The organism is Mesorhizobium sp. A556, assembly GCF_054489545.1.
This window is the reverse complement of sequence record NZ_JBTMXA010000007.1, coordinates 1-55,422: the sequence shown is the minus strand read 5'-3', so window position 1 is coordinate 55,422 and position 55,422 is coordinate 1. Positions and strand designations below refer to the sequence as shown.

56 protein-coding genes, 1 tRNA gene and 2 pseudogenes (1 of these 59 only partly in view) are annotated in these 55,422 nt (G+C 61.3%); 25 read left to right on the top strand and 34 right to left on the bottom strand.

Features of this window, described 5'->3' with window-relative positions; genetic code table 11:
• Positions 1-1,361, bottom strand: partial view of an IlvD/Edd family dehydratase gene (locus ACX3P0_RS15265; RefSeq protein WP_459089738.1) — the 5' portion only. It extends 442 nt beyond the left edge of the window; the window shows 1,361 of its 1,803 coding nt (coding positions 1-1,361); the start codon lies at positions 1,359-1,361; its stop codon lies beyond the left edge, outside the window.
• A 173-nt stretch (positions 1,362-1,534) separates the two neighbouring features.
• Between ACX3P0_RS15265 and ACX3P0_RS15260 the strand changes: the two genes are divergently transcribed.
• Positions 1,535-1,987 carry an SRPBCC family protein gene (locus ACX3P0_RS15260; protein ID WP_459089736.1) on the top strand — a complete coding sequence of 151 codons (453 nt, stop codon included), beginning with the start codon at positions 1,535-1,537 and terminating at the stop codon, positions 1,985-1,987.
• Positions 1,988-2,048: 61 nt separating this feature from the next.
• On the opposite strand, the gene ACX3P0_RS15255 is transcribed toward ACX3P0_RS15260, so the two are convergent.
• The 3 genes from ACX3P0_RS15255 to ACX3P0_RS15245 form a co-directional block, all read right to left on the bottom strand.
• Positions 2,049-3,227 (bottom strand): Mrp/NBP35 family ATP-binding protein, encoded by a 1,179-nt coding sequence (locus ACX3P0_RS15255; RefSeq protein ID WP_459089734.1) that lies wholly within the window; start codon positions 3,225-3,227, stop codon positions 2,049-2,051.
• Positions 3,228-3,305: 78 nt separating this feature from the next.
• Complete coding sequence (locus ACX3P0_RS15250; protein WP_459089732.1) at positions 3,306-4,307, bottom strand: inorganic phosphate transporter; 1,002 nt, start codon at positions 4,305-4,307, stop codon at positions 3,306-3,308.
• A gap of 5 nt (positions 4,308-4,312) precedes the next feature.
• Positions 4,313-4,957 (bottom strand): DUF47 domain-containing protein, encoded by a 645-nt coding sequence (locus ACX3P0_RS15245; RefSeq protein WP_459089730.1) that lies wholly within the window; start codon positions 4,955-4,957, stop codon positions 4,313-4,315.
• Between the two features lie 152 nt (positions 4,958-5,109).
• Here ACX3P0_RS15245 and ACX3P0_RS15240 point away from each other — a divergent pair.
• From ACX3P0_RS15240 to ACX3P0_RS15215, 6 genes and pseudogenes are all read left to right on the top strand, one after another.
• Positions 5,110-5,930, top strand: a pseudogene (locus tag ACX3P0_RS15240) (LysR family transcriptional regulator); the annotation flags it as partial.
• Positions 5,912-7,531: pseudogene (fdhF, locus tag ACX3P0_RS15235) on the top strand (formate dehydrogenase subunit alpha); the annotation flags it as partial. The pseudogenes ACX3P0_RS15240 and fdhF, both read left to right, overlap by 19 nt.
• A gap of 82 nt (positions 7,532-7,613) precedes the next feature.
• Positions 7,614-8,378 (top strand): formate dehydrogenase accessory sulfurtransferase FdhD, encoded by a 765-nt coding sequence (gene fdhD, locus ACX3P0_RS15230; RefSeq protein WP_459089981.1) that lies wholly within the window; start codon positions 7,614-7,616, stop codon positions 8,376-8,378.
• Positions 8,368-8,595, top strand: coding sequence for a formate dehydrogenase subunit delta (locus ACX3P0_RS15225; RefSeq protein ID WP_459077864.1), 228 nt, complete (start codon positions 8,368-8,370; stop codon positions 8,593-8,595). The genes fdhD and ACX3P0_RS15225 overlap by 11 nt, the downstream gene beginning before the upstream one ends.
• A gap of 177 nt (positions 8,596-8,772) precedes the next feature.
• Positions 8,773-9,372: a bifunctional nicotinamidase/pyrazinamidase gene (pncA, locus tag ACX3P0_RS15220; RefSeq protein ID WP_459089728.1), complete on the top strand. Its 600-nt coding sequence runs from the start codon at positions 8,773-8,775 to the stop codon at positions 9,370-9,372.
• A gap of 53 nt (positions 9,373-9,425) precedes the next feature.
• A complete protein-coding gene (locus tag ACX3P0_RS15215; RefSeq protein WP_459077866.1) occupies positions 9,426-10,856 on the top strand; it encodes a sodium:proton antiporter in 1,431 nt (476 codons plus the stop codon).
• A gap of 6 nt (positions 10,857-10,862) precedes the next feature.
• Here the strand turns inward: ACX3P0_RS15215 and ACX3P0_RS15210 are convergent, their stop codons facing one another.
• The 7 genes from ACX3P0_RS15210 to ACX3P0_RS15180 all read right to left on the bottom strand — a co-directional run bounded on the left by ACX3P0_RS15210 (position 10,863) and on the right by ACX3P0_RS15180 (position 16,072).
• Positions 10,863-11,570, bottom strand: a complete 708-nt coding sequence (locus ACX3P0_RS15210) for an ABC transporter ATP-binding protein (RefSeq protein WP_459089726.1) — start codon at positions 11,568-11,570, stop codon at positions 10,863-10,865.
• On the bottom strand, positions 11,563-12,291 hold the full coding sequence (locus ACX3P0_RS15205; protein WP_459089724.1) for an ABC transporter ATP-binding protein: 729 nt from the start codon (positions 12,289-12,291) through the stop codon (positions 11,563-11,565). Before ACX3P0_RS15205 ends, ACX3P0_RS15210 begins: the two co-directional genes overlap by 8 nt.
• A complete protein-coding gene (locus tag ACX3P0_RS15200; protein WP_459089722.1) occupies positions 12,288-13,250 on the bottom strand; it encodes a branched-chain amino acid ABC transporter permease in 963 nt (320 codons plus the stop codon). The genes ACX3P0_RS15205 and ACX3P0_RS15200 overlap by 4 nt, the downstream gene beginning before the upstream one ends.
• Positions 13,247-14,128 carry a branched-chain amino acid ABC transporter permease gene (locus ACX3P0_RS15195; RefSeq protein WP_459089720.1) on the bottom strand — a complete coding sequence of 294 codons (882 nt, stop codon included), beginning with the start codon at positions 14,126-14,128 and terminating at the stop codon, positions 13,247-13,249. The genes ACX3P0_RS15200 and ACX3P0_RS15195 overlap by 4 nt, the downstream gene beginning before the upstream one ends.
• Positions 14,129-14,419: a type II toxin-antitoxin system RelE/ParE family toxin gene (locus tag ACX3P0_RS15190; RefSeq protein WP_459089718.1), complete on the bottom strand. Its 291-nt coding sequence runs from the start codon at positions 14,417-14,419 to the stop codon at positions 14,129-14,131.
• On the bottom strand, positions 14,416-14,700 hold the full coding sequence (locus tag ACX3P0_RS15185) for a hypothetical protein (RefSeq protein ID WP_459089716.1): 285 nt from the start codon (positions 14,698-14,700) through the stop codon (positions 14,416-14,418). The genes ACX3P0_RS15190 and ACX3P0_RS15185 overlap by 4 nt, the downstream gene beginning before the upstream one ends.
• A 67-nt stretch (positions 14,701-14,767) precedes the next feature.
• Entirely contained in the window at positions 14,768-16,072 is a 1,305-nt protein-coding gene (locus ACX3P0_RS15180; protein WP_459089714.1) for an ABC transporter substrate-binding protein, read from the bottom strand.
• Between ACX3P0_RS15180 and ACX3P0_RS15175 the strand changes: the two genes are divergently transcribed.
• The gene (locus ACX3P0_RS15175; RefSeq protein WP_459089712.1) at positions 16,062-16,232 is read left to right on the top strand and encodes a hypothetical protein; all 171 of its coding nucleotides are present in this window, start codon (positions 16,062-16,064) and stop codon (positions 16,230-16,232) included. The two genes, ACX3P0_RS15180 and ACX3P0_RS15175, sit on opposite strands and share 11 nt — an antisense overlap.
• Here the strand turns inward: ACX3P0_RS15175 and pncB are convergent.
• From pncB to ACX3P0_RS15125, 10 genes are all read right to left on the bottom strand, one after another.
• Positions 16,222-17,526: a nicotinate phosphoribosyltransferase gene (gene pncB, locus ACX3P0_RS15170; protein WP_459089710.1), complete on the bottom strand. Its 1,305-nt coding sequence runs from the start codon at positions 17,524-17,526 to the stop codon at positions 16,222-16,224. The two genes, ACX3P0_RS15175 and pncB, sit on opposite strands and share 11 nt — an antisense overlap.
• A 147-nt stretch (positions 17,527-17,673) precedes the next feature.
• Positions 17,674-19,098 carry an MATE family efflux transporter gene (locus ACX3P0_RS15165; RefSeq protein ID WP_459077876.1) on the bottom strand — a complete coding sequence of 475 codons (1,425 nt, stop codon included), beginning with the start codon at positions 19,096-19,098 and terminating at the stop codon, positions 17,674-17,676.
• A gap of 169 nt (positions 19,099-19,267) precedes the next feature.
• Positions 19,268-20,854 carry an FGGY-family carbohydrate kinase gene (locus ACX3P0_RS15160; RefSeq protein ID WP_459089708.1) on the bottom strand — a complete coding sequence of 529 codons (1,587 nt, stop codon included), beginning with the start codon at positions 20,852-20,854 and terminating at the stop codon, positions 19,268-19,270.
• Positions 20,855-20,966: 112 nt separating this feature from the next.
• Complete coding sequence (locus tag ACX3P0_RS15155; RefSeq protein WP_459089706.1) at positions 20,967-22,445, bottom strand: mannitol dehydrogenase family protein; 1,479 nt, start codon at positions 22,443-22,445, stop codon at positions 20,967-20,969.
• A 194-nt stretch (positions 22,446-22,639) separates the two neighbouring features.
• Positions 22,640-23,410, bottom strand: a complete 771-nt coding sequence (locus ACX3P0_RS15150; RefSeq protein ID WP_459089704.1) for an L-iditol 2-dehydrogenase — start codon at positions 23,408-23,410, stop codon at positions 22,640-22,642.
• Between the two features lies 1 nt (position 23,411).
• The gene (locus tag ACX3P0_RS15145; protein ID WP_459089702.1) at positions 23,412-24,410 is read right to left on the bottom strand and encodes an ABC transporter ATP-binding protein; all 999 of its coding nucleotides are present in this window, start codon (positions 24,408-24,410) and stop codon (positions 23,412-23,414) included.
• A gap of 31 nt (positions 24,411-24,441) precedes the next feature.
• Complete coding sequence (locus tag ACX3P0_RS15140; protein ID WP_459077881.1) at positions 24,442-25,266, bottom strand: carbohydrate ABC transporter permease; 825 nt, start codon at positions 25,264-25,266, stop codon at positions 24,442-24,444.
• Between the two features lie 10 nt (positions 25,267-25,276).
• Positions 25,277-26,149, bottom strand: a complete 873-nt coding sequence (locus ACX3P0_RS15135; RefSeq protein WP_459077882.1) for a carbohydrate ABC transporter permease — start codon at positions 26,147-26,149, stop codon at positions 25,277-25,279.
• A 97-nt stretch (positions 26,150-26,246) separates the two neighbouring features.
• Positions 26,247-27,560 carry an ABC transporter substrate-binding protein gene (locus ACX3P0_RS15130; RefSeq protein ID WP_459089701.1) on the bottom strand — a complete coding sequence of 438 codons (1,314 nt, stop codon included), beginning with the start codon at positions 27,558-27,560 and terminating at the stop codon, positions 26,247-26,249.
• A gap of 177 nt (positions 27,561-27,737) precedes the next feature.
• Positions 27,738-28,691 carry a sugar-binding transcriptional regulator gene (locus ACX3P0_RS15125; protein ID WP_459089700.1) on the bottom strand — a complete coding sequence of 318 codons (954 nt, stop codon included), beginning with the start codon at positions 28,689-28,691 and terminating at the stop codon, positions 27,738-27,740.
• A gap of 244 nt (positions 28,692-28,935) precedes the next feature.
• Here ACX3P0_RS15125 and ACX3P0_RS15120 point away from each other — a divergent pair, with 244 nt between their 5' ends.
• On the top strand, positions 28,936-29,568 hold the full coding sequence (locus tag ACX3P0_RS15120; RefSeq protein ID WP_459089698.1) for an HAD family hydrolase: 633 nt from the start codon (positions 28,936-28,938) through the stop codon (positions 29,566-29,568).
• A 97-nt stretch (positions 29,569-29,665) separates the two neighbouring features.
• Positions 29,666-31,438 (top strand): AMP-binding protein, encoded by a 1,773-nt coding sequence (locus tag ACX3P0_RS15115; RefSeq protein ID WP_459089696.1) that lies wholly within the window; start codon positions 29,666-29,668, stop codon positions 31,436-31,438.
• A gap of 50 nt (positions 31,439-31,488) precedes the next feature.
• Here the strand turns inward: ACX3P0_RS15115 and ACX3P0_RS15110 are convergent, their stop codons facing one another.
• Entirely contained in the window at positions 31,489-32,166 is a 678-nt protein-coding gene (locus ACX3P0_RS15110) for an MIP/aquaporin family protein (protein WP_459089694.1), read from the bottom strand.
• A gap of 176 nt (positions 32,167-32,342) precedes the next feature.
• Between ACX3P0_RS15110 and ACX3P0_RS15105 the strand changes: the two genes are divergently transcribed.
• From ACX3P0_RS15105 to ACX3P0_RS15085, 5 genes are all read left to right on the top strand, one after another.
• Positions 32,343-33,632, top strand: coding sequence for an RsmB/NOP family class I SAM-dependent RNA methyltransferase (locus ACX3P0_RS15105; RefSeq protein WP_459089693.1), 1,290 nt, complete (start codon positions 32,343-32,345; stop codon positions 33,630-33,632).
• Positions 33,633-33,714: 82 nt separating this feature from the next.
• On the top strand, positions 33,715-34,173 hold the full coding sequence (locus tag ACX3P0_RS15100) for a PaaI family thioesterase (protein WP_459077889.1): 459 nt from the start codon (positions 33,715-33,717) through the stop codon (positions 34,171-34,173).
• 112 nt (positions 34,174-34,285) lie between these two features.
• Complete coding sequence (gene guaA / locus ACX3P0_RS15095; RefSeq protein WP_459089691.1) at positions 34,286-35,848, top strand: glutamine-hydrolyzing GMP synthase; 1,563 nt, start codon at positions 34,286-34,288, stop codon at positions 35,846-35,848.
• A gap of 213 nt (positions 35,849-36,061) precedes the next feature.
• Complete coding sequence (locus ACX3P0_RS15090) at positions 36,062-37,072, top strand: ligase-associated DNA damage response exonuclease (protein WP_459089689.1); 1,011 nt, start codon at positions 36,062-36,064, stop codon at positions 37,070-37,072.
• On the top strand, positions 37,072-38,670 hold the full coding sequence (locus ACX3P0_RS15085; RefSeq protein ID WP_459089687.1) for a cisplatin damage response ATP-dependent DNA ligase: 1,599 nt from the start codon (positions 37,072-37,074) through the stop codon (positions 38,668-38,670). Before ACX3P0_RS15090 ends, ACX3P0_RS15085 begins: the two co-directional genes overlap by 1 nt.
• Positions 38,671-38,677: 7 nt before the next feature.
• Here the strand turns inward: ACX3P0_RS15085 and ACX3P0_RS15080 are convergent, their stop codons facing one another.
• A complete protein-coding gene (locus ACX3P0_RS15080) occupies positions 38,678-39,802 on the bottom strand; it encodes a hypothetical protein (protein WP_459089685.1) in 1,125 nt (374 codons plus the stop codon).
• Between the two features lie 329 nt (positions 39,803-40,131).
• Here ACX3P0_RS15080 and ACX3P0_RS15075 point away from each other — a divergent pair.
• Together ACX3P0_RS15075 and ACX3P0_RS15070 are read left to right on the top strand one after the other, a co-directional pair.
• Positions 40,132-40,207: transfer RNA gene (locus ACX3P0_RS15075), tRNA-Thr, on the top strand.
• A gap of 255 nt (positions 40,208-40,462) precedes the next feature.
• Complete coding sequence (locus tag ACX3P0_RS15070; RefSeq protein ID WP_459089683.1) at positions 40,463-41,245, top strand: thermonuclease family protein; 783 nt, start codon at positions 40,463-40,465, stop codon at positions 41,243-41,245.
• Between the two features lie 72 nt (positions 41,246-41,317).
• On the opposite strand, the gene ACX3P0_RS15065 is transcribed toward ACX3P0_RS15070, so the two are convergent.
• From ACX3P0_RS15065 to ACX3P0_RS15045, 5 genes are read right to left on the bottom strand one after another with little or no spacing between them, the layout of a single operon-like run.
• Positions 41,318-41,545 (bottom strand): hypothetical protein, encoded by a 228-nt coding sequence (locus tag ACX3P0_RS15065; protein WP_459089681.1) that lies wholly within the window; start codon positions 41,543-41,545, stop codon positions 41,318-41,320.
• A gap of 43 nt (positions 41,546-41,588) precedes the next feature.
• A complete protein-coding gene (locus tag ACX3P0_RS15060) occupies positions 41,589-42,302 on the bottom strand; it encodes a hypothetical protein (protein ID WP_459089679.1) in 714 nt (237 codons plus the stop codon).
• Entirely contained in the window at positions 42,295-42,552 is a 258-nt protein-coding gene (locus ACX3P0_RS15055) for a hypothetical protein (RefSeq protein WP_459089677.1), read from the bottom strand. Before ACX3P0_RS15055 ends, ACX3P0_RS15060 begins: the two co-directional genes overlap by 8 nt.
• Positions 42,549-42,821, bottom strand: a complete 273-nt coding sequence (locus ACX3P0_RS15050; protein ID WP_459089675.1) for a hypothetical protein — start codon at positions 42,819-42,821, stop codon at positions 42,549-42,551. The genes ACX3P0_RS15055 and ACX3P0_RS15050 overlap by 4 nt, the downstream gene beginning before the upstream one ends.
• Entirely contained in the window at positions 42,818-43,159 is a 342-nt protein-coding gene (locus tag ACX3P0_RS15045) for a twin-arginine translocation signal domain-containing protein (RefSeq protein WP_459089673.1), read from the bottom strand. Before ACX3P0_RS15045 ends, ACX3P0_RS15050 begins: the two co-directional genes overlap by 4 nt.
• A gap of 356 nt (positions 43,160-43,515) precedes the next feature.
• Between ACX3P0_RS15045 and ACX3P0_RS15040 the strand changes: the two genes are divergently transcribed.
• The 8 genes from ACX3P0_RS15040 (at position 43,516) to ACX3P0_RS15005 (ending at position 50,993) form a co-directional block, all read left to right on the top strand.
• Positions 43,516-43,746, top strand: a complete 231-nt coding sequence (locus tag ACX3P0_RS15040; RefSeq protein ID WP_459089671.1) for a helix-turn-helix domain-containing protein — start codon at positions 43,516-43,518, stop codon at positions 43,744-43,746.
• A 70-nt stretch (positions 43,747-43,816) separates the two neighbouring features.
• Complete coding sequence (locus tag ACX3P0_RS15035) at positions 43,817-44,347, top strand: hypothetical protein (RefSeq protein ID WP_459089669.1); 531 nt, start codon at positions 43,817-43,819, stop codon at positions 44,345-44,347.
• Between the two features lie 78 nt (positions 44,348-44,425).
• Positions 44,426-44,671, top strand: coding sequence for a DUF6074 family protein (locus ACX3P0_RS15030; RefSeq protein ID WP_459089667.1), 246 nt, complete (start codon positions 44,426-44,428; stop codon positions 44,669-44,671).
• 162 nt (positions 44,672-44,833) lie between these two features.
• A complete protein-coding gene (locus ACX3P0_RS15025; protein WP_459089665.1) occupies positions 44,834-45,202 on the top strand; it encodes a hypothetical protein in 369 nt (122 codons plus the stop codon).
• 163 nt (positions 45,203-45,365) lie between these two features.
• Positions 45,366-46,373: a DUF4214 domain-containing protein gene (locus ACX3P0_RS15020; protein ID WP_459089663.1), complete on the top strand. Its 1,008-nt coding sequence runs from the start codon at positions 45,366-45,368 to the stop codon at positions 46,371-46,373.
• Positions 46,374-48,146: 1,773 nt separating this feature from the next.
• A complete protein-coding gene (locus tag ACX3P0_RS15015) occupies positions 48,147-48,338 on the top strand; it encodes a hypothetical protein (RefSeq protein WP_459089661.1) in 192 nt (63 codons plus the stop codon).
• A 975-nt stretch (positions 48,339-49,313) separates the two neighbouring features.
• Positions 49,314-49,679, top strand: a complete 366-nt coding sequence (locus tag ACX3P0_RS15010; RefSeq protein WP_459089659.1) for a hypothetical protein — start codon at positions 49,314-49,316, stop codon at positions 49,677-49,679.
• Between the two features lie 414 nt (positions 49,680-50,093).
• Positions 50,094-50,993, top strand: coding sequence for a Hint domain-containing protein (locus ACX3P0_RS15005; RefSeq protein WP_459089657.1), 900 nt, complete (start codon positions 50,094-50,096; stop codon positions 50,991-50,993).
• A 147-nt stretch (positions 50,994-51,140) separates the two neighbouring features.
• On the opposite strand, the gene ACX3P0_RS15000 is transcribed toward ACX3P0_RS15005, so the two are convergent.
• The 6 genes from ACX3P0_RS15000 to ACX3P0_RS14975 form a co-directional block, all read right to left on the bottom strand.
• Entirely contained in the window at positions 51,141-51,482 is a 342-nt protein-coding gene (locus ACX3P0_RS15000; protein ID WP_459089655.1) for a hypothetical protein, read from the bottom strand.
• 325 nt (positions 51,483-51,807) lie between these two features.
• On the bottom strand, positions 51,808-52,014 hold the full coding sequence (locus ACX3P0_RS14995; RefSeq protein ID WP_459089653.1) for a hypothetical protein: 207 nt from the start codon (positions 52,012-52,014) through the stop codon (positions 51,808-51,810).
• Positions 52,015-52,634: 620 nt separating this feature from the next.
• Complete coding sequence (locus tag ACX3P0_RS14990) at positions 52,635-53,603, bottom strand: phytanoyl-CoA dioxygenase family protein (protein WP_459089651.1); 969 nt, start codon at positions 53,601-53,603, stop codon at positions 52,635-52,637.
• A 673-nt stretch (positions 53,604-54,276) separates the two neighbouring features.
• On the bottom strand, positions 54,277-54,735 hold the full coding sequence (locus ACX3P0_RS14985; RefSeq protein ID WP_459089649.1) for an HGGxSTG domain-containing protein: 459 nt from the start codon (positions 54,733-54,735) through the stop codon (positions 54,277-54,279).
• A gap of 16 nt (positions 54,736-54,751) precedes the next feature.
• Positions 54,752-55,150 (bottom strand): hypothetical protein, encoded by a 399-nt coding sequence (locus ACX3P0_RS14980; protein ID WP_459089647.1) that lies wholly within the window; start codon positions 55,148-55,150, stop codon positions 54,752-54,754.
• A gap of 13 nt (positions 55,151-55,163) precedes the next feature.
• Positions 55,164-55,422 (bottom strand): hypothetical protein (locus ACX3P0_RS14975; protein ID WP_459089645.1); only part of this gene is annotated, 259 nt, incomplete at its 5' end.

The window sequence follows — 55,422 nt, the reverse complement described above, 5'->3', positions numbered from 1 at the left end:
CGCATGAACAGGATCGTGAATTCGTCGATACCCTCGGCCGGATTGTCGATGCGGGCGTGGTAGTCTTCCGGCCCGTCGAACACGACCGCCTTGCCCTCGAAGGCTTCCGGGTCACGCGGATTGGACAGATAGCGGTCGCGGAATTCCTTCGAAATCACGCTGGTCTTCATGATGGCGCTATCGAACAGGTTGCCCTTCAGATTGATGAAGCCGGCGTCTTTTTTCAGCGGCGCGGCGACCGTGAAAATGACTTTCAGATCGAGGTTTTCGACCGCTGCGCAGTTTTCGCTCATGGTCTTGCCGTTGGCGGTAATCGCTTGCGGATGCGGCAGCAGGCCGCCCCGGATCAGCTCGGCGATGACCGCCGGAACGCCGCCCGCATGGTGATAATCTTCGCCCAGATACTCACCGGCTGGCTGCAGATTGACCAGCAGCGGCACATGATGGCCGATCTTCTGCCAGTCGTCATTGTCGAGTTTGACGCCGAGATGGCGGGCGATGGCGTTGAGGTGGATCGGCGCGTTGGTCGAGCCGCCAATGGCCGAATTGACGACGATGGCGTTCTCGAATGCCTCGCGCGTCATGATGTCGGACGGCTTCAAATCTTCATGCACCATTTCGACGATCCGCCGGCCGGTCTCGTAGGAAATCTGGCCGCGTTCGCGGTAGGGTGCGGGAATGGCGGCAGAACCCGGCAACTGCATGCCGAGCGCTTCGGCCAGCGAATTCATGGTGGTGGCGGTGCCCATCGTGTTGCAGTAGCCGACCGAGGGCGCCGAGGAGGCGACGATGTCCATGAATTCGTCATAGCCGATCTCGCCCGCCGAAAGCCGCTGGCGCGATTCCCAGACGATGGTTCCGGAGCCGGTGCGCTTGCCCTTGTGCCAGCCATTCAGCATCGGCCCGACCGAAAGGGCAATGGCCGGAATGTTGACCGTGGCGGCCGCCATCAGCATGGCCGGCGTCGTCTTGTCGCAGCCGACGGTCAGCACAACGCCGTCGAGCGGATAGCCGTAAAGCACTTCGACCAGCGAAAGATAGGCAAGATTGCGGTCCAGCGAGGCGGTTGGGCGCTTGCCCGTCTCCTGGATCGGGTGGCAGGGAAATTCGAATGGAATGCCGCCCATCGACACGATGCCGTCGCGCACCCGCTTGGCCAGTTCCAGATGATGGCGGTTGCACGGCGACAGGTCGGAGCCGGTCTGCGCGATGCCGATCAGCGGCTTGCCCGATTGCAGTTCGGCGCGGGTCAGCCCGTAATTCAGGTATCGTTCGAGATAGAGCGCCGTCATGCCGGGATTGTCGGGATTGTCGAACCACTCCTGCGAGCGGAGTTTTTTCTTGAGGGGTGCGCCGGCCATTCTGGTCTCCGTATTTGTACGACAAATGGATATGCCAACGTGCAGGCAGAGGCAAGGGTGCTCGCCACGGCACGGACGGATAGACAAGCCCTGCACCGACTTCGGTGCGATAGACAAGAATAGAAGGCTGCGTTACGGCTAGCACAAGCTGATTTTTTTCAGGGAGGATCGAGATGGCTTTGGTGATCGAGGGCGAAGAACGCATCGCAGCACCCATACAAAAAGTATGGGAAGCGCTCAACGATCCGGCGATACTCCAGGCGACGATTCCCGGCTGCCAGAGCCTCGAAATGGAGTCGCCAACCGAGATGGCGGCGACAGTGGTGTTGAAAATTGGACCCATCAAGGCGACGTTCAACGGCGAGGTGACGCTGAAGAATCTCAACCCCCCGAACAGCTATACCATCCAGGGCGAGGGCAAGGGCGGCATCGCCGGCTTCGCCAAGGGCGGCGCGGACGTGACGCTGGCCGCCGACGGCGCGGATGCGACCATCCTGAAATATGCGGCGAAGGCCGATGTCGGCGGCAAGATCGCTCAACTAGGCAGCCGATTGATCGAATCGACCTCGAAGAAGCTGGCCGGCCAGTTTTTTTCGTCGTTCAACGAGAAGGTGAGCGCCGGCTGACTCCCTTTCCCCTCCCCCTTGCGGGGAGGGCCGGGGTGGGGGTCGCTCAAGGCGAGAAAAACTACTCGAACACGATGCTGGGCACCGCCGCGTCGGCAGCGCCTTTTTCTTCCTGCAGCCGCTCCCAGACTTTTGAGGCGATAGCGCGGTAAATCTTGGCTTCGGCTCCGTCCGGTTTCGAGGCGACGACGGGCCGGCCTTCATCCGAGCTTTCGCGGATGCCCATTTCCAGCGGTACTTCGCCGAGGAAGGTGACGCCAAGCCGTTCCGCCTCGCGCCTCGCTCCGCCATGGCCGAAAATGTCGTAGCGCGCGCCGGTGTCGGGGGCGATGAAATAGCTCATGTTCTCGACGATGCCGAGCAACGGCACGTCGACCTTCTTGAACATGTTCAGCCCCTTGCGCGCATCGATGAGGGCAAGGTCCTGCGGGGTCGAGACTATAACGGCACCGGCCAGCGGCACCTGCTGGGCCATGGTCAGTTGCGCGTCGCCGGTGCCGGGCGGCATGTCGACCACCAGCACGTCGAGCGGCCCCCACTCCACCTCGCGCAGCATCTGCGTCAGCGCCGAAATGACCATCGGCCCACGCCAGATCATCGGCGTTTCTTCATCGACGAGGAAACCCATCGACATGACCTTCAGGCCGTAATTCTCCATCGGCTTGAGCACCTTGCCGTCGACGGTCTGCGGCCGGCCGCTGATGCCGAGCAGGCGCGGCATGGAAGGCCCGTAGATATCGGCGTCGAGCACGCCCACCTTCAACCCGTTGGCGGCAAGGCCAAGCGCGATATTGACGGCGGTGGTGGATTTGCCGACGCCGCCCTTGCCGGAGGCGACCGCGATGATCGCCTCGATGCCGGGCACCCCGCGCTTGCCATGGCTGTGCGAAGCGGGCGCGTGCGGAGCGGGGCGGGCCGCCGGCGCATGGGGTGGGGCGGCAGGCCGGGGAGGTGCTGCGCGCGCCGGGACAGCACTTTCCATGCCGCCGCCCTTTTTCTCCGCGGTCAGGGCGACGATGGCGCTGGCAACGCCAGGGATCGCCTTGACGACGCGCTCGGCTGCGGCGCGCAACGGTTCCATTTCCTTGGCGCGCGCGGCCGGAACGGTAATGGAGAAAAAGACCTTGCCGTCGGCGATGAAAATCTCGGAAACCATGCCGAGTTCGACGATGTTGCCGGAGAAATCCGGCCCGCTGACCGTCTTCAGGCGTTCGAGAACGATTTCATTGGTGACGGACATGACGACGCTTTCCTCAATGCGGTGCTGCCGCTGAGATAGGGTAATTGGGCGCGCATACCAAGCGCCACATTGCCGCTCTCACCCTGCCAGGCTGATTACGAGATAGGTAGCAGCTGAAATCGCCGCCGTGGCCGGCAGCGTGACGACCCAGGCAACGACGATGCTTTTGGCGACGCCCCAGCGCACGGCCGAAACGCGGCGCGCAGCACCGACGCCGATAATCGCGCCGGTAATGGTGTGCGTCGTCGAAACGGGGACGCCAAGCCAGGTGGCGGCAAACAGCGTTATCGCGCCGCCTGTTTCGGCGCAAAAGCCCTGCATCGGGTTCAGCCGCGTAATCTTCGACCCCATGGTGTGGACGATGCGCCAGCCGCCGAACAGCGTACCCAGCGCAAGCGCCGACTGGCAGGTCAGCACCACCCAGAGCGGTACGTAGAAAGTGTCGCCCAGCATGCCTTGCGAATAGAGCAGCACGGCGATGATGCCCATGGTCTTTTGCGCGTCGTTGCCGCCATGGCCGAGCGAATAGGCCGAGGCCGAAATGAATTGCAGGACGCGAAAGGTGCGGTCGACGGCAAAGGGCGACTGGCGCACGAATATCCAGGCGACCGCCAGCACCAGCACGAGCGCCAGCAGGAAGCCGGTCAATGGCGACAAGACGATTGCCGAAACCGTCTTGAACAGGCCGCCCACGACGATGGCTCCCGTTCCCGCCTTGGCGACGCCGGCTCCGACCAGTCCGCCGATCAGCGCATGCGAACTGCTGGAGGGAATGCCGACGATCCAGGTCAGGACGTTCCAGACGATGGCCCCGACAAGGGCGGCGAAGATGACCGCCGGCGTGACGGTGTTGGCATCGATGATGCCGGTGCCGAGCGTCTCGGCGACGTGAAGGCCGAAGAACAGGAAGGCGATGAAATTGAAGAACGCCGCCCAGAACACCGCATATTGCGGCCGCAGAACCCGGGTCGAGACGATGGTGGCAATAGAATTGGCCGCATCGTGCAGGCCGTTCAGAAAATCGAAGACCAGGGCGATGGCGATCAGGCCGAAGAGCAGCGGAAAGGCGAGGGTTTCCATGAAGATCAGACGTTCTCGACGACGATGCCGCTGATTTCGTCAGCGACGTCCTCGAAGCGGTCGACCACCTTTTCCAACTGGCCGTAGATTTCCTTGCCGACGATGAACCCCATCGCATCGTCGCCGGTGTGGCGATGGAAAAGATCCTTCAGCCCCTGTTCGTGCAGATCGTCGGAGCGGTCCTCGAGGCGGGTGATCTCCTCGGCGATGGCGGTAAGACGCGGAACGTTCGCGCCGAGCTTGGCAAGCAGCGGGATCGCCTCCGCCACCAGGTGGGAAGCCTCGACGATGACGCTGCCCATTTCCTGCATCAGCGGATCGAATTCCGTCTTTTCGAACAGCCGCACCGTTTTTACGGTCTTGTTCATCATGTCGATGGCGTCGTCCATCGACTGGATCAGGTCCTGGATATCGCTGCGGTCGAACGGCGTGATGAAAGAGCGGCGCACCGCAAGCATCACTTCGGCGGTAATGGCGTCGGCCTCGTTTTCGAGATCGACGATCTGCCGGCACCATCGCTCGACATCCGGGCCGCCGGCCAGCATCTGCTGCAACGCCTCTGCGCCGCCAACCACCGTCCGGGAATGCCGCTCGAACAGGTCGAAGAAGCGATCCTCGCGTGGCAGCAATTTCCGGAACCAGTTCAGCATGTCCAACCTCGCAGCGCTGACGATGCGTTCCCATAGCCCCGAGCCACAGCCGGGGAAACAGGCAATCTTGAAAAAGATGTGGGCGGGCCGGCGCGGGTCTGCTTGCGGTCGCAGGCGAATTCCCCAGCTTGGGCTGAAACAGGACGGCTGGAATGATCGAAAAGCTGAAATACTTCATCGCGCTGGCCCGCGAAAAGCATTTCGGGCGCGCCGCCGAGATGTGCAGCGTGACACAGCCGACCCTGTCGGCCGGCATCAAGCAACTGGAAAGCCAGCTCGGCGTCATGCTGGTCAAGCGGGGCTCGCGGTTCCAGGGGCTGACGCAGGAGGGCACGCAGGTGCTGACCTGGGCGCGCCGCATCGTCGGCGATGCGCGCTCGATGCGCGAGGAGATGCAGGCGGCGAAGCACGGCCTTTCGGGGCGCATCCGCATCGCGGCCATCCCGACCGTCTTGGCCATGCTGCCCCGGCTGACGACGCCGTTTCGCGAAAAGCATCCCGGCGTGACGTTTTCGATCCTGTCGCACACATCGATCGAAATCCTCTCTTTGCTGGGTAATTTCGAGGTCGACGCGGGCATTACCTATCTGACAATGAACCGCTTGGCCGCGTGACCAGCGTGCCGCTCTACGAAGAACGCTATCAACTGATCACGGCGATTGGAAACCCCTATTCCGACAGCCGTGACGTGACGTGGGCGCAGGTGAGCGAGCTGCCGCTATGCCTGCTGACGCCGGACATGCAGAACCGGCGCATCATCGACCAGCATCTGGCCGAGACGGGCGAACAGTCGCGGCCGACGCTGGAATCGAATTCGATGCTGGTGCTGTTTTCCCACATAGCGACCGGCAGGTGGTCGTCGATCATGTCGCTTAACCTCGCGGAAACCTTCGGCTTTGCCGAGCCTATTCGCGCCATTCCCATCGTCGACCCCGATGCCAGCCATACGGTCGGCCTCGTGGCCGCGCCCCGGTCTTTGCCTCGCGTATGAAGAAGCGGTTGCGCGAAGGCGCCAAGATCATCGTCATCGACCCGCGCCGCATCGATCTCGTCAAGACGCCGCATGTCGAGGCAGCCTATCACCTGCCGATCAAGCCGGGCACCAACGTCGCCATCCTGACCGGTCTTGCCCATGTCGTCGTCACCGAAAAACTCTTTGACGAAACCTATATCCTTACGCGCTGCGACTGGAGTGCGTTCGAGGACTGGGCGGAATTCGTCTCCGACGCGCGCTACAGCCCTGAAGAGACGGCCAAGGTCTGCCGCATCGATGCCGATACGATCCGACAGGCCGCGCGCCTCTACGCCACCGGCGGCAACGGTGCCATCTATTACGGTCTCGGCGTCACCGAGCATAGCCAGGGCTCGACCGCCGTCATGGCTATCGCCAACCTCGCCATGGCGACCGGCAACATCGGGCGCAACGGCGTCGGCGTTAACCCGCTGCGCGGCCAGCACAATGTGCAGGGTTCGTGCGACATGGGATCCTTCCCGCACGAGTTTCCGGGCTATCGGCATGTCGCCATCGATACGGTGCGCAAGATCTACGAGGATCTGTGGGGCGTGAAACTCGACAACGAGCCGGGCCTGCGCATTCCCAACATGCTCGACGCCGCCGTTGAGGGCACGTTCAAGGGCCTTTACGTGCAGGGCGAGGACATTCTCCAGTCCGATCCCGACACCAAGCATGTCGCCGCCGGCCTGGCCGCGATGGAATGCGTGGTCGTCCACGATTTGTTCCTCAACGAGACGGCGCGCTATGCGCATGTGTTCCTGCCCGGGTCCACATTCCTGGAAAAGGACGGCACCTTCATCAACGCCGAGCGGCGCATCAACCTTGTCCGCAAGGTAATCGAGCCGAAGGCGCGCTATGCCGACTGGGAAGCGACCCAGGAACTGGCCCGCGCGCTGGGCCTCGACTGGAACTACACGCATCCGTCGCAGGTCATGGACGAAATCGCGGCAACGACGCCGACTTTCGCCGGCGTATCCTTCGGACTGCTCGAACGCGAAGGCTCGGTCCAGTGGCCGTGCAACGAGAAGGCGCCGCTGGGCACGCCGGTGATGCACATGGACGGCATCATTCGCGGCAAGGGCAATTTCGTGCGGACCGAATATGTCGCGACCGACGAGAAGGTCGGGCCGCGCTTCCCGCTGCTGCTCACCACCGGCCGCATTCTCAGCCAGTACAATGTCGGCGCTCAGACAAGGCGCACCGACAACGTCGCCTGGCACGACGAGGATCGGCTGGAAATCCACCCGCACGATGCCGAGGATCGCGGCATTCGCGACGGCGATCTGGTGCGGCTGTCCAGCCGTTCCAGCGACACGACGCTGCGCGCGCTCGTCACCGACCGGGTAGCACCTGGTGTGGTCTACACCACCTTCCATCACCCGGAAACGGAGGCGAACGTCATCACCACCGACTTTACCGACTGGGCGACCGGGTGTCCGGAATACAAGGTGACAGCAGTGCAGGTAGCGCCCTCCAACGGCCCGAGCGAGTGGCAGGTCGAGTATGACGAACTGTCCCGCCAGACCCGGCTCATCGAATCGGTGGAAGCGGCGGAGTAGGCAGGTGGCCTCGCCTCGCCCTGCTCTGGTGCAAATATCCCGCCTGGCGCATCGCGCCAGCGGGACCGCACGGGCCAATCGCATGGTGCCGGAGGAGACGCCGATTGCGTTTTCCTATGCCGGCACCACCCATGCGGTGATGATGGCCAGCCCCGCCGATTTCGAGGATTTCGCCCTTGGCTTTTCCCTGACCGAGGGCGTCATCTCCTCGCCGGAGGAGGTCGAGGCGATCGATGTCGAGGATCACGGCGGCGGCATCGATATCCAGATAAGGCTGAAGGACAGCGCCAACACGCGCTTTGAGGCGCGGCGACGCCGGCTGGCCGGGCCTGTTGGGTGCGGGCTATGTGGCATCGAATCCATCGAGGAAGCGATGCGCTCTGTCGATACCGTCGGTGCGTCCAAACTTACGCTTGACGCCGCCGACATCGTCCGCTCGGTGAAGCTGCTGTCGAAAGTCCAGCCTTTGCACGCCGAGACGGGTGCGGTGCACGCCGCCGGTTATTTCCTGCTCGGCAACGGCCTGTCGGGCGAAATCGTGATGGTCCGCGAGGATGTCGGCCGCCACAACGCGCTCGACAAGCTGGCGGGCGCGATGGCCAAAGCCGGCATCGATGGCGGTTCCGGCGCGGTAGTCATCACGTCTCGCGTCTCCGTCGAGATGGTGCAGAAGACGGCGGCGATCGGTTCGCCCTTTATCATTGCCGTCTCTGCCCCGACCGCGCTTGCCATCCGTACCGCTGAAGAGGCCGGCATGACGCTGGTTGCGCTGGTGCGCGGCGACGAGTTCGACATCTTCACCCATCCCGACCGCATCGTTTCCGGAGCTGCCAGAAATGTCGCCTGACAAACTCATCTATCAGGTCAACCAGATCGCGACGTTCTTCAAGTCGAAGCCGCACGCCGAGGGCGTCGCCGGGGTGGCGGATCACGTCAACAAGTTCTGGGAGCGGCGCATGCGCCGCCAGTCCTTCGAGATGATCGACGCCGGCGGTAAGGGGTTCGACCCTCTGGTCCTGGAAGCTGCACCTTCCATCAGAAAACCGGTCGAGCCTGCCCTCTAGCGGCGACGGCACGACCGGCCTCAAGCCGGAAACATCCGCATACCGACAGCGTAGACCGGGCTGACGCTGGTATACGTTCCAGCGTCATGGACGGTTGCAGGTTGACCTGACGCCCTATCTGGTCAAGTTTCTGCGCCGGCCGCTTCGCGGCGCACACGAAACCGGAGGTTTGGCTTCATGGCCGGCGAAGCGCTGATTGTCATAGACCTGCAAAACGACTTTTGCCCTGGCGGCGCGCTTGGCGTCAGCGGCGGCGACGAGATCGTGCCATTGGTCAACGCCATGATCCGCGATGCCGAGCATGTCGTGCTGACGCAGGACTGGCACCCGGCCGGCCATTCGAGTTTTGCGTCCAGCCATCCCGGCAGCCAGCCTTACCAGACGATCACCATGCCCTATGGCGAGCAGACGCTGTGGCCCGACCACTGCATCCAGGGCAGCCTGGGTTCTGATTTCCATTCCGGCCTCGCCTGGAGCAAGGCCGAACTGGTGATCCGCAAGGGCTTTCGCCCTGAAATCGACAGCTATTCGGCCTTTTTCGAGAACGATCATGTCACCCCGACCGGCCTTTCGGGCTATCTGCGCGAGCGCGGTATTTCCGCCATCACACTTGTGGGCCTGGCCACCGATTTCTGCGTCGCCTTCTCGGCTCTGGACGCGGTAAAGCAGGGGTTTGGCGTGACGGTCAGGCTGGATGCCTGCCGCGGCGTCGATCTCAATGGATCGGTGGATGCGATGGTGGCGCGCATGCGCGAGGCGGGCGTAACGCTGGTTTGAAACGGCGGTTTACCGGGCAATACCGGGCACAAAATATCGGACGAGGGATTTTTATGCGATTTTCAAGACTGGTGACGGCAACGGCGACGTTCGCCATCTCCGCCTTGTGCTCGGGCGCGGCGATGGCCGCCGAGGGGCACGGCCTGCCCGGTGCATCCATGGCGCTGTGGTGGGCTTTGCCCTTTGCCGGGCTACTGCTGTGCATCGCCACCGGCCCGTTGCTGTTCCATCATGTCTGGGAGCACCATTACGGCAAGATCGCCGCCTTCTGGGCGGCGCTGGTGATCATCCCCATGGCGGTGTCCTTCGGCGCTTCCGCCGCCACCGAAGCTGTGCTCCACGCCATGCTGCTGGAGTACATGTCCTTCATCATCCTGCTGTTTGCGCTGTTCACGATTTCGGGTGGCATCCTGATCGCCGGCAACATCCACGGCACGCCCCTGGTCAATACCGGGCTGTTGCTGGTCGGCTCGATCCTGGCCTCGATCATCGGCACGACGGGGGCGGCCATGATCCTGATCCGACCCATCATCCGCGCCAATGACAACCGGCGCTTCAACGCCCATGTCGTCATCTTCTTCATTTTCCTCGTCGCCAATATCGGCGGTTCGCTGACCCCGCTCGGCGATCCGCCGCTGTTCATCGGCTTCCTGCGCGGCGTCGATTTCTTCTGGACGACGATCCACATCCTGCCCGACACGCTGTTCGTCGGCGGCATCGTGCTGGTGGTATTTTTCGTGCTCGACATGATCCTGCATCGCCGGGAACAGGGCGCGCCGAAGGTCAAGGACCCGACGCCGGACAAGAAGGTGCGCCTGCGCGGCCTCGCCAATCTGCCTCTGCTGGCCGGTGTCATCGCCGCCATCCTGATGTCGGCTTCGTGGAAGCCGGGCATTGTCTTCACCGTTCAGGGCGTCGAGGTCGAGTTACAGAACCTCGTTCGCGACGTGATCATTCTCGCGCTGGCTTTCGTCTCGCTGGCCGTATCGCGCAAGGAATACCGCGAGGCCAACGGCTTCGAGTGGGGGCCGATCGCCGAGGTGGCAAAACTGTTCGCCGCCATCTTCGTCTGTATCGTGCCGGTGGTCGCCATCCTCAAGGCCGGCCATGAAGGCGCGCTGTCGCCACTGGTGGCGCTTGTTACGCTGCCCGGCGGCCAGCCCAACGACATGGCTTATTTCTGGCTGACCGGCTTGCTGTCATCCTTCCTCGACAACGCGCCGACCTATCTGGTGTTTTTTGAGCTTGCCGGCGGCGATCCGCAGCACTTGATGACGGAGTTCGCCTCGACGCTGGCCGCGATTTCGGCGGGCGCGGTGTTCATGGGCGCCAACACCTATATCGGCAATGCGCCAAACTTCATGGTCTACGCCATCGCCCGGCGGCAGGGCGTGAAGATGCCGAGTTTCTTCGGCTACATGCTGTGGTCGGGCGTCGTGCTGATCCCGGTGTTTATCCTGTCGAGTTTTCTTTTCTTCGGATGAGGAAGGTCAACTTACGCCAACATAGCGCTTGATCGCCGCAGGATCGGCGCGCAATTCCGCAACAGCGAGCGTCTCGCGGTTGCGGCCGTTCTCGATGAAGGTAACGCGGTCGGCGAGCGACAGCACGGCGTCGACCCGCTGCTCGACCAGGATGGTGGAAACGCCAAGCTCGCGCAGCCGTGTCACCGTTTCACGGATTTTGGCGATCATCGATGGCATCAGCCCTTCGGTCGGCTCGTCGAGCAGCAGGACCTGCGGCTCGAGGCACAGCGCCCGCGCCATCGCCAGCATCTGCTGCTCGCCGCCGGACAGCGTGCCGGAGCGCTGCTTCAGGCGTTCACGCAATAGCGGAAACAGGTCGAGCACGGCTTCGCGCGTCTGCTTGCCTTTGCCGCGCGCCATCAGGCCGATTTCCAGATTTTCCGCCACCGTCATTTCCGCAAACAGTCGCCGGCCCTGCGGCACATAGGCGACACCCGCCTTCGGCACTTCATGCGCGGGTAGCTTGGTCAGTTCCTTCCCGTCGAGCTTTATCGAACCGCTTGCTGCCGGCACCAGCCCCATGATCGCCTTCAGCGTGGTTGTCTTGCCGGCGCCATTGCGGCCGAGCAGGCACAGCACCTCGCCCTTGTGCAGCGCGAGATCGAAGCCGTGCAGCACCTGCACTTCACCATAAAAACAGTCGAGCCCGGCAATGGTCAGCGCCTCAGCCATGGGCGGTCCCCAGATAGGCTTCCTGTACGGCTTCATCGTCGCGGATCTGCTCCGGCGTGCCCTCGGCCAGTATCTTTCCAGCGTTCATGACGGTGATGCGATGGGCCAGTTCCATCACCACTCGCATATTGTGCTCGATGATGAGCACCGTCGCCTCCTTGGCGATCTCGCGCACCAGCGGGATGAAAACATCGATCTCGGCATCGGCCAGCCCTTGCGTCGGCTCGTCGAGGATAAGCAGGCGCGGCTTCAGCGCCAGCCCCATCGCCACTTCCAGCAGCCGCTGGTGGCCGTAAGCGAGTTGGCCGGCGGGCGTATCCACACGGTCGGCAAGCCCGACCCGCGCCAGCGCCTCCATCACGGCTGTCCGGACAGCACCCCTGCCGCGCCCATCCTCCAGCGTCCGCTGCACCGGCAGGGCGACATTGTCATAGACGGTCAGGTTGGAAAAAACGCTGGTGATCTGGAACGTATAGGCGATGCCGAGCCGCACCCTGCGATGTGCTGGCAGGTCGGTGATATCGACGCCATCGAAGGTTATCTTTCCACCCAAAGGCTCGATACGGCCGCAGACCAGGCTGACGAAAGTGGTCTTGCCGGCCCCGTTCGGGCCGATGATGGCGCGGATTTCACCCGGCATCAGTGAAAAATCGACTGCATCGACGGCGCGCAGGCCGCCGAAATCGCGGGATAGTTTTTTCGTAGTCAGAAGCGGCGTCACGGCAACCACCCAAGCCAACGTTGGCGGATGGTGCCCAACACGCCCTTCGGAAAAAACAGCACCAGAAGGATCAGCGCCACGCCGACGACGAGCAGATAGGCCGAGGTATAAAAGCTTGTGAAGTCGATAACGTAGTACATGAACAGCGTGCCGACCAGCGGTCCGAGCGTGGTGGCCGCGCCGCCGAGCAGCACCCATAAAAGCGGCAGGATCGAATATTGCACCGAGGCGAAATTGGAGCCGACATAGCCGAACAGCAGCGCATAGGCGGCACCTGCGGCGGCGCAGATGGTGCCGGACAAAACGACCGCCGCAAGCTTGGTGGAGAAGGTGTCGTAGCCCAGCATTTTCGTGCGCTCCTCGTTCTCGCGGATGGCCACCAGAACGCGGCCATGGCGGGAGCGGACCAGGGCTGACGTGCCAAGGAGGCAGACGGCAAACAGGCCAAGCGCCGCCATATAGCGCACGGTCGGGTGGATAAGGTTGAGCGTTGCCGAGCCGAGATGAAGCACGCGCGCCGCCTGCGGCACCACCACGCCCTGATCGCCGCCGGTCCATGGCGCGAAATAGAGGATGGCGAGGAAAAACGCCTGCGCGAACATCATGGTCACGATCATGAAGGCGACGCCGGTGGTGCGCAGCGCCAGCACGCCGACGGCCATCGCCAGCGCCGTGCCGCAGAAAAGTCCGGCGGCGAACGCTTCCGGCACGCCCCAACCGAGATGCGCGACGGCAAGGCCCGCGCCATAAAGCCCGACTGAGAAGAACATCGCATGGCCCAGGCTGAGCAGCCCGACATAGCCGAACAGAACATTGTAGCCCATGGCGAACACCGCCAGCACCATGATGCGGGCAAGCAGGCTCTGGTGATAATCGGGCAGGATGAAGTTCAGCGCAAACAGCACGGCAATGACGCCGAGATGCAGCGCATGGACCTTGGCGGAACCCTCTTCCCTCATCGTGCGGTCGTCCCGAACAAGCCCTGCGGCCGGAACACCAACACCATGGCGACCAGCAGGGTGGCGATGATCTTGGCCAAGGTTGGCGAGAAGAACATCGAGACGATGCCGTCCGACAGCCCGATCAGCACGGCGGCGACGACCGTGCCGCGCAGTGAGCCGAGGCCGCCGATGATGACGACGATGAAGGACAACAGCAGCGGGTCCTGCCCCATCAGATAATGCGCCTGGCTGATTGGCACGATCAGCACCGCCGCGATCGCCGCCAGCATCGCGCCAAGCGCGAAGACGCCGGCATAGACGCGGTCGACCGGAATGCCGAAGGCCTGCGCGATCTCGCGGTCGTACTGCGTAGCGCGCATGACGAGGCCGATTTTCGTGCGGGTCAGCACCAGCCACGTCGCAATCAGGATCAGCGCCGATGCGGCGATGATCGACAGCTTGTAGCCGGAATAGCCGAACCAGGGCAGAGCGATGCGGAAATTGAAGGGCGGCGGCACCGGGCGCGCCTCGGGTCCGTAGAAGGTCAGCGCCATCTGCTGGATGATGTAGAGCATGCCGATGGTGGCAACGATGGTGGCTTCCGGGTTGTAGTTCAGCCGGCGCAGCACCAGTTGTTCGGCGACAAGGGCGACCGCGCCGACGATCAGCGGCGCGATCACCAGCGCGGCCACAAAGCCAAGCGCCGGCGGGCCGCCGATCATATCGGTGATCGCCCAGGCCAGCACCGCGCCCAGCATGAACAATTCGCCATGCGCGATGTTGACGATGCGCATGACGCCGAACACCAGCGACAGGCCAAGCGCCGTCAGCGCCAGCACGGAGCTGGTGACAAGCCCTTCAAGGACGGCAAGCAGGAGATGGGGTCCGAAGGCCATTCAGGTGGCAGCCTCGGCCGGAGGCCATTGGCGGGAGGTATGGACTATGGCCAATATCCAGACGGCATCGTCACGCACCTCGTAAACCAGGCGATAATGCTCGTGGGCCAGTGTTTCCCGTGTATCCGGCAGCATCCCGGCATGTCCGGACAAAAGAAACGTGCCCAACCGCTCGGCGGTTGCTCCAAGGGCCTGGTCGACGCGCAACGCCGCGCGTGGGTTGTCGGTCGCGATATAGTTTCTGATGTCAGCGCGGTCATCCTCCGCGTCGGATGACCACCCGACTTTCACGAATCAGTTCCGTCGATGCGACGCTGAAGCTCGGCACGCCGGGCAGCGGCTCTGGCTTCGACTTCCTCGTTGCTGGACCATTTGCCCTCGGCAATGGACTGTCTCGCTTTCTCGACCTTGCGGCGCAGGAATTCGACATAGTCCTTGTCCTGCTGGACGTAGTCGCGCATGAATTCGCGCACGATCTGCGAAGCCGGCCTGTCGGCCGCTGCGGCGGCGTTCATGAAAGCGTCGCGCAGTTCCGGTTCCAGCTTCAGGGTGAAGACGGCTTCCTTGGCCATGGCTCATCTCCGGATTGGTACTGACGATGTATATACGCCGTTAGTACCAATCCGGCAAGCAAGCGGCCTAAAGCGGTTGCGTCGTGTAGTCCGCTTCCGGCTCGTACATCCCGTCCTCGATCGACGTTCTGTGGATCACGTTCAGCCTGCCGTTTTCCAGCTTGGAAATATACTGGACGCCGAACACCTGGTGGATCTTGCCGTTGAAGATTTTCGGCCCCTGCGGGTGTTCCGGGCCTTCGGCGAAGTCGGTCAGCGCTTCCGTCGCCTCGACCAGCCTGGCGCGGTCCTCCGGTCCCTTGTAGGCGCAATCCTCCATCGCCTTCTTGATGACGTAGAGCGTTTCCCAGCATCCGAACATATGGCCGGCCGTGGAAACGTCCTTCGGGTTTTCAACGGCAGCGCCATTGTCGTCGATGCCGACGGCCGCGCGATAGGCTTTCTGCGCATCGGTATCATTGGCCTGTGCAAACCGCGGCGAGCCCTCCCAGAAATGGCTGCCTTCGAGATATTCGAGACCGGGGCTGTTGATGTCGACGGCTTCCAGCGAATCGATAAAGCCGAACAGCTTTGGGCCGCTGTTGCCGTAGAATTCGCCCAGTTCCTTGACGAAGGTCAGCACCGCCGGGCCGACCATGACGTGATAGATCACGTCGGTATCGTTGGGGATCTGCGGAAAGTATTTGGTGAAGGACGATTCCGTCGGCGGAATGGCAATCTGGGCGATCACCTGCGCGCCGGCCTTTTCAAGCGCGGGCGGCAGGTAGTCGCGGTGATCGTAGCCGAAGGCATAATCCGGGTAGATCATGGTGACTTTCTTGCCCGCATTGGCGGAAATCCACGGCGCCATCGACGTCACCTGCGCGCGCACGTCGGTAATGCCGGGCTGCAGGCACCAGCGGTTCAACTTGCCGGAGGCGACGTGATAGCCTTCACTGACCACGTAGTAGGGTATCTTGAGTTCGCCCGCGGTCGGCGCCGAGCCGACGACGACATTGGAAAACAGCGTGCCACAGACGATGTCGGTCTTGTGCTGCTTGGCGAATTTCGCCACCACTTCCGAGCCCCGGCCCGCATCCGTGCCGTCGTCCTCGATGATGACCTCGACCGGTCGGCCGTTGATGCCGCCGGCGGCGTTGATGGCCTTGATCGCGGCAGCCGTGGTTCTTTCATACCAGTGGCCATAGGCGGCGCCGATACCGGTGCGGTGCGACTGGAAGCCGATCTTGATCGGGGCGGAATTCTGCGCCTGAGAATAGCGCACGAAGCCCGGAGCCGCGATCAATCCGGCGGCTGCGGCGATGCCTTTCAGCGCCGTGCGGCGGCTTGGCGTGGCTTGGCCAAGATCGAAAAAACCCTTCTTGTCAGGCATCGAACGTCCTCTTCTGGTGCTGACCGACCCCCCACGGGGCGAAACGAACGGCACACAATCACCAATGCCGGATGATGGCAAGGCAGCTTATCGCGCGCCGTTCGAGGTTACTGGCAAGCGCTGCGCGCTCACCGAAGCGGAATGGAATTTCAAACCTTGACGAGGTGCCTTGCGCGATCCTTCTTGCCGAAAATGCGCAAATAGCGCTCGATCTCGGCCGGATCGCCGGTAGCCTTTTCCGGATTGTCGGAAAGCTTCACCGCTGGGCGGCCATTGGCCTCGGTGACCTTGCAGACCAGCGATATGGCGTCGAGCCGGTTCGTCGGGACCGGGGCGCAATCCTCGAAGTCGTTGGTCAAATTGGTTCCCCAGCCGAAGGCCATGCGCACCCTGCCGTCGAAATGCCGGTACGTCTCGACGATCGTCTCGACCTCGAGCCCATCGGAAAAGACCAGCAGCTTCTGCTTCGGATCACGGCCCTTTTCGCGCCACCAGGCGATGATCCTTTCGCCGGCTTCGATGGGTGGCGCGCTGTCCGGGCGAAAGCCGGTCCAGTCGGCGACCCAGTCGGGCGCGTCGCGCAGGAAGGCGGCGGTACCGAAAGCGTCGGGCAGGACGATCAGCAGGTTGCCGCCATAATAGCGCTGCCAGTCCTGCAACACCTTGTAGGGCGTCTGCTTCAGCTCCGCTTCGGAATTGGCAAGAGCCGCGAACACCATCGGCAGTTCGTGCGCATTAGTGCCAAGCGCTTCCAGGTCGTTGTCCATGGCCAGAAGCACGTTCGACGTGCCGGTGAAAGCTTTGCCGATGCCTTCCTTCAGCGCCTCGACGCACCAGCGCTGCCACAGGAAGGAATGGCGGCGGCGGGTGCCGAAATCTGAAATATTGATGTCGGGCAGCACTTTCAGCAGGTCGGTCTTGGCCCACATTTTGGCCTTGGCGCGGGCATAGAGAACGTCGAGCGCAAATGGCCCGTAAAGCCGCATCGCGGCACGGGAGCGCAGTTCGTTGATGATGGCGAGCGCCGGGATTTCCCACAATGTCGTGTACATCCAAGGGCCGGAGAAGGTCAGCTCGTACTGGCCGTCGCGCTTTGCCAGATGATATTCCGGCAATCGGAATTTCTCGAGCCACGCCAGGAATTCGGGCTCGAATATCTGCTTGCGGCCGTAGAAATTGTTACCGCCCAGCCAGATCATTTCCTTCTTGGAAAAGCGCAGTGTGCGCGCATGGTCGAGCTGTTCGCGCAGTTCCCCTTCGTCGATCTCGTCGGCGAGCCGAACCGAGGTGGTGCGGTTAATCAGCGAGAAGGTGGTATCGACCGTGGGGTACATGCCCCAGATCATCTGCAGCATCAAAAGCTTGTAGAAATCCGTGTCGAGCAGGCTGCGCACGATCGGATCGAGCTTCCAGGTGTGGTTGTAGACGCGGCGCGCAATATCGGTTTTTGCCATAGAATTGTCGCCTTCATTGTCCGGTGACGGTCCACGGCAAGGCTCTTAGCATCGAAATTCGCAAAACGCTTCCCGCTTTGCCTTCTGGCCCGACAAAAAGTCCCGCGACCGCCCCAATCTCAGGCCCCCAATCTCAGGCCCCCAATCTCAGGCTTGGCCGTCCGGCAGGGCGGTCGACCGGTAGGTCAGCATCGGCAGCCGGCCGCGGCGCAGCCAGCGCAGCAGCAAAAGCACGGCGACCACGGCCAGCCCAGCCGACAGGCCGATCCAGATGCCGACGCCGGCGAAGCCGAAATGGAAGGCCAGCACGGTGCCGAGCGGCATGCCGACGCCCCAATAACCGAACGCGGCAATCATCATCGGCACGCTGGTGTCATGCAGGCCGCGCAGCATGCCGGCACCCACCGCCTGCGCGCCGTCGACGATCTGGAACAATGCCGCGAAAACCAGAAAAGTGGCCGAGATCGCGACGACTTCGGCGTTGGCGACGTTGTCGACATCGATGAACATGCTGATGAGCAGGTGCGGCACCGAAATCATGACCAGCGCGGCCAGCGCCATGAACCCGACGCCGACGCCGTAGCCGACCCAGCCGGCGCGGGTGACGCCGGCCGGATCGCCGGCGCCGTAGGCCAAGCCGACGCGTACCGTTGCTGCCTGGTTGACGCCGAGCGGCACCATGAAGGAGATCGAGCAAAGCTGGATCACGATGGCATAGGCGGCCAGCGACGCCGCCCCGATGATGCCCATCAGGAACGCAGCCGCATTGAACAGGGTGGTTTCGAACGCCATCATCGCGGCAATGGGCAGGCCAAGCCGCATCAACTGCCTGAAACGCGGCCAGTCCGCCCGCCAGAAGCGGCCGAACAGGCGGTAGCGCCGGAAACGGCGATCCAGCGTCACGACCAGAGCCATGCCCAAAAACATGGTCAGGCTGGCGATGCTGGTCGCGATGCCCGAACCGACGATGCCCATGCGCGGAAAGCCGAAATGGCCGAAGACAAGCGCCCAGTTTCCAACCAGATTGACGCCCACCGCGACGAAGGCGACGAGCGTTGCCCATCCCGGACGCTCCAGCGTGGTGATGAAGGAGCGCAGCACGATGTAGAAGTAGAAGGGCAGGAGGCCCCACTCCAACGCGCGCAGATAGGCGCCCGCATCGGCCGCAAGCTGGGGTTCCTGGCCCATGGCCAGCAGGATGGCCTCGCCATGCCACAGCAGGAACCAGATCGGAATGGCGATGAATACCGCCGCCCATAGCCCCTGGCGCACCGTCCGGCGCAGGTCGCGCACCGAATGCCGGTTGCGCCCGATCTCGCGCGCCATCATCGGCACGGTGGCCAGCATGAGGCCGAGGCCGAATATCATCGGCGCGAAATAGAGATTGCTGCCCAACGCGCCGGCGGCGAGCGTGCCGGCGCTGACGCGGCCGAGGATCATCACGTCGGTCACGGTCATGGCCGTCTGGGCAAGATTGGTCAGCACCATCGGCCAGGACAGCGCCAGCGTCGCCCTGATTTCCGAACGCCACAGGTTTGCCGCCGCTGGCGCGCCGGCTCTGGTCATAGACATTTCGCAACTTTCAGACGGCACGTCGGCGCAAAGCCGGAAGCCACAGTTCAAACGGCAAAACCTTCGGTTCCGCAGCGCTAAGAGATTGCTTTTGACTGAACCGCGACATTTTGGCAAGACATGGCCGGCCGGCAGCGATTGAGCCAGAGGACGGGGGCTATGAAACGCTCTAAACGAGCGCGTCCAGCGCCTGTCTTTGCCGGTGCATTTCCAGGAATATGCGATAGTCGCGGTCGAAGCGTCTGGCGGCGGAAGGATTGGGCCGGCGCGTCTTCGTTTCCTGCTGCATGGCCAGGCCGGCAGCGTTGAGGTCCGGATAAAGGCCGGCGGCCGTGGCGGCGATCATGCCGGAGCCGATCAACACGGCATCGTCCACCACAGGCTCGACGACGGTGCAGCCGGTGGCGTCGGCATAAAGCTCCATCAGCAACGGGTTCCGTGTATGGCCACCGGTGACATGGAGCGTATCGATCAGATAGCCGTTCTCGTTCAGCGCTTCCAGCACATGGCGCACGCCGAGCGCAATAGACACCGCCGTTCGCCAGTAAAGTCGACACAGGCTGTCGAAGGACGCGTCCAGCGTCAGGCCGCTGACGACGCCGACGGCATGCGGGTCGGCCAGCGGCGAGCGGTTGCCATGGAAGTCGGGCAGCACATGCAGGCGTCCGGCAAGGTCGAGCCCTTCTTCGGCGCGCAGTTCCATGATCCGCGTGCCGATCCTTGCATGGGCAGCCGCATCCGGTTCGCCGCCGGCGCCATGCCAGCGGATGACGTGGTCGAGCAGCGCGCCGGTGACGGACTGACCGCCTTCCGAAAGCCACAGGCCCGGCAGCGCCGCGCCGTAATACGGCCCCCATACCCCGGCGAAGGGCTGCGGCTCCGGTGACATCGCCATGACGCAGCTTGAGGTTCCGGCAATCAGCGCCAGATGCCGCCCGATGTTTTCGGCGTCGCCGGCAAAGCCGGCCAACACGCCGAGCGCTCCGGCATAGGCGTCGATGACGCCCGCGCCGACACGACACTTTTCGGTCAGGCCTAATGCCGCTGCGGCCTCCGGCAGAAGCGGCCCAAGATCGGCTCCGACCGGGCTGGCCTTCTGCGGCAGGGCGCTGCGCTCGAACAGGTCGGAAAGGCCGACGCAAGCGAAAAAATCGCGCCGCCAGCTTTGCTCCTCATGCGCCAGATATGTCCATTTGGCGGTTAGCGTGCATTGCGACCGCGCCAGCGACCCGGTCGCCATCCAGGTAAGAAAATCGGTGAGGTCGAAGAAATACCCGGCCTTTGCCCAGCTATCGGGCAGCTTGCGCTTCAGCCACATCAGTTTCGGCGTCTGCATTTCCGGCGACATGACGCCGCCGATGGAATCAAGCACCGCATGGCCGCTATGGGTGCACTCGTCGGCTTCCGCGATGGCGCGATGATCGAGCCAGGCTATGGTGTCCCAGCGCGGATCGCCGCCAGTCGAGACGCTGAGCGGGCCCCCGTCGCGGCCTCGCATGACCAGCGAGCAGGTCGCGTCGAAGGCAATGCCGACGACCGCGTCCGGCTCGATGCCGGCTTTTTCACGAGCCATGCGCACCGCAGCGCAGACGGCCACCCATATATCCTGCGAATCGTGCTCGGCGTGGTCCGTCTTGGGGCGGTTCATGAGGATCGGCTGTTCAGCCCGGCCAAGCAGCGTTCCCTGTGCATCCAGAATGCCTGCGCGGGCGCTCCCTGTCCCGACATCGACTGCGCAGACGAATCCGCTAATCAAGGCGCATTTCTCTCGTTTCAGGCTGAAGTGCAGCAACTGGCGAGACTATAAGGGCCGTTGCATCGGCGCAAGCCGCTTGGTCGACCGGCGCGCTCCGAAAGGAAGTTCCCGATCAGAGCGTGCCGGCCAGATAGCGCGTCAGGGTCTCGCGCGCGCCCTTTGCCCACAATTCGTCGAGCGCATGTGCAAACGCTACCGTGAAAGCTTCCGAGCGGCCGACATCGCCATAGATGTCTTCCATGGCCAGCCACGCGGCGGGCGCGTCCTTGGCCGCTTTCGCGGTCGCTTGCAGCCTATCCCAGCTTGGGTCGTTCGGCTCGATGACCGCGCCTGAATCGGTGGTGCCGAAGCAGTAGCGGCACCACAGCGCGGATTCCAGCGCCAGGCCGGCAATGCTCTTGCCTGCCTTCAACCGGTCGGCGATGGTCGGGATGATGAATTTCGGCTGGCGGTTGGAGCCGTCGAGGCAAAGCCGGCGCACCGTGTCGCCAATCTTCGGATTGGAAAAGCGCTTGTCGATGAGCTGGTAATAGTCTTCGAGGCTGGTGTCGGGGACGGGCGGCACTGTCGGGATGATCTCGTCATGCTCGAGCTTGTCGAGGAAGCCGCGCACCAGTGGTTCCTGCATTGCCTCATGGACGAAATGGATATCCATCAGGCCAGCCGGATAGGCAATCGCCGCATGGCCGCCATTGAGGATGCGGATTTTCATCAACTCGTAGGGCGCGACATCGGGCACGAACTGGACGCCGACCTTTTCCAGCGGCGGGCGGCCATCGGTGAACTTGTCTTCCAGCACCCACTGCCGGAACGGTTCGCAAAATACCGGCCAATTGTCCTCGACGCCGAATTCGTCCGCCAGAATTTTGCGCTCGCGCTCGGTGGTGGCGGGCGTGATGCGGTCGACCATGGAGTTGGGGAAGGCGACATGCTCGCCGACCCAGTCCGCCAGATCCTCGTCGATCAGGCGGGCCAGCCCGACGACGCCGTCGAAGGTGACGCGGCCATTATGGGGGATGTTGTCGCAGGACATGACGGTGAACGGCACGATGCCATCGGCGCGGCGGCGCGTCAGCCCGGCAAGGATGATGCCGAACACCGTTTTCGGCGCGGCCGGGTTGCGGGCGTCGCTCACGATGTCCGGATGCGTCGGATTGAATTGGCCGGAGGCCGGATCGATGAAATAACCGCCCTCGGTGATGGTCAGCGACACGATCTTGATCGCCGGATCGGCCAGCCGCTCGATGATGGCGGCGGCATCGCCGGGCGTCAGAAAATCGATCATCGCGCCGGTGACGCGGGCGCTCATATGGCCCTCGTCCTGCTCGACCACGGTGGTCAGCCAGTCCTGTTCCTCAAGCTTTCCACGGCCGATCTTTTCGCCGTCGAAGACACCCGCGCCGACCAGCGCCCAGTCATGGCCCGTGCCGGAATTGAACAGATCGTCCAGATAAACCGCCTGATGCGCGCGGTGGAAATTGCCGACGCCGAAATGCACGATGCCGGCCCGTAGCGCCGACCGGTCGTAGCGGGGCTGGGCGACGGTGGCGGGGAGGTTCGCCAGACTGGAAGAAGAGAGTTTTACGGTCATTTCAGCAACGCTTTCTCGTTTTGCGCGGCATCTCCGACCCCTTCGCCCCTTGTGGGAGAAGGTGGATCGGCGCGTAGCGTCGAGACGGATGAGGGGTGACGGACGGAGCGCCAGGCTGGAACACCCCTCATCCGACCTCGCTCCGCTCGGCCACCTTCTCCCACAAGGGGAGAAGGAAATTCAGCTCATCCCCATCAGCTCATCCATTGGCCGCCGTCGACATTGTAGGTCTGGGCGACGATGTATTCGGCCTCCGCGCTGGCGAGGAACACCGCCATGCCGGTCAGGTCTTCGGCCTGGCCCATGCGGCCATAGGGAACGCTCTCGCCGACGAGTTTCTTCTTCTCGCCACGCGGGCGGTTTTCGTACTTTGCAAACAGCGCGTCGACGCCGTCCCAGTGCTCGCCGTCGACCACGCCCGGCGCGATGGCGTTGACGTTGATGCGGTGTTTTATGAGGTCGAGCCCCGCCGATTGGGTCAGCGAGATGACGGCCGCCTTGGTGGCGCAATAGACGGCAACCAGCGGTTCGCCGCGCCGCCCGGCCTGGCTCGCCATATTGATGATCTTGCCGCCCTTGCCCCGCGCGATCATGGAGCGCGCGGCCATCTGCATCATGAACAGCGTGCCGGCGACATTGACCGCAAACAGCTTGTCGTAGCTGGCCTTCGAGATTTCGACGATGGGGGCGGCATCGAACAGCGCGGCATTGTTGATCACGATATCCAGCCCGCCGGTCCGCTCCTCCACAGCCTTGACCGCGGCTTCGATAGAGGCGAGGTCGGTAACGTCGAGCTTTACGGCATACGCCTTCTCGCCCAGTTCGGCGGCGGTCTTTTGGGCCGCTTCGAGATTGATGTCGGCAATGGCGACGGTCGCGCCCTCGCGAAGATAGGCTTCGGCAAAGGCCCGGCCGATGCCGCGCGCGGAGCCTGTTATTAGCGCCGATTTGCCCGCCAGCCGCATGTCAGATTGCCTTCCCGTCCGCACCGAAGCGGTGCAGCTTGGTCTGGTCCGGCGTCAGATAGATGATATCGCCGTGATGGGCCGCCATCTCGCCGTCGGCGCGTACCGTCAGCGGACCGACGTCGTCCGTCTGGACATGGAGGAAAGTGTCGGAGCCGAGATGTTCGGCAACGCCGACCTTGGCTTTCCATTCGCCGGCAGTGGTCGAGATTTTCAGATGCTCGGGCCGTATGCCGATGGTCTTGGCGCCATGTTTGGCGGCTGGCGCGCCCTCGATCAGGTTCATCTTCGGCGAGCCGATGAAGCCGGCGACGAATAGATTGGCGGGCGTCTTATAGAGCTCCATCGGCGAGCCGACCTGCTCGATATTGCCGGCGTTCAAGACGACGATCTTGTCGGCCATGGTCATCGCCTCGACCTGGTCGTGGGTGACATAGACCATGGTCGTCTTGAGCTGTTGGTGCAGTTCGGAAATCTCCAGCCGCATGGTGCCGCGCAGGGCTGCATCGAGGTTGGAGAGCGGCTCGTCGAACAGGAAGGCGCTGGGGTTGCGCACGATGGCGCGGCCGATGGCGACACGCTGGCGCTGGCCACCGGAAAGCTGGCCGGGCCGGCGTTCGAGATAGTTGGTCAGGTTCAAGACGCGTGCTGCATCCGACACCTTCTTGTCGATGGTCGCCTGGCTTTCGCCGGCCATCTTCAGCGGGAAGGCGATGTTCTTGGCGACGCTCATATGCGGATAGAGCGCGTAGGACTGGAACACCATGGCCAGCTTGCGCTTGGCCGGAGCCTCGCCGGTGACGTCGCGCCCATCGATGTTGATGGTGCCGCCGCTGGTGTCCTCAAGGCCTGCGATCAGCCGCAGCAGCGTGGACTTGCCGCAGCCGGACGGGCCGACGAAGACGACGAACTCGCCATTCTCGATGACCAGATCGAGACCGGGGATGATGACGGTCGACCCGAACGACTTGGAGACGTTCTTGAGCGTGATGTTTCCCATGATTTCCTCCCCAAAGGGCTAATCGGATCGTTTACTTCACGGCGCCGAAAGTCAGGCCGCGGACCAGTTGCTTCTGGCTGAACCAGCCCATGATCAGGATCGGCGCGATGGCCAGCGTCGAGGCCGCCGAAAGCTTGGCCCAGAACAGGCCCTGCGGACTGGAGAAGGAGGTGATGAAGGCGGTGAGCGGTGCTGCTTCCGTCGTCGTCAGCCGGATCGTCCAGAAGGATTCGTTCCACGCCAGGATGATGTTGAGAAGCAGTGTCGAGGCGATGCCGGGCACCGCCATCGGCGTCAGCACATAGACGATCTCGCCCCACAGCGACGCGCCATCCATGCGCGCGGCCTCCAGGATTTCGCCGGGAATTTCGCGGAAATAAGTGTAGAGCATCCACACCACGATCGGCAAATTGATCAGCATCAGCATGATGGTCAGGCCGATGCGGCTGTCGAGCAGGTTCCAGTCGCGAAAGATCAGATACATCGGCACCAGGACGGCTACGGCCGGCATCATCTTGGTGGACAGCATCCACATCAGGATGTCCTTGGTGTGCCTGGTCGGCGAGAAAGCCATCGACCACGCCGCCGGTATGGCGACGGCCAGCGCAAGCAGCGTCGAGCCGACCGAAATGATCACCGAATTCATGAACGGCTTGAAGTAGTTGTATTGCGACTGCACCTCGGAATAGCTCTCCAGCGTTCCCGACGGGATCAGGCTGAAGCCGGCGATCGCCTCCGTCTCCGATTTGAAGCTGGTGATGATCGTGTAGAGGATCGGAAAGAAGATCAGCAGGGCAACCGCCCATGCGGCGATGGTCCAGCCGATCTTGGCCTGTGTCGAGACTGCGCGTGCCATCTGGTCTCTCCTATTTGTCGAGGTTCTTGCCGACGGCGCGCATCAGGAACAGCGCGACGACATTGGCCAGAACAACCGCGATGATGCCGCCGGCCGATGCGCCACCCACGTCGTAGCCGAGCAGCGCGGTGCGGTAGATCAGGAACGGCAGATTGGTCGAGGCATAGCCGGGGCCGCCATTGGTGGTGACGAGGATTTCGGCATAGACGCTGAGCAGGAAGATCGTCTGGATCAGGATGACGACGGTGATGGCGCGCGCCATATGCGGCAGCGTCAGATGGATGAAGCGGCTGACGAAGCCGGCGCCGTCCATTTCGGCGGCTTCCTTCTGTTCGCCGTCGAGAGATTGCAGCGCGGTCAACAGGATCAGCGTTGCGAAAGGCAGCCATTGCCAGGCGACGATGATGACGATGGACAACAGCGGATGCTGGCCGAACCAGTCGATCGGCTGCAGGCCGAAGAAGTGCGCGACATCGGCGAAGACGCCGTATTGCGGATGCATGATCATGTTCTTCCACACCAGTGCCGCCACCGGCGGCATGACGAAGAAGGGCGAGATGACCAGGATGCGCACGATGCCCTGGCCGAAAATCGGCTGGTCGATGAGCAGCGCCAGCGCTATCCCGCCGATGACGGTGATGAGCAGCACGCCCACCACGATGACCAGCGTGTTCCAGATCGACTGGAAGAAGGCCGGGTCGCTGTAGAAGAACCGGTAGTTGAACAGCCCGGCAAAGCCGGTCTGGGTCGGATCGAGCAGATTATAGTTCTGGAAGGAGAACCACAGCGTCATCGCCAGCGGCACGACCATCCAGATCAGGAGGAGAATGACCGAAGGCGCCATCATGAAGCGCGCGAGCGTACCGGTCTGCCGAGTAGCCATGGCGATCACCCTGCATCGAACAGATTGAGGTTTTCATCGATTGGGAAAGTGGCCGCCCGGATGGGAACCCGGACGGCCAAGGCACCGGGAGGTGGCCTTATTTGATGTATTTGGCGCGGGTCATTTCGCGCACCGCGGCCGCTTGCGCGGCCGCCAGCGCATCGTCGACGCTGGACTGGCCCGCGAGCGCTGCCGAGAAGATCTGGCCAACTGTTGTGCCGAGCCCCTGGAATTCGGGGATCGCCACGAACTGCCCGCCCGTATAGGGAACCGGCTTCACGCTTGGCTTGGTGATGTCGGCGGCATCCATCGCGGCCAGCGTCGGGCCGGCGAAGGCAGCGGCCTTCTGATATTCCGGGTTCTTATAGAGCGAGGTGCGGGTTCCGGGAGGGGCCGAGGACCAGCCTTCCTTGGAGGCGACGAGTTCGGTGTAGCCCTTGCTGGTCGCCCACGACACGAACTTTTCCGCCGCTTCGGCCTTTTTCGTGGATGCCGGGATCGCCAGGTTCCACGACCACAGCCAGTTGCCGTGATTGTCGACGCCTTCCTTGTTCGGGAAGATCGCGAAGCCGACCTTGTCGGCGACGGTGGAGTTCTTCGGGTCCGACACGAAGGAAGCCGCCACCGTGGCGTCGATCCACATGCCGCACTTGCCTTGCTGGAACAGCGTCAAATTCTCGTTGAAGCCGTTGGAGGAAGCGCCTTCCGGCCCGGCGTCCTTCATCAGCTTGACGTAGGTGTCGAGCGTGTTCTTCCATTCCGGCTGATCGAACTGCGGCTGCCACTTCTCGTCGAACCAGCTTCCGCCGAAGGAATTGTCCATGGCCGTCAGGAAGGCCATGTTCTCGCCCCAGCCGGCCTTGCCGCGCAGGCAGATGCCGTTGATGCCATTGGCGCGGTCGGTCATCTTGCGCGCCGCGTCGCCGATGAATTCCCAGGTGGGTTTTTCCGGCATTTTCAGCCCGGCCTTTTCGAGCAGGTCGGTGCGGTACATGATCATGGCGGATTCGCCGTAGAACGGCGCCGCATAGAGCTTGCCATCGACCGACAGGCCGCCACGAATGGACGGCAGGATATCGTCCACGTCGTAGTCGCTACCCAGATTGTCGAGTGCGAGCAGCCAGCCCTGCTTGGCCCAGATCGGAACTTCATAATTGCCGATCGTCACCACGTCATACTGGCCACCCTTGGTGGCGATGTCGGTGGTGACGCGTTCGCGCAGCACGTTCTCTTCGAGCGTAACCCACTGCAATTGGATGTCGGGGTTCTTGGTGGTGAAATCGTCCGTCAGCTTCTGCATGCGGACCATGTCGCCATTGTTGACTGTGGCGATGGTGATGGATTCGGCATGTGCGGCGAACGCGAACGCGCTTGCCGAACACAGGCCCAGGATGAGCGTGCGCAGTTTCATGAATTCCTCCCAAAACCAAGAATGAGCAATTGCCTTGGTGATGAGCAATTATTCACCCGATGGGAACTATGTCAAGCGGGATTCGTCGCTGCAGCGCAGCACGCGCGACCGCGGTCGACACCATGAAACGCCACGGTGTCCGTTTTGGTTGCCGTTGGGTGTTATTTTTTTCGGCGGTCAGCCGGACGACAGCAGCGCCGTCGCCGTGCGTTCGTCGGTGATCAGGCCGTTGACGAGCCGCCGGTTCACGGCAGCAAGAATGCCCGGCAGCTTCAGATCGCCCATGGCCAGCGCCACGACCAGCGATTTTTCGCGTGACGGCAGCGGCGCGGAGGCAACGCGATCGTTGGTGACGCCGTCGATCAGCCGGCCTTCGCTGTCGAACACCCAGCCGACGATTTCGCCGACGCCGCCTGCCTTTTGCAACGCCTTCAATTCGCTCTCGGTGATGAAGCCGTCTTCATAGAGCGGCGCCTTCGGGCCGAGGTCGCCTATGCCGACGAAGGTCACGTCCGCCTGTGCGGCAAGCGCCAGCGTCGGCTGGATCATCGGCTGGCTGAGCAGCATCTCGCGCTCGTCCCGCGATGAGGCGATGACCGGCAGCGGCATCGGGAACGAGCGCGCCTTGATCCGGTCCGCCATGGTGAAGATGACGTTGTAGAAGGCGGCGGAGCCGTCCGGCGCGATATTGCCGGTCAGCGAAACGATCTTGTGCTGCGGGCATTCCATGGGCGGCAATTGCCCGATCGCCGCCTTGAGCGTGCGCCCGGTGCCGATGCCCATGACGATGGGCTTGGGCGAGCGTAGCCACCGCTCTATCTGGCTGGCCGCTACCTCGGCAATGCCGATCGTGGTGGAGGAGGAGTCCGCCGCGCTGGGCGCAACTTCCACCAGATCGAGCGCAAAGCGCGACTTGAGGCGGGTGGCGAGTTCCAGGCAATTGGCGATCGGATGATCGACCCGGACCTTGATCAGGCCCTCCGACATGGCCAGCGATACCAGCCGCTGCGCCGTCTGGCGCGAGATGCCGAGAGCGGTGGCGATCTGGTCCTGGGTATGGCCTGCAACGTAATAGAGCCAACCGGCGCGCGCCGCGTCATCGAGCCTGCTGTTTTCGGGCTGGGCGTTCATTCCGGCTTTCCTCCGTGCCGCATCTTCGCAGGATTTCTTTTTAAGAGCAATTGCTCGTTAAGTGTGTCAATTATTCATTGTCTGAAAGATGGCTTGGCTCAGGAAAGGGCACTCGAGGCTGATAAAGCCTGAGAGCGTTGGGCAGGCAAGCGGATTTCGCACGACCGGGCGTTTCAATGCCCGGTCGAAATGGTAGAGCGTTCCGGACAAGTCTGGCGGGCGCTGGAAAAGCGAGGATTGAGCAATGATACCCAAAGCGGTGTTCTGGGACATGGATGGAACGCTGACCGACAGCGAGCCCTTGCACGAGGCCGCGCTGGTGGCGGCACTGCGCAGCGCCGGCGTCAACCCGCCGGACGATCTGCATGACCGCGTGCTTGGCGTCTCTGCCTGGCCGGTCTATGAGATGTTGCGCGACGAACACGGCCTCACGCTGCCGTTCGACGAGTGGATCGTGCGCAAATACGACCACTATCTGCCGCTGGTCGATCAACTGAAGCCGCGCCCCGGCGCCATCGAGATATTCGAAGACCTTCGCAAGCGCGGCGTGGCTCAGGCGGTCGTTTCCAACTCGGACCGGCTGATCGTCGATGCCAATCTTCACGCCGTAGGTCTGGCTTATCCCGGCATGAAAACGGTCAGCCGCAACGACGTGCGCGAGGGCAAGCCGCATCCCGAACCCTTCTTGCGCGCCGCGTGGCTGGCTGGCGTCGACCCTTCGGAAGCGGTGGCGATCGACGACAGCTGGACCGGCGCTTCGTCCGGCCTGGCAGCCGGCATGAAGACGATCTTCTGGCCGGAAAAGCCCATGGATGGCCCGCAGGGCGCCGTCAATTTGAACAGCGTCGCCGAATTGCGGGCCGAACTCGGCCTGTAGGCCATGCCCTGGGCCGACCCCGGAGACCGCCCATACGTAGCGGTTTTCACTGCGCCCGTAGGCTGATAGGCTTTTGCCTCCAATGGAGGTGACGGCGATGGCGATCAATCTTGATGTCCTGATGAACCCGAACCGTCGGCATCAGGGCGGTCCAGACGGTAGCGGGACCTTCGTTGCGCCTTTGGACGGCATCGCGCACGTCTCCGGCGAGCGGACGGTGCCGTTGCTGGACAAGACCATTCCCGAGTTGTTTGCCGAGACCGTCCTGGCTTATGGCGAGCGCGAGGCTGCTGTTTTCGCCGGCCAGGAAAGGCGGTTCACCTGGAACGAACTGTCGGAAACGGTGGATGCGTTTGCCGCCGGCCTGCTTTCGCTCGGACTGGAAAAGGGCGAGCGTATCGGCATCTGGGCGCCGAACCGCTGGGAATGGCTGGTCACGCAGTTCGCCACTGCGCGGATCGGGCTGATCCTCGTCAACATCAATCCGGCCTACCGGCTGACCGAGCTGAAATATGCGTTGAACAAGGTCGGCTGCAAGGCGCTGGTCACGGCTGCCGCGTTCAAGTCCTCCGACTATATCGGGATGCTGCAGACGCTGGCGCCGGAACTTGGCGCCGCCGAGCCGGGCAAGCTCGAAGCGGCGGCGTTGCCGGCCCTGCGCATTGTCGTGCGCATGGGCGAGGACATTACCGCCGGCATGGTCAATTTCGGCGACGTGCTGGCCATGGGCGGTCTCGACGAATACGAGCGACTGGATGCCATATCGGAGGAGTTGAAGCCCGACGACGCCATCAACATCCAGTTCACGTCCGGCACCACCGGCGCGCCTAAAGGCGCGACCCTGACGCACCGCAACATCGTCAACAACGGCAATTTCGTCACCTCGGCGATAAAGCTGACCGCCGAAGACCGGCTTTGTATCCCGGTGCCGTTCTACCACTGTTTCGGCATGTCGATGGGCTCCATGGGCTGCGTCACCAAGGGCGCGACCATGGTGTTTCCGGGCGAGGGGTTCGATCCCGGCGCGGTGCTGAAGGCCGTCGCCGACGAACGCTGCACCGGCCTTTACGGCGTGCCGACCATGTTCGTGGGCATGCTCGACCACCCCGATTTCGCGTCGTTCGATCTGACCAGCCTGCGCACCGGCATCATGGCCGGTTCGCCTTGCCCGATCGAGGTGATGAAGAAGGTGGTGTCGCTGATGCATATGAGCGAAGTGACCATCGCCTACGGCATGACGGAAACCAGTCCGGTGTCGTTCCAGAGCAATGTCGATGACCCGCTTGAAAAGCGCGTCTCGACCGTCGGGCGCATCCAGCCCCATGTCGAAGTCAAGATCGTCGACATGGGCGGCGTCACCGTGGCCGTGGGCGAACCGGGCGAATTGTGCACGCGCGGCTATTCGGTGATGAAGGGCTACTGGCAGGACGAGGAAAAGACCCGTGAGGCCATAGACGAGGACGGCTGGATGCATACCGGCGATTTCGCGACCCTCGATGCCGAAGGCTACTGCAACATTGTCGGGCGCGTGAAGGACATGGTCATCCGCGGCGGTGAGAACGTCTATCCGCGCGAGGTGGAGGAGTTTTTGTACCGCCATCCCAAGGTCAAGGAAGTGCAGGTATTCGGCGTGCCCGACGATAAGCTGGGCGAGGCGCTTGCCGCCTGGATCGTGCTGGCCCCCGGCCAGAGCGCAACGGAAGATGAAATAAAAGCCTACTGCAAGGGCCAGATCGCCCACTACAAGATACCGCTCTACATCCGCTTCAAGGACAGCCTGCCGATGACGGTGACCGGCAAGCCGCAGAAATTCATCATGCGCGACGCCATGATCGAGGAACTCGGCTTGAAGGTTGCGAAAACGGCCTGAAGCAAAAAAGGCCCCGTGAGGGCCTTTTTCGCTGGATCTGGAAGGCCCGATCAGTCCTTTTCGAACACGCCGCACTTGGCGACGACGCCGGCAATGGCGCCGCCGATCAGCGGGGCTACGATGTAGAGCCACAACTGGCCGATCGCCACGCTGCCCGAAAACAGCGCCGGCCCGATCGAACGTGCCGGGTTGAGCGAATTGCCCGAAACCGGAATGAAGCCGAAGTGCAGCACCGCCAGCGTCAGGCCGATAATCAGGCCGGCAAGCGGGGTCATGTGCTTGGCGCTGGTCGAAGCCAGGATGACGAGGACAAAGGTGAAGGTGGCGATCATCTCGATCAGGAAGATCGCCGAGACCCCCCACTTCGTCGGGTCCCATGTCGTTGCACCGAGGTTCGTGACCGGATCGCCGACCTTGCCGGCAACGATGGCCCACAAAGCGATGCTGGCAAGAACGGCGCCCACCACCTGCGCGACCCAGTAGGTTATGACGTCCCTGGCGGGCAGCCGGCCGGCGAGGAAGAAGCCCAACGTCACCGCCGGGTTGAGATGCGCGCCCGAAATCGGGCCGATGGCATAGGCGGCCGCGACGAGGCCCATGCCGAAAGCAAGACCGATGCCGATACTGCCAAGCGGCAAGGCATCGCCCATGCCGCCCGTGACGATTGCGGCAGTACCGATGAAAACAAGCAAGAACGTGCCGAGCAGTTCGGCAAAAAATAGCTTCATGTACCCTCTCCTGGTATGGGAATGGATCCGTCCGGGTCCCACCTTCGAATCACCGCGAAAGATTAGGCCTCGCGCGTGACATTGGGAAGCGCGGCTGTTGTGCGGACCCGCTCGCTTGTGCATGCGGGCCGCGCGCTTTACAGCAGAACCGAAATCGACAAACGGCGGCAAACAACATGCGACTTGGCGGAAGGCTGGCGGCAGCCATCGAAGTGCTGGAAGACATCGGCCGGCGGCACCGGCCGGTGGCGGACGCGCTGAAGGATTGGGGCCTGTCGCATCGCTTCGCCGGCGGCGGCGACCGCGCCGCCATCGGCAACATCGTCTATGACGCGCTGCGGCGCAGGCGTTCGGCCGGCTGGCTGGTCGGCGAGGAGACGCCGCGCGCTTTCGCGTTCGGCGCGCTGCTGCTGGAAGGAGGCCGCACGGCGGCATCCCTGAATGCAGCCCTTGAGGGCGACAAATTCGCGCCGCCGCCGCTTGACGATGCCGAATTGAAGGCAATCGAAAGCCGGCAGCTCGACGACGCGCCACCGGAAATCCGCGCCGATATTCCCGACTGGTGCGTGCCGCTGTTCGAGCAGGCTTTTGGCGCGGATTGGGTGGAGGAGGGGGCGGCCCTTGCCGCGCGTCCGCCGCTGGACATTCGCGTCAACACGCTACGAGCCGACCGGGAAAAAGTGCTGGCCGAACTGGCGCAGACAGGCGTGCACGCCAGCGCCCTTGCGCCGCACGGCATCCGCATCGCGCCCATCGAGGCAGACGGCCGCCATCCGAACGTCCAGGCGGAGCCGGCTTTCCAGAAGGGCTGGTTCGAGGTGCAGGACGAGGGGTCGCAACTAGTGGCCGAATTGTCGGGCGCGAAAGCCGGCATGCAGGTTCTCGACTATTGCGCCGGAGCCGGCGGCAAGACGCTGGCGCTTTCGGCCGCGATGGACAATCACGGTCAGGTCTTCGCCCATGATTCCGAGAAGGTGCGCCTCGCGCCGATCTTCGAGCGCATGCGCCGCTCGGAAAACCGCAACGTGCAGGTCGTCACCAAGCCGTCCGAGCTTGCCCCCCTGACGGAGCGCATGGACATCGTCCTCGTCGATGCGCCCTGCACCGGCAGCGGCACCTGGCGTAGGCGGCCCGATGCCAAATGGCGGCTGACGCAAAGGCAACTCGACGCGCGCAAGGCCGAGCAGGCGGCGATCCTCGATGCAGCCAAGGCCTTCGTGAAACCCGGCGGGCTGCTCGTCTATATTACCTGCTCGGTCTTCGAGGAAGAAAACGCCGCCCAGACTGCCGCTTTCCAGAGCCGTGCTCCTGAATTTACGCCGGTCGATCATGCTGCGCTGTGGCTCGCCCATTTCCCAGGCCATGAGGCCGCGGCGCGGATCGACCCGGCAGGCGGGATTTCGCTGTCGCCGGCCCGCAGCGGCACCGATGGCTTCTATTTCTGCGCCATGCGCCGATCCGGCTGATTGCTGCATCGCAGCATTCTGCGATTGCCTGCCGTGGCGTCCTCTGCGATAAGCCGGCTATCGCAGCAGCGAGGATAAGGCTATGGCGGCAAAGATCGTACCGGCCCCGGATTACGAGGAGCGTGTTCGCGCCTCCTTCGCACGTCAGCAGGTCATGACGACCATCGGGGCCGAATTGACGCTGGTGACGCCCGGCATCATAGAAATCGAGATGCCCTATTCGCCGGCGCTGACCCAGCAGCACGGTTTCCTGCACGCCGGCGTCATCTCCACGGCGCTGGATTCGGCCTGCGGTTACGCCGCCTTTTCGCTGATGCCGGAAGATGCTGGCGTTCTGACCATCGAGTTCAAGGTCAATCTGCTGGCTCCCGGCAGAGGCGAACGCTTCCTGTTTCGCGGCTCCGTTACCAAGCCCGGCCGCACCATCCTGGTTGCCGATGGGCAGGCCTATGCCATCGCCGCCGATGGCGAGGCGCGCCTCATCGCCACCATGACCGGCACGATGATGACGGTGGTGGGCCGCGACGATATCGACGGCTGACGGGTTTCACCGGACGAAATCTGCTGTTGATGCGCGCATAAGGCGTCTTGTGCGACGTTCGGGCCACGCCAAACCCATTGCGCCGACTCAACTTCTTCTCTAAACGCCCGCCATGAAGACAGCCAATCACTCCGACACCGTTCTTATCATCGACTTCGGCAGCCAGGTCACGCAGTTGATCGCCAGGCGTGTCCGCGAGGCCGGCGTCTACAGCGAGGTCGTGCCGTTCCAGTCGGCGCAAGAGGCCTTTGACCGGGTCAAGCCCAAGGCCGTTATCCTGTCGGGCAGCCCGCATTCCACCGTCGACATCGGCAGTCCCCGCGCACCCGAAGCTATATTCAAGGTGGGCATCCCCGTGCTTGGCATCTGCTATGGCGAGCAGACGATGTGCGCCCAACTGGGCGGCAAGGTGGAAGCCGGGCACGAACGCGAATTCGGCCGCGCCTTTCTCGAGATCGAAGACGACTGCGCCCTGTTCGACGGCATCTGGGCAAAAGGCACGCGCCATCAGGTCTGGATGAGCCATGGCGACCGCGTCACCGCCCTTCCGGCGGGCTTCAAGGTAGTCGGCACCTCGACCGGCGCGCCCTATGCAGCCATCGCCGACGAGGCACGAAATTTCTACGCCGTCCAGTTCCACCCCGAGGTGGTGCACACGCCCGACGGCGCCAAGCTGTTGCACAATTTCGTCCATAACATTGCCGGCTTGCGTTCCGGCTGGACCATGGCCGCCTATCGCGAACAGGCTGTCGAGGCGATCCGCAAGCAGGTCGGCAAGGGCAAGGTCATCTGCGCGCTTTCGGGCGGCGTCGATTCTTCCGTGGCCGCCCTTTTGATCCATGAAGCGGTTGGCGACCAGCTTACCTGCATCCTCGTCGACCACGGCCTGATGCGCAAGAACGAGGCGGCCGACGTCGTCGCCATGTTCCGCCAGCATTACAATCTGCCGCTTATCCTGGTCGACGCGGCGGACCGCTTCATCGGCGCTCTGGAAGGCGAGAGCGATCCGGAAACAAAGCGCAAGACCATCGGCCGGCTGTTCATCGAGGTGTTCGAGGAAGAGGCCGAAAAACTGGGCGGCGCCGAATTCCTGGCGCAAGGAACGCTCTATCCCGATGTCATCGAAAGCGTGTCGTTTACCGGTGCGACCTCGTCGACGATCAAGTCGCATCACAATGTCGGCGGCCTGCCCGACCGGATGAACATGCAACTGGTCGAGCCGCTGCGCGAACTGTTCAAGGACGAGGTCCGGGTGCTCGGCAAGCAGCTCGGTCTGCCCGAAAGTTTCATCGGCCGTCATCCTTTCCCCGGCCCCGGCCTGGCGATCCGCTGCCCCGGCGGCATCACCCGCGAAAAGCTGGAAATCCTGCGCGAAGCCGATGCCGTCTATCTCGACGAAATCCGCAAGGCCGGCCTCTACGACGCCATCTGGCAGGCCTTCGCGGTGCTTTTGCCGGTGCAGACGGTGGGCGTCATGGGCGACGGGCGCACTTATGAGTTCGTCTGCGCGCTACGCGCCGTCACCTCGGTCGACGGCATGACGGCGGATTTCTATCCCTACGACATGGCCTTCCTCGGCCGCGCCGCCACCCGCATCATCAACGAGGTAAAGGGCATCAACCGCGTCGTCTACGACGTAACAAGCAAGCCCCCCGGCACCATCGAGTGGGAATGATTTCTGCCCATCCGGACGTCGCTGACAGAACGCCAGTGCGCGACCTAAGGCATTGAAATAAAATATGTCGGGAGTGATCGGCGTTTACTGGTAGGTCGAGTTCGGACGTGACGGCCTGCTGACGGGCCTTGGTCTGATTGTGCCTCTTGAATGTGTCGCAGGAGTATTGGAACACCGGCTTTCCCTCCAGCGATAAAACCCTATCTTTGCAGCATGCGCGCCAGCGACCTGCTTCATCCCCGTCCCGAAGGCCTTTATTGCCCGCCCGGTGATTTTTTCATCGATCCGGTCCGGCCGGTCGATCGGGCGCTGATCACGCACGGCCATTCCGACCATGCCCGCGCCGGTCATCGCTCGGTGCTGGCGACGCGGCAGACGCTGGACATCATGGCGCTGCGCTATGGCGAAGGTTTTGCCGGAACCACGCAGGCCGCGAAACTCGGAGAGCCGATAGCGCTGGGCGGTGTCACCGTCAGCTTCCATCCTGCCGGGCATGTACTGGGTTCGGCGCAGATCGCAGTCGAGCATCAGGGCATGCGCATCGTCGCTTCCGGTGACTACAAGCGCAGGCTGGACCCAACCTGCCAGCCGTTCGAGGTGGTGCCCTGCGACGTGTTCATCACCGAGGCGACCTTCGGGCTGCCGGTGTTTCGCCATCCGCCGGACACGCGCGAGATCGCGACCCTGCTCAAATCGACTGAACAATTTCCCGAGCGGGCGCATCTGGTCGGCGCCTATGCGCTGGGCAAGGCGCAGCGGGTCATGCGGCTGTTGCGCGATGCCGGCTATGACCGACCGATCTATATCCATGGCGCGCTGGCAAGGCTTAGCGAATACTATCAGGGGCAGGGCATCGACCTGGGCCGGCTGGAGCCGGCCACGGTGGAAAACGGCGGCAAGGGCGATTTCGCCGGGGCCATCGTCATCGGTCCGCCGTCGGCCTTTGCCGACCGCTGGGCGCGGCGCTTTCCCGACCCAGTTTCGTGCTTCGCCTCGGGCTGGATGCGCATTCGCCAGCGCGCCCGCCAGCGCGGCGTCGAACTGCCGCTGATCATTTCCGACCACGCCGACTGGGACGAGTTGCTCCTGACGATCCGCGAGACTGGAGCCGGCGAAGTCTGGGTTACGCATGGCCGCGAGGAAGCGCTGGTGCGCTGGTGCGAACTGCAAGGCATCGAGGCGAAACCGCTGCATCTCGTCGGCTATGAGGATGAGGGGGACTGATGAACCGCTTTGCCGAACTCCTCGACCGGCTGGTGCTGACGCCGTCGCGCAACGGCAAGCTTACGCTTTTGACCGACTATTTCCGCACCACGGAAGATCCGGATCGCGGGCTGGCGCTGGCGGCGATTACCGGCGACTTGAAAATCGCCGCGGTCAAGCCGGCCATGCTGCGCGCGCTGGTGACCGAGCGCATGGACCCGGTGCTGTTCGGCTATTCCTACGACTATGTCGGCGACCTCGCCGAAACCGTGTCGCTGGTGTGGCCGCCATCGCCGTCCGCCATTCCGAACCACGCACCGACGCTGGCCGAAGTCGTGGAAAAGCTACAGGCGGCAAGCCGCTCCGACGGGCCGAAAGTGCTGGCCGGGCTGCTCGACAGCGCGGATATCGACGCGCGTTATGCCATCATCAAGCTGGTCACCGGCGGCTTGCGCATCGGCGTTTCGGCCAGGCTTGCCAAGCAGGCGGTCGCCAATCTCGGGCCCGTCGATGTCGCCGAGGTCGAGGAACTGTGGCACGGGTTGGCAGCGCCCTACGCCGAGCTTTTCGCATGGCTGGAGGGCAAAGCGGACAAGCCGGAAAGGACGGCCAAGGCGCTGTTTCGCCCGGTCATGCTTTCCAATCCGGTCGGGGACAACGACCTCGAAAAACTCGATCCTGCCGATTATGCGGCGGAGTGGAAATGGGACGGCATCCGCGTACAGGCTGTGGCCGAAGGCGGCGTGCGCCGGCTTTATTCGCGTACCGGCGACGATGTATCTGGTGCTTTTCCCGACCTTGCGGACGCGATGGATTTTTCCGCGACGCTCGACGGCGAATTGCTGGTCGGCACGCCGTCAAGCACCGGCACCTTTTCCGACCTGCAACAGCGGCTGAACCGCAAGGCGGTCTCGCCAAAGATCATGCAGCAATATCCGGCCTTCATGCGTTGCTACGATTTGCTGCAAGAGGGCGACGAGGATTTGCGCGGTCTTCCGTTTCGCGAAAGGCGCAGCCGTCTCGACGCTTTCGTGAAAACGCTCGATCCGGCCCGCTTCGACCTGTCGCCCTTTGTGGCTTTCGAGGATTGGCATGATCTCGAGAAACTGCGCAGCGCGCCGCCGCATCCGATCATCGAGGGCGTGATGCTGAAACGCTGGGATTCGCCCTATCTCACAGGGCGGCCGAAGGGTCCGTGGTTCAAATGGAAACGCGACCCGCACACGGTGGATGCCGTGCTGATGTATGCGCAGCGCGGGCATGGCAAGCGCTCGAGCTTCTATTCCGATTACACATTCGGCGTCTGGTCGGGGCCGGAAGGCGCGCAAGAACTGGTGCCGGTGGGAAAAGCCTATTTCGGCTTCACCGACGAGGAACTGAAACAGATCGACAAATATGTCCGTGACAACACGATCGAGCGCTTCGGCCCGGTGCGCTCGGTGCGCGCCGACCGCGACAATGGGCTGGTTCTGGAAGTGGCGTTCGAGGGGCTTGCCCGCTCCACCCGCCATAAATCGGGCGTCGCAATGCGCTTTCCGCGCATCTCGCGGTTGCGCTGGGACAAGCCGGTAGCCGAGGCCGACCGTATCGAGACGCTCAAGGCGCTGCTCGATAATTGAGCTGCTGTTATTCAGCGATAGAGACGCGGATCTGGTAAATGTCCACCGATTTGCCACCCCCGCCGAAATCGGAATTGACGGCGATGGTACCGGCGGCTCCGGGATGCTTGTCGGGGAACTGCACGTCGAACAGATATTCGTTGCGCTCGTTGCCGACCACGTATCGCTTGCGCCCGCAATCGCCCATATCACCGAAATTGCAGTCGACCGACATCTGCGTTTCCTTGCCTTCCTCGGCACGAGCCAGAATGTCGAAGACGGCGTGCTTACCGGCCAGGCTTTCCAGAATGCCTTGGCCGACGTCGAAGCTGATTGCCGATCCGGAGGCGCCCGAGCGGATGCGCAAGAACGACCCGGTATCGTCCTTCATGACTTCGGCCCCGGCGTCGGCCGGTGCGCTGACCAGCGTGGGGTCGCTTGGCGAAAAGACCGTAATCCATTCGCGCGCCTCGTCCGCCTGGCCGGGCTTGAGCGGAACGCCCGGTGCTGCCGGCTGTTCGCCTTCGGCCGCCGAGGGCGAGGAGCCCGGCTGCACCGGCATCTTCAAGGCGCCGGACTGCAAGGCCCACCACAGGCCCGCGCCGAGTATGGCAAGCAATGCCAAGCCGAAAAGCAGGCCGAAAGAGGGCAGGCGGCGGCGCGCGGCGCGGCGCTCGTCCCTGTCGGGCATGACTTCGACGCCGCCATTGCCGCCGGCTTCCGACGCCGTGGAACCTGCAAGGATCGGCTCCAGCGCGATGTCGGGCACCGGCAGCGAGCCCGTAGCGGGAATGTCGAGCGAAGCCGTGCGATCGGCTTCCAACGCCGGATCCCGGTCGGAGACAGGCTTGTCCACGGTCGGTTCCGGCCCGACGCTCACCGACGGCGCTTCGACGGCCGAAGCCTGTCGGCCGACGGTTATTTCCGGCGCGACCACGGCCACGGCCGGCAAATATTCCGATTCGATTTCGGCAATCTTCGCCTGCATCGACTTGCGGCGTTTGATCGCAATCTCGACGGTCGTCCCCGGATTGGCCTGCAGCGCCCGGTCCAGCGCCGCGAAAGCCGACCGGTAGACCTTTTCACGAAAGGCGCGATCGTCGGCATTTCCCTTTTCGAAGGCATTCCGGATCGCTTTTTCGATCGGGTCCAAGAAAGTTCCTCCGGGCGTCGTCCGCGTTGCCATGATCGTTAAACGCAGGCGGCCAGTCAATCAACGCCCTAACGGCGCATTCGTTTCGCGACAGGCGCGTGCGTCCCCTTGTTTCGTACACTCACCGGCACATTCAGGCCCGAAAGGAAGCGACCCGGTGCCCCAAAATGCCCGAGGCTCCGCGGATTTGTTCGCGACCTCGCACCGGCCGCCAAACCCGGAAGTGAGCCACCTGCGCACGCCGTGCATGAATTGACGATAACCCATCTTGAATTTCCGCGGGCTTCCGTCTATCACCCACCGCAACTTGGAGGCAGCAGCTTCCAGGCGCCGCTTTAGCTCAGTTGGTAGAGCACGTCATTCGTAATGACGGGGTCAGGTGTTCGAGTCACCTAAGCGGCACCATTTTTTCTCCTTTAATTTCAAGTTGTTATCTTTAGTCGACGGTTTCCTTCGCCGGCATTCGCGCCGTTGGGGCACCCCCAGGGCACCCCGAGGATCAATTTCAGCCCAAATGGCTTAAGCCGATATCTGCAATTTGCGGATCGGGCTTATGGTGATGTTTACGGCCTTGGTGCTTATCTCTGCCGCATGGGCAAGGTGGTACGATATCGGCGTGGGCGGCAACGGGGCCGGTCATCCTACGCGAGCTTTAAGCTTTTGACGCTCTGCGTTGCGCTTGGCGCACTGGTTGTCGGCTATACGGCCGATGACGGACTGACCGCCCTCCGAACCATCGTTCCCGCAATCGCTCACGACTTACCCTCATCCGTGAGGGAAAGTCCTATTTCCAGCGGCCCGTCGCTGACAGGCCGCGCCACGGTCATAGATGGTGACACAATTGAGATTGCCGGGCAGCGGATTCGATTCAACGGCATCGATGCACCGGAAAGCTCCCAGCGCTGCCAGAACGCAGCCGGCAAGGCTTACGCATGCGGAAGGAAGGCAGCCAAGGCGCTGGATGAGTTCCTGGCCGTGTCCCGCCCGGTCACCTGCCAGTTTGTCGAGTGGGACCAATACGGCCGATTCGTCGGAAATTGTGTGAGAGCGGACGGTAGATCGGTGCAGGAATGGGTTGTCGCGAACGGTCACGCGCTCGATTGGCCTCGATATTCAAATGGGGCTTTTGCGGCGCAGGAGGCACCTGCGAAAATTTCACGGCTTGGCGTTTGGCAGGGCGAGTTTCAAAAGCCATGGGAATGGCGAGTCGCACAGAGAAGGCAGTCCGAGCCGGCAGCCGTTGCTGCCGGTCCTGGTATTTCCCTCATGGGCAAGAGTGGTTGCAGCATCAAAGGCAACATCAGCGCGAAGGGCGAACGCATCTATCATGTGCCGGGACAGAAATATTATGATCGAACCCGGATTTCGAGCAGCAAAGGCGAGCGTTGGTTCTGTTCCGAAGGTGAAGCCAGCACGGCGGGCTGGAGAAGGGCCAAGCGGTAGTTCGGCCACCTCTAAGACGTTGGGCGATCAGGCCCGCGCTAACGGTGACCACGAAAAGCAGGTCGAGATAGGTCATAGGCCTTGCCCGCCCTCGATAAAGCCCGGCTCGTCCTGTTCTGCCGCGTCGTCTTCCAGATCATCACGGCTACCGTGAGAGGGCTCGAAATCGTCGTCAACCTCTCTGTCATCCATGAGCCGATGATCGAAGCCGGCAAGGTCCGGCTCCCTGTTTTCGTCGCCGTCGATTTCATCGAGCAACAGAAGCAAATCTTCAATTACGTTCTCGATCAGTCCGCGCATGGCCGGTGTCACGGTGATGAACTCGATTGGTTTCGGGTGGGGTTCATTGGCCGCGCAAGCCTCCCCGCTTAACCACTTCGGCCATCTCGCTCGCAACGCGATAAAGCATCCGCTCGGCAACATCGGTCGAAACCGGATCGAAAACTTCAAAGTCGGACTGGTCGAATGCGACGGCGGCGACCTTGACGGCAAAGCCCTCCAGCGTCGCCGCCTTCACCTTGTGGATTGCCTTCATCAGCCTGACGGCCTCACCATGCTTGGCCATGAATGCTCTACGAACAGGCTCGTATCCAGTCTGTCGGGATATTCCCCGCCAAGCCTTTTTGATTTCCGGCGTGAACACATCAACTTTGTTTAGCCCGGCATCTTCTCTCGCTGTCGCAAAAACACGTTGAAGCTTTTTCCATTCCCGCTCCAGCGGCCTGCATTCTGCCTTAGCTTGTTCGAACTGCTTGCCGAGTTCGATCAGATGCGCGTCGGGGCGCTCACGAACCGCGAGTAACGCCAAGGCTTCATCTAGGATGCCACCGTCACCAGCACAATCCAGCGCAAAATCACCATAGCGAGTAAACGCTATCACCTTGGCGGCGAAGTCCCGCGCGCTAGTCGATGGAGCCGCCAGCATGCGTTTTTCGAGGATGCTGCATTCATCGAGCAGGCCGGTGGCAACATCCTCTCCGATAGACAGGTCGGCGGCCTGCTCGTACTTTGCCTCGAATTCGCGGAATAGGGCCATGATCGGAGAGAGGTCAGCCATTGCGCTGCCCTCCCGTCATGCGCTTAGGCCGAGCCTGTTCAAGCGCAACTGTCATTTCGCTTGCGATGCTTTCGGCAAGCTCCATCACGCTGGCGAGGCTGGACGTGACGTTGTCTCGGTATTTGCCGTCACCAACATTGTCGAGCGACCGTGCGGCCTGTTCACAGACGGTAAGCAGCGCGCAAAGTTGGTAGCCACGGTTTATGATGACGGGTTCGCCAAGATAGTCGGCAGCGGTGAAGGCGCTCATTTTGCACCGCCTTCCTTGTCTACGATATTGCTTTCGTGGATTTCATCCCACCGCGCCTTGACCGCCCTCAACAAATTCTCGGAGTGGTAGACGGCGAAATGGACGAGGCGCACTTCACCATCGGTCAGCCGATATGTCGTCCTGTCCATATCGGCCAATGGTACGAATGCCTTCTCCACCTGTTCAGACGCGATTGCCGCCATGCTCAGAGCGTCTTCAAGCTCGCTTTCGAGGTCGCGATAGTCGAGGGGTTCCCGTGGGGTGTTCATGCTGCATCCCCTTCCAGGGCGAACATGTTATCGTCGCGCGTCAAGCACCCGCTGGGCCGAATGCCGATCATCCGGCAATCTTGATGGTTGGCATACTTTGCAATGGCCATAATGGCTGTGTCCCAGCCGCCATCCTCCCGAACGAGCCGTTCCAACTCGCGCAGATGCCAGATGGCTTGTTCACGCGATGTCATTTCCGGCTCATCTGCGACAGCCGGGACAGCCGGGACAGCCACGGCAAGAGCGGCACCAGCCGTTGCCGTGTTGAGCAGAAAGCGTCTGCGGTTGATTTCAGGCATAGCTTCAGCGGTCGCCCGCGTGGCGTCGTTCGATTTCATATCGCTTCTCCGTTGGTTCGAAAGGGTGGGGCTAGGCTGCGAGGCTTGCCAATTCAGTTTCGAGTTTCCGCCGCATGGTCACAATGTCGTAGCGCAGGGTCTTGTATTGCAGAGCGTCGATTTCAGCCCTGACAGCGGCAGCGCGGCGCTCGGAGACTGTCAGTCCATCCTTTGCCTCAGCCCATGCCATCTTGAGGTCGTGGCATAGCTTCGCCGGCGGCCTGAACAGGGGTGTTCGGCATTGGGTTGCTCCTGATAAGCGAAATCCGTTGACTATTAACGCTTATCGTTGAATTAAGCTCATGTCAACGGTTATCGTTTATGATAGAAGAAAATCGTTGAAGTGAGTGGGATGCATGATCACCAAAGAGCAATCACGAGCCGCGCGCGGGCTAATCGACTGGTCGCAATCCTACTTGGCGCAAAAGGCTAATCTGGGGGAAAGCACTATTCGCGACTTCGAGAAGGGCAGACGCGTGCCGAGTATCAACAATCTCGCAGCCATCCGCACCGCCCTCGAGGCGGCCGGCGTCGAGTTTATCGCTGAAAACGGCGGTGGCGCCGGCGTCCGCCTCGCGAAGCCTTGAGGATGCCAATCATGGCCATCTACAGCCCGAAAGACAATTCGAGAACTGAGGCGGGCAACGGTTCCAGCTTGTGAAGAAGCACACTAGGCCGCCGGAGGATCAAGGTGGCTGGTTCGGTATTTCATTGGCGCTGCTGGAGAGCCCTGCCTATCGAACATTGAGCCTGAACGCCCGTCGAGCGTTCGATCGGTTGCTTATTGAGCATATCGGGCACGGACGCCTTGAGAACGGCAGGCTCACCGTCACCCACGAACAGTTTATAGATTACGGCGTGACGCTCGATTTGATCGCGGATGCCTTGGACGAGATGATTTACAAGGGTTTGCTGAGGGCTGAACGCGGCAAGGCGGGCAACGGCACGGCGCATCCTACCGTGTTCACACTAACCTTTGACGGCATCTATGACGGAGCGTCGGCTTCGAACGAGTGGAAGAAATTCACGATGGCCGAAGCGCGGCTATGGTCCGAAGCCGTACGCAAGCAAAAGGCTGAGATGCGCGCGAAGGTAGGTCGCAAGAAAAAATCCTCGCTTGGAGATGTCCAAATCCCCCCACTTGGAGATTTCCAAATTCGTCGCCTAAAATCAGGCGACGGCAGATGACCAATCGTGTAAAATCAATGACTTGCGAATTTGGAGAAGTCCAAGTGCTATATATACTATGGCCCTAGGAGGCATGGCATGACCTGCATCATCATCCCGTTCCCAGCAGCCAAGCGCATCGGCAAAATCCGCCACACGGCCCAACTGCTTTCCGAGCGGTCCGGCAAGGGTGCCGAGCACTATTGGCGGCAGGTGATCGGCGGCATGCGCTCGCAGATGGTGACAGCCCAGCTTGATCCCGACGTGATCGATGCCGAGTTGCTGGCGTTCGCGGATCAGGTGATCGGTACTATCCACGAAATGGGCTGTGACAGGCGGGCTTGAGGTGGTGGCGAACGAGATTTCTACGAACGGTCGACCGAAGAAATGAAAGCCGCCGAATGAGCCTGATCCACAAAGAGCGACGTGACCCCGAAAGAACCGTCTTAATTAACTGACTCGACTCCCCCTTCTCTATCTGGTTTTCTGATAGAGGGAGGGGTTGTTATGGAATTTCCGCTAGTGGCGGGCATCGGTGTTGCTAGTAATGCCGATAGTACAGTCAGATTGACTTTCGAGGATCAGGGTGGAGCCCTGCATGCCCACTATCTGGATCAGGCCACCGCCCTATGGTTGTTGTCCGAACTGGCGAAGAAACTCGAAACAGGAAGCTTGGCCCCCATATCTCGGGATGATCTTCGTCCTGGTGTGGCAATGCGGGTGGTTGGTGTTCTGCCGTCACCACATCCTGACGGGGCGCAGGTTGTCCTTCTTGCGGAAGTCGATGGTCGTCAGGTGACTGTTCCCTTCGTACTCTCCTTTGATCAGATCGAGGATATTTCTGCGGCAAGCAGACGCCCAGCGAATGACGGTTGAGCGCATGACGTTCGACGTCTTCTTCCTGTACGCTTTCCCGATGATCGTTGCTGTTGTCGCTTTCGTGTGGGTCGTCTATGACAAGCTCCATCCCGGCGAATAGCGGTTGATCCGCTTCCAAACTCGACGCTAAGGTGAAATGGGTTTTCTAAGGGAGGGGAATATGGCTAGATTTGAAGCGTCTGTAGCAGTCGATATGATAAATCCCGATGTTTATTACGGGACCGTTGTCGACGCGACTTCAACGCAAATAGTCATTTCAGATGGCTTCAACAGCAGCGTCTACGAGGGCTATGGATTCATCTATTCGGGATACACCGTCACGGGCGGGACACTGACTGGGTATTACGCGTATCAAGGCTCGCTTCTGGTTGGCCAAGTATCCGATTTCTCAATCCCCGCTCCGATTGCCTACGCCTACATCCAACAGAACAATTTGGCTGGGCTTTTCCAAATTGGTTTGTCCGGCGATGATCTTATTTTGGGGTCAGCGTATAGCGACGCATTGGCCGGATACGGCGGCCACGATGCCATCGACGCCGGATATGGAGACGATATCGTTCTCGGTGGTTACGGAAACGACATTATAGATGGCGGACCGGGAACGAACTACATAGACGGTGGCCCAGGCTTGGACACATCGTTCTACAGCGGCTTTTCCTCATCCTATCAATACCGTCTAAACAGTGACGGATCGGTCGATGTCACAGACGCTGGTATGATTTCTGACCATCTCGGTTCCGTCGAAAGACTGATGTTTTCGGACGGTGTGCTTGCCTTCGACCTCGACGGTAACGCCGGCCAAGCATACCGGCTCTACCAAGCCGCATTCGACCGCGTCCCAGATACGGAAGGGCTGAGCTACTGGATTGGGCGGCTCGATTCTGGGACAACCAACTTGGCTGCGGTGGCCGACAGCTTCATCCATTCCCCCGAATTTATGCAGACCTACGGAACGCCTGAAACAGTGGGCAATGCGCAATACGTCGAGCTGCTCTACAATCACACCCTCGGTCGAGTTTCGGATCAAGAGGGCTACAACTATTGGGTGGACAAACTTGACCATGACGCCACCAATCGCGGCGACTTGCTCGCGTTCTTCTCGGAAAGCGACGAAAATTACGCTCGCGTCGAACCCGACATTCATGACGGAATTTGGTTCATCGCCTGACGCTATTCGGGGTGATTTCAAAAGTACGGAAATTCGTTCTTTCGGCGGCGCGGTCGGTATCGGAGCGCCCGCTTGTGCGGGCTAGTACAAAACGGCTGATTGGATTGTGCATGGCAGGAGTGACCGGACACTACCGTTTACGCGTTTCTGGCTAAGCCATTCGCTACCTTCACGGAACGCGTTTGAGCCGATGCCATACTAGCCGGCAGATGCATCAAAACTGGCCGTGCCGAAAAAACCCTCGACTCCACCGCTCATCTCGGCGCAACACTGATGATGGGCAGGGGAAATTATGAAGACAGGCGCATTTTTACTAGGCGCTGCCGTGATACTCGGCGGCTGTACGACCAATTCTTCGAACACACACAAAGACCCGACAGGAGAGAGCACCCTCAATCTGTGTCGTGTACTCGCCACCAATCCAGATCAGGCCTATCGGACTGAGGTTGCCAAATTACTGGTCCGACGTGGGGCATCACTTGATAAGTGCAATAGGCTTGTCGCTGCCGATAATGCCCTTGCCACTGGAATAGCAATCGGTGGTGCGGCAGCTGCTGCGGGCGCTGTGGCTGCAAACAACGGATACGGGGGTGGCGGATATAGCCCATCCTACGGAGTGGCTTGGGACCAATTCTACAACGAATATTACCAACTTATCTGGCGTTGCCGAGACCGTGCCTCCGGTCGATTCGTCTACGATTATTATTGCAGCAGCAAACCTATGAATGATTTCACCTGGCCCGGCTGGAGTGCTTGACGACCTCGATTAGCTCCTGCGGCCCCCACCACCGGAGCCTGTCAAACTCTTAAATCATTATACCCGGTATCTTTTCCAGAGGCCCCTCGCTGCGAGGATAGCGGGACGGACTGCGCATAAGCCATCGACATTGCGGCGTCTCTCGGCATGCTTATTCGCGGGCGGATCGAGCAACCAATGAGGACCCATCTCAATGTCATTTGCCCGCGCCTCTCAACACGCAAATTCTGCATCCCGGATGCGCGCTATCGTGCGCTACCGAGGTATGACATGCCAAGGCTATCCCCTTTGGACCGAAGACGAAGACAGTGCATGTCGTCGGCTTCATCCTGATTACAAAGCTCTTCGGGTCGCACTACCACGTCGCTCATTGAGCGCCATTAAAACACGTTGCGGAGTATTGAATTTAACCTGTCCATCGCAATTTTGGACTGGGCAAGAGCAATCGAGGCTTCGTAAGATGTATCCGACATCATCGCCGGCAGATCTACGTACAGCGTTTCCTCATAGGTCCCGCAGAAGTTTGGAGGATCGCGCAAGAGCAATGAGGGTGTATCGGGCGAAGCAGCCTTATCGGCCCACTCATGATCGGCTTCTGGACGAGTTGCGCGGCGAATGCTTCCGGCGAAAGATCACAATGCCGGACCTCGATGTCATCGCGAATAGCAAAGGATATTTCAGCTGCAAATCCTGGCGCGGCAACCGTGGACGCATAGACATGAATCGAATTGTGAAAGCCATCCAGGAACTTGACGGAAAAATCTCCGTCGAGTGGGGTGAAATGTAGGCAGCGCCCTACTACAAATGGTGATGGTGCGTGGCTTAGCAACGCGCCATCATCACCCATACATCAGGGAGATACCCCACCAGGCTTCTTCGTCCCACCCGTGGATAAAACCATAGGGTATCCGCCCCTACCTCCTGCCATCACGCCGTTTTAACCCCTTTCCACGCCAGAATTGTCCACGGTGCGCGCCATGGCTCGATAATGCCTCCTAACTGAAATGGAGGTTCTCATGATACCCGCTCAAATTGTTTTCATTGTCACCGTTTGCCTGACAGTCGTCAGCGGAATTGCTGCCACATCAATTGTCATTTTCGGGGATACTCGCCGAAACATGGGGCAGCGTACGGTTGCTGAAAAATTCGCACAGATCGCCCTAATCGGGGCGCTGGCGATTGCTGCAATGCTGGGAACCAGTTCATGAAACAGATGGTTTTCTGGTCAAGGTGATGTTCACCGCAACGCGATGTTTAGCTTGCGAGCGCTGGCTCTGCTCGGAGGCTGAGCGCGGCAGGCGGGTTTGCGATGCGCGAAGCGGTGACTCGACAGCCTTCCAAGCCTGGAGCATTCTGCCCGTGGGTGGGAGGATAATATGGTCAAGCTGCTATTCGTGGCCGCGCTTGTGTTGGCGCTGCCGCAGCCGGATATTCCATGGAGCCAACGGCCAATCCCGGTGGAGGGTTGCTGCAAGACATGCTCAAAGGGTAAGGCCTGCGGTAATAGTTGCATCTCTCGGGACAAGACCTGCCACAAAGGTTCGGGCTGCGCTTGCGATGGATAAGACACCGCCTCCTTGGCCTATCGCTTGGGTGCTAGTCGGCATGGGGCTGGGTGTCGTGATCGCTTTAGCGACATGGTGGATGAAATGACTGAGATTTCTACAACGGCTTGATGCCCTCTCAGCTTGCCCCCAAATAAGCGTCGCAAGCGTCGCAAGCGTCGCAAGTGTCACAGCTTGAGCGAGCAGCCTCCCACCAGGCTGCTCAACAAAAAGCCCCTAGACCGTAGCTGTACTTGCCAAGGAAGCGCAGGAAACGGACTTCAAAGACGCGCCTCGGGGAACACGTCACAAAGCCTAACGGAAGGAAAAGCTGGTCCACAAGAGCGGACAAATATGTTGCAAACTCCGTGGCCTGCTGCCTTGTGGACTGCTCCCCTGGATCGCTAGCCACATGCGACCGCAAAAATGCGCCGCTCCAGGGAGCAGGGCCTTCGACTCCTGATCGGCAGAGGAACTTTCTAGCTGGCGAGTTGCAAAAAATAGTGCAGCGGACAACTTGTCCACCGCGTCCTTCGTTCACTTCCGCGACGGCCGATGTGGCTGGATCGACCGGGTACGCAGTACGCCAGTAAAAGCTCTCAGGTGGCACCATTTCCGGAAGCCCTAAACGAGGCCGAGATGGACATGGCGGAAATTCGGTTCCGCGCCGAACGCCGTCTTGGTGAATTGTGGGAAGCGCAAAAGGCAGCGCATGGAACCGCGCAGGGCAGGCGGTCTGACTTGGGTTTTTCTGAAACCCAAGTTGCTAGCGCGCCCATAACCCTTGCCGAAGCCGGCATTGATAAGAATCTTGCTGATCGCGCCCGCAAGTTCGCCGCGATACCGGATGATGAGTTTGACGGGATCGTTGGCGACTGGCGCGAAAAGGTTCTATCCGACGCCCGAAAGCCTGATCGCGGAAATTGCGATGCGGTGGAAGCCACGCGCTTCCGCGATATGGGAGCCGCGCGCCGGAGTCCGCATGTCCGAGCAAAGGCACGGTGATTTCTGGCTGCGCCTTATTTGGCGTCGCTAATACCAAGGCATGCCTCAAGCTTTGGGCAAGAAGCATAAGCGCCTTTGTATACCACCTCCTATCGGATCATCCAGCAATTCTGGCCAATGCGGAACGCTCTGCATATGGTCGCGCAAACAACTTATCTCCCGCGCTACTAATCCTCTCTAGCGCCGCGTTCAGCGAACCCATGTGCAGCGCGTCAGACTATAGGTTGCCACGTCAAGCGCAGCCATCCATCCGCTACACCTTCAGTGCATCTTTCCTTCCGGAGGAGATCAATTGAGGTATTCGATGGCCCTTCTGCGGCGCAACACCCCACCAATGAGGAAATTGAAGCCGTGCGGTTAAGACCCTAATATGTGCTTCGGGGCTCATGCAAGATTGCAACAATGGGAGGAACCATGACACCCGACCCCAATCTTCCACCCAGCAACTCCCTGAGCCGGATTGACGAAGCACGGCGTCATTTTCTTGGCGTTGCGGCAGCGGTGACGGCCAGAGCCGCTGCCGTCGGTGTCCTGGCTGTAACGGTCCTGCCGTCATTGGCAAATGCTCAGAACAACCAGGGCAATAATAACAACCGAGGCAATAATAAAAATCGAGGCACTAATTATAATAATAATCACGGCAAGAACAATAACCAAGGCGGTGGCAATGGACCGCGTTGTTTCCTTCGCGGCACCTCGATCCTGACCCCGTCGGGCGCGGTGCGCATTGAGGATCTCCGGAGAGGCGATCTCGTTGAAACATTGGACGGCGAGGCCTTGTCGGTGCTGTGGATGGGTCGTCAGATCTACCGGAAGCGCAGCCGCTCCTGGCCAGAGACGGTCATGCCTATCCGCGTGGCGCGTGGCGCCCTTGCCGAGCAGACGCCGCATTCGGATCTCTATCTGTCGCCCGGGCACGCCCTGTTCATCGATGGGGTTTTCATCCGGGTCAAGGACCTAGTCAATGGCACCTCGATTGCCCCTGTCTTTCCCGACGACCGAGAGGTGATCGAGTACTTCAACCCGCTGCTCGCCACCCATCAGGCGATCCTGGCCGAGGGCGTTCCGGCCGAGACCTTCTTGTTTCGCGACCGCGACTACGAGAATTTCACTAACTTCGTTGAATTTGAGCGCCTCTACCCCGACGGCCTGGGATCTATGAAGCCCTATGCCCCCATAGCCAGTGAGGGAGGCGGCCTCGCCCATCTGAAGGCGCTCCTTGGCCTTGCGGCATTTCCGTTTGCTCCGGTGCGCAATCCCATTGCGGATGCCTACCGGCGACTGACGCTGCGCGCGGAGGAACTCGCCAGCTAGAAAATCCCTCTGCCGATCAGGAGAAAAAGGCGATTGAGTAATGGTCGCGCCCAGCCGGACGGCCTAACACCCGACTGTTTCGGTTGCGAAATGAATTGACGGTCCCGCGCCCTTGAGGCGGGTTTTGCATTTAGGCATCCAAAGGCATCAGCCCTTATTACCGCAAGGCTCGGTTTTATCTTCTGCCTTTGCTGCAGCGGTTTGGTCGCCATGCTGTTGTGCTTCAACATCCTGTTGAGAGGTCGCGACGTTCTTATCCTCCGCCATCGGCATGTTGCTACCGTCCTTCTGAGGGCTGGCAGCGGCGTCCTTATTTGGCTGGACTTCCAAAGGAGCTTTGGTGCCGTCTTTGGAAATCGGAGGCGTCTTGGTTGCATCGGCGGAGTTGCTGGTTGAGGTCGTCGTGTCCGCGCAATCTGCCATTGCCAAGCCGCCGGAAAGCAGCAGCGCGGTGGTTGCGGCAGTGGCAATCTTTGTGAAAGTGTTCATTGGGTTGTCCTCTTCGTTGCGATGAAGGACAATTTGAAGTGCGGTCGTTGGTTCCGCGTCACGTCATCACGTTTTATCGTGCGAATGCTGCGGATCGGACGGGATGAGGTGCTCGTCTGCCATTTCGTTGGCCAGGAAGGGAAACCGGGAAAATCCTCCTGTTCACCGTACCGTCGGGCCCGGTTGACACGACCCGCAGCAGGACAAGAACGCGGCATTGCGGAAAAGGTTCAGAGGTCGCCAGTCTCGCGGTAGATGCTGGCAGCGTGCCGAACCGAGCGCCTTGCGGCGAATTAATCATCGACCACCAGCTTCGTTTCGCCGGTTACCTCGACTTTTCGGTATCAGCCGGTGGAAGCGTTTCCGCTGTAGCGTTTGCACCAGAGTTTGTCGTCGGAGAAGGCATCAATCCAATCGTTTCGATGAACGAGGCGATCAACAGACCCGCGAAAAACGTACCTGCGACTGCGGCGGTCCACTTCATGATCTTTCTGATGCGACGCAAATCCTGAGGAGGCAGGTCTTTCGCCATGGCGACTGTCCTTTCTGCAGTTCGACGCAGGGCAACGTGCCGTGACGGGCGTAGTTCCTCACCTATTCAGCAGGATAGAGCAGCCCGGTAGCTCGCCCATTCTTGTGCCGGCCGCATACCCAATTCGGATGAATTGGCCTCTCTATGTGGTGATGGTACACTACCTGTTCCGCCAGCCGTCTCACGGTGAGGCCCGGTCCACTCTCTGGCATGTTAGTGGCCGGGCCAACTCTCTGGCAGCCAGTTGCAAACCCCTGCGAAGGGGATAGTTTCATGGGCGCTGCCGATCCCAAGCAGAAGAGCAGCAGCCCGGTCGAATCCATGCCCTCCCGGTGCAATGAGCGACCGGGCACCATCTCCCGGATTGATGTATGCCCCACGATGATCAGAGCGACCCCATGAAGCCCGACAGAAAGGCCTCGCGCGCGGGCGCGTATTGGTCCGAGAAGTCATCATCTCGGACGTTGTCGAGCGCCCTCTTTTAGGGCTTCCGGAAATGGTGCCACCTACAAGCTTTTACCGGCGTCTCGGTCATGCATCCACCACCGCGCCATCCGCATTGCTGGCGACGAGTGAAGCGGTGACTCGACAGTGGGCGAAAAGCTATCGCTCGTCGCATCCTACCGAATGACAGGTTCTCCATGAAACCGCCTGCGGGATGGCCTGGAAACGCCAAAGCCTATTTCCATCATGAGTCGGGGAGCCCGTTTTGGCACTGTTCCCATGTGAAAGCCAAATGGGTCTTCGACAAAGCCCAAGCCCGCTTCTCCAGTCAATGTGATAGCGTTGTCAGCACCATAAGCGTCGAGCACCTCTTCAGCAGAATGTCCTACGAGAAGCGTCAGTTGGTGCTTGATTTTCCGCCGGTTGTGACTGCCACGAACATAAATATGTGGCCCGCAATCATTGTCTACATCGGATAGATAGAAGAAAAACTTCAGCATCCGCCAGTCATCGAGATCGAAGTGGAATTTATCCAGCGAAGCGAGGTTCTTTTCAGCATCTGAAACGGACTTCGTTGGAAAGCTCCACCAGACGCGCGTCGTGATCAGCTTTGCCTGAGCGCCGAGATAATATGCCGCCACTTCGTGCAGAAGAGGATCTTGCTGGACCGCAAGAGCGGCATCACATTTCAAGATCCGCTCGAAATAGTGCCCACTGAGTAGAGCGCGTCCGTAACGGCTTTCAGCACCAAGGTGATCTGCCGGAAGAAATTCAAACCGGCGGTCAAAATTACCGAAACATGGAGTTTGTCTTCCGAAACGGGCAATTTCGTCCTGGACCGACGATGGCAGGGAGAGCCCAGAAAAAAGTCCATCGGACCGCAAGGAGTCGACAATGACCTTCCGGTTTGCACCAGTGAACATGGTTTCCGTCGTACCGGTGGTTGGGTTGAACGGCTTTGCGCCCCGCCAATGAATGCGTCGCCCTGGCATTGTCCGCGCGAGTACGAACATCGGCAGCCATGCAGGGTTTTCTCGCACGTCGGTCAGGTAGGTAGGAATTCGAGCCGCGATCCGGCGGAGAGGGCCGGCATTGCGCGCTATAGCTTCAAGGGAGTGGTTGCCGGGACTCGTAGGTTTTGGCATGCAAATTTCTCGCTGAATACACGTGCTGCCACCCACCGGAGCCTTTAAGCTAACCGTGTGACGATTACGTGGCAATGCAGCATGAGCAGAATTGCAGGTTCGCCGACAACTCTAACCGACAAGCGGGTTACCGAGCGTTGCGTTGGAGGCCGCCCGCTTCAATTCTGGTGAGGACAGAGCAAGCAGCTTCTGCCCGGTGCTGCGGTAAGTGGGTTAGCTCGAGGCCGGCGAGGATAGCGGGTTTGCCGAGGGCATTGTCCCGCACGGTCCACGTCCCATTACCTTCGCGGGTGCATTGATATCTTGCTGCATTAGACATCCCGCAGAGATAGGGCGGCCGTCAACCGCTCCAAATCAACCTCTGTTGCAGGCTGTTACAGCGCTGCAATCGTCGCGCGCGTGGTGGTTCTAGGAATTATGCTGCCTGGGGGCTGTTAGCCGGCGCTAGGTGCCGTATCGGAAGGTGCACACCCTATCCCACGCGTATTGCGTAGAAACGGTCCCACCCATGGGGTCAAATCAATCACGCCAGTCGATAGGTCCGGCCTCCGCTCGCGTGGTGACTTCGGATTAATCGGGCAGGCAATCGATGTCCGCGTTAACTCCCGTAAAAATGGGCTCTCTCATGGGGTTGTAGGGAGCCGGCCATTTCGTCGGGACCGTCACCGCTAAGTCAGCCGGCAGATGATGCCTGTGCCGCATGGTATTCGCGCCACCTTCTGCGCTGGGCTTCTGCAATCCGGTCGCGTCCTTGAATGGTTTTCGGCCCCGTGGACATTCCACCATGGAATTTGCACCGATTACGCCCGGGAAGCGCCTTTGCGCGGCACGGAGCGCCCTTTCTGGTCTTGGCTCCGCACAGAGAAAGGCCGTCTTCGCCGTGAGGGCTGTTACCTGCCTGTAAAAATAGTTCCACCCGTGAGGTGTTAGGCGGCAGGACGCGGCCCAGTTCGAATGCAGAACGAAATCTGTTCACTGCCCAACCGCCGATGACCCCGGACAAGCCCTCATGGTATTTGACCGTGTTGACGTGGACACCTGCGGTACGAGCCAGATCACGCTGGGACCATCCGGCAGCAGAGCGCCATGCCTTTAGCTCGGCAGCGGTTCGGAAATCGTAATCGATAATCATCGCCACCCCCCTCTGACTATTGGATGGTATGCGACGTGCTGGGGGAGACGGCGGCTTCGCGTGTGATGCCGGCCGCGTGCTGCACGGATAACTGAAGGGTGGCGACGGCTTTCCGCAGGAGGTCTTGCGCCTTCCAGAAGGCTTCGCTGGCAGCTTCCCCGTTTCCATTCGCTTCATGCAGCATGGTGACGCTGTGCAGGGAGTAGGCCGCTATGATGGCCGCGAACAGGCCATTGGTCAGCACGCCGAAGGACGGCTCGTCTTCCGGTTGCCAGTCCTCGACTTCCTTGATGCACTCCCTGAAACGGGCTGCTGCCTCATCGGAAAAGAAGCTATCGACGGCCATATCGCTGTAGGCATCCATTTCCGCGATCAGATCACGAAAGACGAGCATCTCGGGGACTTTCTCTGTCATTGGTGTTCTCCGTTCAATCGAGATGGATCTTCGGCAACGGCGTCGGCTGTTGCTGGTTGACCTGCTTTTCGGTGCCCATTGCTGCCGCTACCCTGGCCGCGTTGCCGTAGTGCGAGGCAAGGAGTTTCCAGACGCCTTCGTCGGGCCGCGACTGAGACTTGGACAGGAGTGGTCTGCCCCCTGAAAAGTGGTCCTCCCTTATGTATGGCTTTTGAGCCGATGGAGGACTTAAGAAATGGCCAGAAAGAGACACAGTGCGGAAGAGATCGTCA

Excerpts from the sequence above, each read along its gene's own strand:
- ACX3P0_RS15055 (WP_459089677.1), bottom strand. The coding sequence starts at position 42,552 with ATGAGCGCCTTCACCGCTGCCGACTATCTTGGCGAACCCGTCATCATA.
- ACX3P0_RS15135 (WP_459077882.1), bottom strand. The coding sequence starts at position 26,149 with ATGGCTACTCGGCAGACCGGTACGCTCGCGCGCTTCATGATGGCGCCT.
- ACX3P0_RS15100 (WP_459077889.1), top strand. The coding sequence starts at position 33,715 with ATGGCGGCAAAGATCGTACCGGCCCCGGATTACGAGGAGCGTGTTCGC.
- ACX3P0_RS15165 (WP_459077876.1), bottom strand. The coding sequence starts at position 19,098 with ATGTCTATGACCAGAGCCGGCGCGCCAGCGGCGGCAAACCTGTGGCGT.
- ACX3P0_RS15145 (WP_459089702.1), bottom strand. The coding sequence starts at position 24,410 with ATGGGAAACATCACGCTCAAGAACGTCTCCAAGTCGTTCGGGTCGACC.
- ACX3P0_RS15130 (WP_459089701.1), bottom strand. The coding sequence starts at position 27,560 with ATGAAACTGCGCACGCTCATCCTGGGCCTGTGTTCGGCAAGCGCGTTC.
- ACX3P0_RS15090 (WP_459089689.1), top strand. The coding sequence starts at position 36,062 with ATGCGCGCCAGCGACCTGCTTCATCCCCGTCCCGAAGGCCTTTATTGC.
- ACX3P0_RS15155 (WP_459089706.1), bottom strand. The coding sequence starts at position 22,445 with ATGACCGTAAAACTCTCTTCTTCCAGTCTGGCGAACCTCCCCGCCACC.
- ACX3P0_RS14980 (WP_459089647.1), bottom strand. The coding sequence starts at position 55,150 with ATGACAGAGAAAGTCCCCGAGATGCTCGTCTTTCGTGATCTGATCGCG.
- guaA (WP_459089691.1), top strand. The coding sequence starts at position 34,286 with ATGAAGACAGCCAATCACTCCGACACCGTTCTTATCATCGACTTCGGC.
- ACX3P0_RS15260 (WP_459089736.1), top strand. The coding sequence starts at position 1,535 with ATGGCTTTGGTGATCGAGGGCGAAGAACGCATCGCAGCACCCATACAA.
- ACX3P0_RS15125 (WP_459089700.1), bottom strand. The coding sequence starts at position 28,691 with ATGAACGCCCAGCCCGAAAACAGCAGGCTCGATGACGCGGCGCGCGCC.
- ACX3P0_RS15150 (WP_459089704.1), bottom strand. The coding sequence starts at position 23,410 with ATGCGGCTGGCGGGCAAATCGGCGCTAATAACAGGCTCCGCGCGCGGC.
- ACX3P0_RS15215 (WP_459077866.1), top strand. The coding sequence starts at position 9,426 with ATGCGATTTTCAAGACTGGTGACGGCAACGGCGACGTTCGCCATCTCC.
- pncA (WP_459089728.1), top strand. The coding sequence starts at position 8,773 with ATGGCCGGCGAAGCGCTGATTGTCATAGACCTGCAAAACGACTTTTGC.
- ACX3P0_RS15185 (WP_459089716.1), bottom strand. The coding sequence starts at position 14,700 with ATGGCCAAGGAAGCCGTCTTCACCCTGAAGCTGGAACCGGAACTGCGC.
- ACX3P0_RS15140 (WP_459077881.1), bottom strand. The coding sequence starts at position 25,266 with ATGGCACGCGCAGTCTCGACACAGGCCAAGATCGGCTGGACCATCGCC.
- ACX3P0_RS15015 (WP_459089661.1), top strand. The coding sequence starts at position 48,147 with ATGATACCCGCTCAAATTGTTTTCATTGTCACCGTTTGCCTGACAGTC.
- ACX3P0_RS15005 (WP_459089657.1), top strand. The coding sequence starts at position 50,094 with ATGACACCCGACCCCAATCTTCCACCCAGCAACTCCCTGAGCCGGATT.
- ACX3P0_RS15000 (WP_459089655.1), bottom strand. The coding sequence starts at position 51,482 with ATGAACACTTTCACAAAGATTGCCACTGCCGCAACCACCGCGCTGCTG.
- ACX3P0_RS15120 (WP_459089698.1), top strand. The coding sequence starts at position 28,936 with ATGATACCCAAAGCGGTGTTCTGGGACATGGATGGAACGCTGACCGAC.
- ACX3P0_RS15245 (WP_459089730.1), bottom strand. The coding sequence starts at position 4,957 with ATGCTGAACTGGTTCCGGAAATTGCTGCCACGCGAGGATCGCTTCTTC.
- ACX3P0_RS15195 (WP_459089720.1), bottom strand. The coding sequence starts at position 14,128 with ATGGCCTTCGGACCCCATCTCCTGCTTGCCGTCCTTGAAGGGCTTGTC.
- ACX3P0_RS15010 (WP_459089659.1), top strand. The coding sequence starts at position 49,314 with ATGGACATGGCGGAAATTCGGTTCCGCGCCGAACGCCGTCTTGGTGAA.
- ACX3P0_RS15180 (WP_459089714.1), bottom strand. The coding sequence starts at position 16,072 with ATGCCTGACAAGAAGGGTTTTTTCGATCTTGGCCAAGCCACGCCAAGC.
- pncB (WP_459089710.1), bottom strand. The coding sequence starts at position 17,526 with ATGGCAAAAACCGATATTGCGCGCCGCGTCTACAACCACACCTGGAAG.
- ACX3P0_RS15065 (WP_459089681.1), bottom strand. The coding sequence starts at position 41,545 with ATGCGCGGACTGATCGAGAACGTAATTGAAGATTTGCTTCTGTTGCTC.
- ACX3P0_RS15255 (WP_459089734.1), bottom strand. The coding sequence starts at position 3,227 with ATGTCCGTCACCAATGAAATCGTTCTCGAACGCCTGAAGACGGTCAGC.
- ACX3P0_RS15225 (WP_459077864.1), top strand. The coding sequence starts at position 8,368 with ATGTCGCCTGACAAACTCATCTATCAGGTCAACCAGATCGCGACGTTC.
- ACX3P0_RS15020 (WP_459089663.1), top strand. The coding sequence starts at position 45,366 with ATGGCTAGATTTGAAGCGTCTGTAGCAGTCGATATGATAAATCCCGAT.
- ACX3P0_RS15085 (WP_459089687.1), top strand. The coding sequence starts at position 37,072 with ATGAACCGCTTTGCCGAACTCCTCGACCGGCTGGTGCTGACGCCGTCG.
- ACX3P0_RS15200 (WP_459089722.1), bottom strand. The coding sequence starts at position 13,250 with ATGAGGGAAGAGGGTTCCGCCAAGGTCCATGCGCTGCATCTCGGCGTC.
- ACX3P0_RS15025 (WP_459089665.1), top strand. The coding sequence starts at position 44,834 with ATGGAATTTCCGCTAGTGGCGGGCATCGGTGTTGCTAGTAATGCCGAT.
- ACX3P0_RS15105 (WP_459089693.1), top strand. The coding sequence starts at position 32,343 with ATGCGACTTGGCGGAAGGCTGGCGGCAGCCATCGAAGTGCTGGAAGAC.
- ACX3P0_RS14985 (WP_459089649.1), bottom strand. The coding sequence starts at position 54,735 with ATGATTATCGATTACGATTTCCGAACCGCTGCCGAGCTAAAGGCATGG.
- ACX3P0_RS14995 (WP_459089653.1), bottom strand. The coding sequence starts at position 52,014 with ATGGCGAAAGACCTGCCTCCTCAGGATTTGCGTCGCATCAGAAAGATC.
- ACX3P0_RS15030 (WP_459089667.1), top strand. The coding sequence starts at position 44,426 with ATGACCTGCATCATCATCCCGTTCCCAGCAGCCAAGCGCATCGGCAAA.
- fdhD (WP_459089981.1), top strand. The coding sequence starts at position 7,614 with ATGGTGCCGGAGGAGACGCCGATTGCGTTTTCCTATGCCGGCACCACC.
- ACX3P0_RS15110 (WP_459089694.1), bottom strand. The coding sequence starts at position 32,166 with ATGAAGCTATTTTTTGCCGAACTGCTCGGCACGTTCTTGCTTGTTTTC.
- ACX3P0_RS14990 (WP_459089651.1), bottom strand. The coding sequence starts at position 53,603 with ATGCCAAAACCTACGAGTCCCGGCAACCACTCCCTTGAAGCTATAGCG.
- ACX3P0_RS15045 (WP_459089673.1), bottom strand. The coding sequence starts at position 43,159 with ATGAAATCGAACGACGCCACGCGGGCGACCGCTGAAGCTATGCCTGAA.
- ACX3P0_RS15040 (WP_459089671.1), top strand. The coding sequence starts at position 43,516 with ATGATCACCAAAGAGCAATCACGAGCCGCGCGCGGGCTAATCGACTGG.
- ACX3P0_RS15250 (WP_459089732.1), bottom strand. The coding sequence starts at position 4,307 with ATGGAAACCCTCGCCTTTCCGCTGCTCTTCGGCCTGATCGCCATCGCC.
- ACX3P0_RS15210 (WP_459089726.1), bottom strand. The coding sequence starts at position 11,570 with ATGGCTGAGGCGCTGACCATTGCCGGGCTCGACTGTTTTTATGGTGAA.
- ACX3P0_RS15060 (WP_459089679.1), bottom strand. The coding sequence starts at position 42,302 with ATGGCTGACCTCTCTCCGATCATGGCCCTATTCCGCGAATTCGAGGCA.
- ACX3P0_RS15115 (WP_459089696.1), top strand. The coding sequence starts at position 29,666 with ATGGCGATCAATCTTGATGTCCTGATGAACCCGAACCGTCGGCATCAG.
- ACX3P0_RS15050 (WP_459089675.1), bottom strand. The coding sequence starts at position 42,821 with ATGAACACCCCACGGGAACCCCTCGACTATCGCGACCTCGAAAGCGAG.